We start from the raw sequence: 54122 nt of genomic DNA, 5'->3' as shown, positions 1-54122 counted from the left end.
ACAAGACGATCTCCCTGCTGACCATCGATGGCAGCTTCGGCTTCGGGAACGGGCGGGTGATTCCGGCGGGGCCTCTGCGGGAGAAGGTGGCCGAGGCCGCCTCACGCTGCGTCGCGGCCGTGCTGATCGGCCAGGACGAGCATGGCGCGCTGGCGATGCTGCCGCCGGGCCTGCCGGTGCTGCGCGCAGTCTCGATCTCGGGGCCGGAAATGGCGGAGCTGGCCGGCAAGAACGTCTTCGCCTTCTGCGGCATCGGCAATCCGCGGAAGTTCTTCGCGACGCTGCGGTTGGGCGGGGCGGTGGTGGCGGGCAGCGAGGCCTTTGCCGATCACTATCCCTTCGATGCCGGGGATATGCGGACGCTGCTGGCCCAGGCGGAATCCCTGGGCGCGATCCCGGTGACGACCCGGAAGGACTGGGTGCGGATTCCGGCGGAATTCCAGAACCAGGTCCGCGTGGTCAGCGTCACGCTGCAATGGGAAGATCCCGCCCAACTCGAGGCCCTGCTGGACCGCGCGATGACGGGGGAGATGGCGGGGGCCTGATCGCTCAGGCCCCCACCGATCCGTCGGATTTCTGGTCGCCGGGGCTCACGGAAAACGCAACAACTCTTTGTTTTCGGGCGTTTTACCCGACCAGATGCTTCCATCTGATCGGGTAATGCCCCTAGCGGACCAGGCGCTGAGCGGCCATCGGCAGGACCACGGTGCGCTCGGTGCAGGCGTTGACCCGCCGCCGCTCCTCGGCGACGCCGCCCTGGTAGACGACGCGGACGTCGTACATGCACTCGCCCGGAGGCAGCTGGAAATCACGGCTGGCGCCCGCCTGGATCACCTCGTTCGAGCCGAGGCGATCATTGCCCCAGCTGTTGTTGGAGGTGGGCGACGCATAGACGTTGTTGATGATGTTCGACGTGCTGTTCTCCAGCCGGAAACCCGGATTGCCGCCGGGGCTTCCACCGGTGCTGGGTGCGCTCTTCTGCGCGAAGGCCGGCGAAGCAGCCATCACGGCCAGGCACACGGCAAACATCGGACGACGGAACATTGAGGTCTCCTCGCGAGGTGTTTGCGCGAGCATATAGATTTCATTCCGGGTGGCAAAGGCAGCCTGCCGGGCATCGCGAGGCGGCATGGCCGCGCCATTTTCGAAACCGCAGGCGGCCGCCGGCGTTCACGCCGACGATCCCATGGCCCGTGAAAACAGAGGGATCATCGGCCGATTTCTTGACAAACCGTCTGGACGGTATAGTTAAATGGCATGGTTGATGCGAACCCTCCCGCTGCCTCCCGACCGCCCGCGACCGATGCCCGCACCCGCATCCTCGATGCCGTCGAAGTCATCGTGCAGGCCAGGGGCGTGGCGGCCCTGACGCTGGACGCCGCCGCCCGCGAGGCGGGGGTCTCGAAGGGCGGGCTGCTCTACCATTTCGGTTCCAAGGAGGCGCTGCTCGTCGGCCTGCTCGCGCGGCTGGCGACCTGCATCGAGACGGAGTTCCACGAGGATCTGGCGCGCCAGCCGCCCGGCCGCGGGCGCACCACCCGCGCCATGCTGGCCCGGACCTTCGATCACCCGGAGACGGTCTCGGAGCTGCATCAGCGCGCCGCCGCGATCTTCCTCGCCGCCTTCCACCACGATCCCGCGCTGCTCGACCCGATCCGCGAGGTCTTCGCCCGCATCCGCGAGAAGCTCAGCGAGGACGGGCTGCGGCCCGGCCATGCCCTGGCCGTCATGGCCGCCTGCGACGGTTTCTTCATGTCGCGCATCTTCGGCATGTACGAGTTGGACGGAGAGGAGCAGCGGGCCTTCCGCACCGCGCTCACCTCGCTCCTGGAGTCGGGCACATGAAGCGCTGGCTGCTGGGCGCCGTGGCGCTTGCCGCCCTGGGCGCGGGCGGATGGTACGCTCTCGCGCCCCGTCACGAGCCGCCCCCGCCGGTGGCGGCCGCGCCGGCGCCTTCCCCGGGGGTTGGTGCGCTGGGGCGCGTCGAGCCCGCTTCGCGCGTGCGCAAGCTCAATCAGCCCGGCGGCATGGCCGTCACCCGGCTGGACCGCCTGCTGGTCCAGGAGGGCGACGAGGTGCAGGCCGGCCAGGTGGTCGCCGAATTCGCGGATGCCGCGCTGAAGGACGCCACCGTCGCGCAGAACCGCGCTTCTCTCGAGGAGCAGCGCACCGCCCTGCGGCGGACCCGCGAGGCCGGGCGCGCCAGCGAGATCGCTGCCCAGCGTGCCCGGATCGCGAGCCTCGCCGCCCAGGAGGAAATCGCGCGCCGCGACGCCCTCCGCACCGACCGGCTGGTTCCCTCGGGCGCCGGCTCCGAGGCGGTGGCCGAGCGCAACCGCTTCGCGGTCACCCGCCTCGCTGCCGACCGGGCGCAGGCCGAGGCCGACCTGGTGACCCTCTCCACCGCGCGCACTGAGGACATCCAGCTTGCCGAGGCACGGGTCGCCGCGGCGGAGGCCGCGCTGGCCAAGGCGGAGGCCGATGCGCGGCTCTCGCGCGTCGAGGCCCCCGTGCCCGGCACCATCCTGCGCATCTTCGCGCGGCCCGGCGACCAGGTGGGCAGCGACGGGCTGATGGAGATGGCCGACCTCACGCGGCTCGACGTGGTGGCGGACGTCTTCGAGACGGATCTCCCCCGCCTGCGCGTGGGCGCGCCCGCCGAGATCGTGGTCCCTGGCGAGAATCGCCGCGTGGCCGCGACCGTGCGCGAGATCGGCTGGCAGGTGCGGCGCACCACCCAGGCCGGCACGGATCCCGTCGCGGCGGTGGATTCCCGCACCGTCGAGGTGCGGCTGACGCTTTCGGACGAAGGGGTCGCGCTGCTGCGCCGGCGGACCAATATGCAGGTGCAGGTCGCCATCCGGGCCAATGACCTGCCGGTGGCCGCGCGATGAACGAGATCGCCAACCCCACGAAGCTGCTGCCCTGGGCGCCCGAGCGCAATGGTGAGGAGGCGCCCGCGGCCGCCGCCAAACCTGCGCCCGCCCTCGCCGACGCACTGCGGCTGCCGCTGCGCCTGGCCTGGCGGCAGCTGCGCGCGGAAAAATCGCGACTTTTCGCCGCGATGGCGGGGGTGATGTTCGCTTCCGTGCTGGTCTTCATGCAGCTGGGCTTCCGCGGCGCGCTCTTCGACAGCGCGACGAACCTGCTCGGCGCCATGCGGGCCGACATCTTCCTCGTCCATCCGATGACGGATGCCAGCTTCCGGCCCGAACCGCTGCCGCGCGTGCGCGCCTACCAGACCCTCGCCGATCCCGATGTCGAGCTCGCCGTGCCGCTCTATCTGGCGCAAAGCACCTGGCGGAATCCGGAGACGGGGCGGCGGCGCGCCGTGCAGCTCATCGGCCTAGACGCCGGCGCCGGCGCGGTGGATTTCCCCGGCCTCGCCGGCATCGTGGAGGCGCTCAAGCGGCCCGATACGCTGGCCTTCGACACGCGCTCCCGTCCGGAATTCGGCCCGATCGGGCGCCTCTTCGCCGAGCGCGGTTCCTTCGACGTGCAGCTGGGCGTGCGGCGGATGGAGCTGGTCGGCCTCGTCGAGATCGGGCCCAGCTTCGGCGCCGACGGCAACGTCGTGATGAGCGAGACGAATTTCCGCCGTGTCGTGGAGCGCGGTGCCTCCAACACGGACCTCGTAGCGATCAAGCTGCGCGCGGGGGCCGACCGCGCCGCGGTGCGCGAGAGGCTGCGCGCCCTGCTGCCCGGCGACGTGCTGGTGCTGAGCCACGAGGAGCTCGTGGCGCATGAGCGTTCCTACTGGGAGAACGGCACGCCGATCGGCTTCATCTTCGTCTTCGGCAGCCTGATGGGCCTCGTGGTCGGGATGGTGATCGTCTACCAGATCCTCTTCTCCGACATTGCGAGCCACATCTCGGAATACGCGACGCTGAAGGCGATGGGCTATTCCAACGGCTATCTGGCGCGGGTGGTGATGGGCTCCGCCCTCATCCTCGCCATCATCGGCTTCGTGCCGGGCCTGGGGCTCTCCTGGCTGCTCTACGACATGGTGGGCAAGGCGACCTTCCTACCGCTGGTCATGTATCCCTCGCGGGCTGCCGTCGTGTTCCTGCTCATCTTCGGCATGTGCGCCATCGCGGGCATGCTGGCGGTCCGCAAGCTGCGCGACGCCAATCCAGCGGACATGTTCTGATGGCCGCGCCTCCCGTCGATCTGAAAAGCATCACCTTCGCTTATGGCGCGGGCGAGCTCCGGCGCGCGGTGCTGCGCGACGTCGACCTCACCATCGCCCCCGGCGAGATCGTGCTACTCACCGGCCCCTCCGGCTCGGGCAAGACGACGCTGCTCACGCTGATCGGCGCGCTGCGCGCGATGCAGGACGGCACGGCCCGCGTGCTGGGGCAGGAGCTTTCGGGCGCCTCCGAGGCGGAGCGCGTGCGGCTGCGCCGGCGCATCGGCTTCATCTTCCAGAACCACAACCTGCTGGGCTTCCTCACGGCGCGGCAGAACGTCGCCATGGCGATGGAGCTCGATGGCGGGCTCAACGAGACGCAGCGGCTGAAGCGCGCCGGCGAGATGCTGGAGGCGGTCGGCCTGGCCGACCATGCGGAGAAGCCGCCCTCGCAGCTTTCCGGCGGGCAGCGGCAGCGCGTCGCGGTGGCGCGGGCGCTGGCCGGCGATCCGGGGCTGATCCTGGCCGACGAGCCGACGGCCGCGCTCGACAAGGTGAGCGGGCAGGAGGTCGTGCATCTGCTGCGCGATCTCGCGAAGGGCAGGGGCGTGCCCATCCTGCTGGTGACGCACGACCCGCGCATCCTGGACATCGCCGACCGCATCGTCGCGATGGAGGATGGGCGGATCGTCAGCGGCGCCCAGGAAGCGACCGTCGGCGGCGAGGCGGCGTAGCGCCGCTGCGGCGGATTACTGATCCACGACGAAGCCGTCGAAATGCGGCCGCATGCTGATCGGCTTCACCACCGGCGGCCGGATCTTCTGCGCATCCGGCAGCAGCGCCATGCCGAGGCCCGGCCGCGAGGGGATGTCCACGAAGCCGTTCATCACCGCCGGTACCTCGTCCACCACGTCGTGGCCGAGATGCTTCATGGTCGAGGTGAAGCGGCCTGATTCGAAGCCCGTGGCGTATTCCTGGATCGCGAAGTTCGGCACCGCCGCCGCGAGCTGCAGGCAGGCCGCGAGCCCGATGGGCGAGAGCGGGTTGTGCGGCACCACCTGCACCTGGTGCGCCTCGGCGATCGCCGCGACCTTCTTGCCGCCGGTGATGCCGCCGCAGAGGCAGAGGTCCACGCGCGCATATTCCACGCCGCCGCGCGCCATCAGGGCCTGGAACTCGTAGATGGTCGAGAAGCGTTCGCCCGTCGCGATGGGCACATGCGTCTTCTCCGCGACACGGGCCATGGCGTCCGGCCCTTCGGGGCGGATCGGGTCCTCGATGAACATCGGGTGGAATTCCTCGATCCCGCGCGAGAAGACGACGGCCTCGGCCACCGTCAGCCGGCGATGCACCTCGATGAGCAGGTCCACGCGGTCGCCCACGACCTCGCGCATGCGGCGCGTGTTGTCGATGGCGTCGCGCATCTTCTTCACGTGGGTCTTGAAGTAGATCTGGTCATGCCCCTCGTCGAGGAAGGGGTTGAGATGGCCGAAGGCGTTGAAGCCGGCCTCCATCTTGCGCTGGCATTCCTCCAGCATCAGCTCGATCGTCTTCTCGTAGATGTGGCCGTAGATGCGCGCCTTCTTGCGCGCCGGCCCGCCGAGCAGCTCGTAGATCGGCACGCCCAGCGCCTGGCCCTTGATGTCCCAGAGCGCGATGTCGATGGCCGAGATCGCCGCGTTGATCGCCAGCCCCTGGAAGTAGCTGAAGCGATGCATGACGTTCCAGTGGTGCTCGATATCCTCGGCGCGCTTGCCGACAAGGTATTCGCCGAAGCGGCTGATCGCGGTCGCCGCCGCCTGGATATGGCCCCAGATCCCGGCCTCGCCGACGCCGGTGATCCCCGCATCCGTCTCGACCTTCACGTACATGAACTGGCCGACGTGCAACGGCTCGACCTTCGTGATCTTCAAGGCGCGTCCTCCTGCTGGGCCCGGTATCCCCAGGCCTCTTGCCCCTATTGCTTGCGCATATCCCCTGGCCTGGCGAGTCCGGGGCGCGGCGATTCCATGCTTGATCCGGCGCCGGGCGCGGGCGCAGCCTTGGTGGGCCCGACGGGCCGGTCCGCGCGCCGGGGCATGGGGAGACCGACGAATGCTGACATCCTGGCTGCGGGCACCGCTCGCGGCGCTCATGCTCGGCCTGGCCGTCTGGGGCCTCGCCCCGGAGGCGGCGGCGCAGACTCGCGCGCCCTCGCCGACGCTGAATGCGATCCGCGCACGAGGGGCGCTGATCTGCGGCGTGAACGCCAACACGCCGGGCTTCACCACTATCGACAGCCGTGGCGCCTATCGCGGCCTGGTGGCCGATCTGTGCCGGGGCCTTGCCGCCGCCATCTTCGGCGACGCGACCAAGGTCCGCTTCGTCCCGCTGTCCTTCGCCACCCGCTTCACCGCGCTGAGCGCCGGGGAGGTGGACCTGCTGTTCCTCACCAGCACCATGACGGTGATGCGCGACACGACGCTCGGTCTGCGCTTCGTCGAGCCCTATTTCTATGACGGGCACGGCTTCATGGCGCGGCGCGATGCCAACCTCGCCAATGTGGACGCCCTGGCTGGCGCCACCATCTGCCTCAACCCCGGCACGACCAATGAGCAGATCACGGCCGAGTATTTCCGCAGCAAGGGCCTGCAATTCACGCCGCTCCTGCTCGAGCAGAACGAGCAGGTGCTGGCCGCGCTCAGCTCGGGCCGCTGCGATGCCTTCGGCTTCGACGCGGCGGGCCTCGCGGCCATGCGCTCGGCCCTGCCTAATCCGAACGACTGGGTCATCCTGCCGGAGCGCTTCAGCAAGGAGCCCTATACCGCCGTGGTGCGGCGCGGCGACGAGAGCTGGTTCGAGATCGCCCGCTGGTTCACCTTCGCGCTGGTCGAGGCGGAGGAGCAGGGCATCACCGCCGCCAATGCGGAGGAGCGGCGCCGCACGTCGCAGGACGCCAATGTGCGCCGCCTGCTCGGCGCGGTGCCGGAAGTCGGGCCGGCGCTGCAGCTCGACCCGGCCTGGGCCTACAACGCGATCCGCGCCATCGGCAATTACGGCGAGCTCTACAATCGCAGCCTCGGCCCCGACACGCCGCTGGCCATGCCGCGTGGCCAGAACGACCTCTGGACGCGCGGCGGCCTGCTCTACGCCCCGCCCTTCCGCTGAAGGACACGTCCCGCGCCGACCCTTCGGCGCGGGACGGACGAATGCCCAATTTTGCGGCGCACCGATACCGCTTCTGAGCAGAAGGCCCAGACCATCGCGCTTTTGGTCTGATGGACGACGCAGGCTTTTGTTGACTTGCGCAGGGCCGGCGAACAACGATCCCGTCATAAAAACAGGGATCGGGGTGAACTTCATGAAGTGGTATGGACGCTTTCGCGCGGCCCTCGCTGCGGCTGCCCTCACGGCATTGGGCACAGCGGCCCAGGCGGGTCCGATCATGGACCAGGTGCGGTCGCGCGGCACACTCATCTGCGGCATCAATACCGGCGTGGCGGGCTTCGCGCTGCCGGATGCCCGCGGCGTCTGGCAGGGGCTGGATGTGGACCTCTGCCGGGGTCTCGCGATCGCCATCTTCAACGATGCCTCGAAGGTGCGCTTCGTTCCGCTCTCCTCCTCCACGCGCTTCACGGCGCTGGGCTCGGGCGAGGTGGACGTGCTCTTCCGCACCAGCACCATGACCATGCTGCGCGACACGACGCTCGGCCTGCGGAGCCTCGTCCCCTACTTCTACGACGGCCATGGCTTCATCGTGCGCAACAGCCTGAACGTGCGCCAGGTGCGCGAGCTGAACGGCGCGACCATCTGCCTGATCCAGGGCACGACCAACGAGCAGGTGACGGCGGATTACTTCCGCAGTGTCAACGTGCCCTTCACCCCCGTCGTCTTCGAGCGGACGGACCAGGCAGCGATCGCGCTGCAGGCCGGCCGTTGCGACGCCTTCGGCACCGATGCCTCGCAGCTGGCCGCCGTGCGCTCGACGATGCAACGCCCGGCGGACTGGACCATCCTGCCGGAGCGCTTCAGCAAGGAGCCCTATGGCGCCTATATCCGCCGCGGCGACGACGAGTGGTTCGACCTGATCCGCTGGTACACCTACGCGCTGATCGAGGCGGAGGAGCTGGGCATCACGGCCGCCAATGCGGAGGAGATGCGCCGCACCAGCAACAACGCCAATGTACGCCGTCTGCTGGGCGCCACGCCGGAGCTGGGGCAGTCGATCAAGCTGGATGCGGCCTGGGCCTACAACGCGATCCGCGCCATCGGCAATTACGGCGAGCTCTACGAGCGCACGATGGGCGAACGCACGCCGGTCGGCCTGCCGCGCGGCCAGAACAACCTCTGGACCAATGGCGGGCTGATGTACGCCCTGCCCATGCGGTGAGGGATCGCGGCCGGTGGCCTGGCCACCGGCCGCCCGTACGGGCGCGGCCACGCCATCGCCTATCGGTAAGTTGACAACCGTCCGACGCTGCGCGGACCATTCGCCCAACAACACTGGGGTCGGGAATCGTAACAATGGCATGGCAAGCAACCCTTCGCGTCGCCCTCGCGGCCGCGATCGTCAGCGTGGTGGGAGGCGCCGCCCAGGCGGGGCCGACCCTCGACCAGATCAGGCAGCGCGGCACGCTCGCCTGCGGCGTCCATACCGGCAATGCCGGCATGTCGCTGCCCGACAGCCGCGGCGTCTATCAGGGCCTCGAGGTAGATCTCTGCCGCGGCCTCGCGGCCGCCATCTTCAACGACGTCAACAAGGTGCGCTTCATCCCGCTGACGGCCTCCACGCGCTTCACGGCGCTGGGCTCGGGTGAGATCGACGTGCTCATCCGCGGCAGCACGCAGACCATGCTGCGCGACACGACCCTCGGTCTGCGCCACGCCGTCACCTACTTCTATGACGGCCACGGCTTCATGGTGCGCAACACCCTGAATGTGCGCCAGGTGCGCGAGCTGAACGGTGCGACCATCTGCCTGATCCAGGGCACGACCAACGAGCAGGTCACGGCGGACTACTTCCGCAGCATCAACGTGCCCTTCACCCCCGTCGTCTTCGAGCGCACGGACCAGGCGGCCGGCGCGCTGCAGGCCGGCCGCTGCGACGCCTTTGGTACCGATGCCTCGCAGCTCGCGGCGACGCGCTCGACGATGCAGACGCCGGGCGACTGGACCATCCTGCCGGAGCGCTTCAGCAAGGAGCCCTACGGCGCCTATATCCGCCGCGGCGACGACGAGTGGTTCGACCTCGTGCGCTGGTACACCTACGCGCTGATCGAGGCGGAGGAGCTGGGCGTCACCTCGCAGAATGCGGAAGAGATGCGTCGCACGAGCACCAACGCCAATGTCCGTCGCCTGCTGGGTGCCACGCCGGAGCTGGGGCAGTCGATCAAGCTGGATCCGGCCTGGGCCTACAACGCGGTGCGCGCGATCGGCAATTACGGCGAGCTCTACGAGCGCACCATGGGAGAACGCACGCCGGTCGGCCTGGCGCGCGCGCAGAACAACCTCTGGACCAATGGCGGGCTGATGTACGCCCTGCCCATGCGGTAGTCTCCGAGCCGCACGGATACGCGTCAGAAGGGCCTCCGGCAGCGTGCTGCCGGAGGCCTTTTCATGCGGGTGAGGATCAGAAGAGCAGGCCCTTCTTGAGCAGCCCGTGCACGCCCTTCTCGCCGTTCACCGTCTGCGTCACGTGGAAGTCCACGGCGAGCGAGCAGAACTGATAGGCATCCGCCGCGCTGAGATTGCTGCGGCTGGTGATGAAGGCGATCATCTGCCGCAGCGCCTTCTTCATCGCCTCGTCGAGATCCTCGTGCATGCCCATGGTGATGAAATGCGTCCGGCTCTCGGCGCGCGGATAGGCGAGCTGCGTGCCCTTCTCCAGCGTCAGGCGGAAATGGCCCGTCAGGCACATCTCGAGCGCGTTGATGCAGACCTCGCCGTCGCCCTGCACGCCATGCCCGTCGCCGGCCGAGAAGTTGGCGCCCGGCACATGCACCGGCAGGAAGAGCGTCGCGCCCTCGCCGATTTCCTTGTTGTCGAGGTTGCCGCCATGCGCGCGCGGCTCCTTGGTCGAGATGCCGCCCCAGTCGGCCGGCGGCGCCACGCCCATCACGCCGAAGAAGGGCGCCAGCGGCAGGTCGATGCCGGGGCCGATCGGCACGTGGCCGGTCCGATTCTCGTGATCGACGGGCAGGAACAGGCGGCGGCGATAGGGGAAGTCCTCGGGCAGCGTGCCGCCGAGGGGCGTGAAGCCGCAATAGCCCCAGTCGGCGCCCAGATCGATCTTCTCGATATCCACGCGCAGCGTGTCGCCGGGCATGGCGCCCTTCACGGCGACGGGGCCGGTCAGAATGTGCGGGCCGAGGCGAGGCGGCTTGCTGGCGTGATAGGCGGCGAGCTCGGGGCGGGGCTTCAGGCCATGCTTCGCCGCCTCGGCGAGCACTTCAGGCGGGCCGGAGATGCACTGCATCACCACGAGGTCGCCGCTCTCCACCTCCAGGACGGGGGTGAAGCTGGCGTCGAAGGTGCCCCAATGGATGGTCTCGGGGGTCGCTGCGACGTGATGCGTGGTGGCCATGATTGTCTCCCGACAGGCGGGAGGATGAAGCCGGCGGCACGGCCGCCGGTCAATAGCTTCGGGCGCGGCGGCTACAGCCACCCCTTCCGCTTGAAGTACCAGACCGGCACGACCGCGCTCGCGATCATCAGCGCCAGCGCGATCGGATAGCCGAAGGTGGAGTTCAGCTCCGGCATATGCGCGAAGTTCATGCCGTAGATGCTGGCGATCAGCGTGGGCGGCATCAGCGCGACGCTCACCACGGTGAAGGTCTTGATGATGTTCGTCTGCTCGACGTTGATGATGCCGAGCACGGCGTCCAGCAGGAAGGTCGCCTTGTTGTTCAGGAAGTTCGCGTGCTCGACGAGGGAGCGCACGTCGCGCACCAGCGTCTTGATCGCGCCCTGGTTCTCCTTGCGGATGGCCATGGCCTTCTCGGCGCCCACGAAGGTGAGGATGCGGTTGAGGCCGAGCAGCGTCTCCGAGGCGCGCGTCGTCACTTCGCCGACCTGGCCGAGCGTGAGCAGGGCTTCCTTCAGGTCGCGCTCGCCCAGCGTCACCTCGCCCGGCTTGCCGCGGCGGAAGGCGCCCTGGCTCGCCCGGTCCATATCGGCGCCGATGCGCTCGAGGATATCGGCGAGCCGGTCCACGATCTGCTCGAAGAGGTGCAGCATCACCGCGTCGCCGCCCGTCAGCAGCCCGGGCGACTTGGCGCAGCGCGCGGCGAAGACCGGGAAGGCCTTGGGCGTCGCGTAGCGCACCGTCACCAGGGAATTGCCGGTCAGCACGAAGGAGATCGGCGTGGAGCTGAACTCGCCCGTCTCGACGCCGTAGAGGAAGTTGGCGGTGAGGACGAGGGTGTCGCCCTCGCGATAGAGGCGCGAGGAGCTCTCGATCTCCTGCATCTCCTCGCGGGTCGGGATCTCGACGTGCAGAGCGTCCTGCACGGCCGCTTCCTCGTCGCGCGACGGCTGCATGAGATCGACCCAGACGGCCTTGCGCAATGCTTCCGGCTCGCGCACGCCCTCCCGCATCGCGAGATGGCCGTTCTCGACGGTGTAGGTCGTCAGCATGTGCGGCTGTACTCCGCGGAGGGCGGGGGTTTCGGGTTTTGTCGGCGTCAGGCGCCTATCACGCGGACAGGCGTGTTGTCACATCCAGGAAATCGGCGGCCTCGGGATGTCGGCCCGACGGCTTGGTCCCGTCCTCGGGGCGGACGAGCTGGCAGGTCGCGAGGCCGGCCTGCCGGGCGGCGTCCAGCTCCTCGGCGATGTCCGAGAGGAAGAGGATCCTCGCCGGATCGGCGCCCCAGGCCCGGGCGATGTTCGCGTAGCTCGCCGCCTCGCGCTTCATGCCCATGCGGGTGTCGAAGAAGCCCTCGAAGAGGGGCTCCAGGTCGCCCGCCTCGGAATGGCGCACCAGCAGGCGCTGCGCCTCCTCGCTGCCCGAGGAGTAGATCGCGAGGTGAAGGCCGCGTTCCTTCCAGTCGCGCAGGGCGCCGGGCACGTCCGGCCAGAGATGGCCCTTCAGCTCGCCGGCCTTGTAGCCCTCGCGCCAGATCAGGCCCTGCAGCGCCTTCAGCGGGGTGACCTTGGCGTCCGCCGCCATCCAGGCGCGCAGCTGCGCGAGCTTGTCCTCGCCCGGCACCTCGGCCAGCACCGCGGCCACTTCCGCCTCCTCCCCATGCCGCGCCAGGAACCCCTCGAGCGCGGAGGCCGCGTAGGGGAAGAGGCTGCGATGGACGAAGGCGATGGCGGTGGTGGTCCCCTCGATGTCCGTCAGGACATGCGTGATCCCGCCCGCCGCACCCAGGCCAGGCGTGCGATTCGCGTCCCCGGCGATGCCGGCCTGCGAGGACCGCACGCTATCCGACCACGACAGGGAATTTCTCGGCCATGTCGGTGCCGGTGTAGTGCGGCGTCCAGCCCGTGGTGTCGGTGAAGACGCGCAGGGCGGTCACATGCGGGTGCTCGCCGCTGTCGAACCAATGCTTCGTATTGGCCGGGACGGAGATCAGGTCGCCCCGCGTGCAATGCGCGTCATAGACCTTGCCGTCGACATGCATCACGAAGTTGCCCGCGCCTTCATGGAAGAAGCGGACCTCGTCCTCGGTATGGATGTGCTCCGACAGAAACTTCTGGCGGATGGCGTCCTTCTGCGGGCTGTCCGCCGTCAGGCGGATGACGTCCGCCGTGCCGGCCTTGGCTTCCTTGAGGAAGGCGTCGAGCTGCGGGCGATAGGCGGCGAGCACGACCTCGGCCTCCGCACCGGCGGGGAGGTCGGCGGCGGGCCAGCGCTCGAAGCGCACGCCGATCGGCTTCAGCGCCGCGGCGATCTCCGTCGGCTCCTCGGTCCGGAGGAGTTCCTTCTGCGTGGCGGCATCCCAGATGGTCAGGCGGCTCATGGGCGCAGTCTCCGTGTCTCCAGCTCGCAGGCGAGCATGAATTCCAACGCTTCCAGGCGCATGATCGCGCCGGGCATGTCGTCGGCCCAGACATATAGTCCATGGCCGCGGATGAGGTAGCCCGGAGGCGCATCGGGCGCGGCATCCCAGGCTTGCGTCACGCGCGTCTGAAGCCGGCGGATATCCTGGTCATTGTCGAAAATCGGCAGCTGGATCGCCGCCTCATGGGTCGGAAGGCCGGGAAATGCCTTCAATAATTCATATCCGGCGAGGGAAATCGAATTCCCCGCCAGGCGTGACAGGACCGTCGCCGGCACGGAATGCCCATGCAGGGCGGCGCCGGCCTTCGGAAAGCGGCGATAGATCCCGCAGTGGAGGCCCGTCTCGGCGGAAGGGCGCAGGCTGCCGTCTTCCGGCCGCCCGTCGAGGTCCACGGCCATCACCCCGTCCTCGGGGATGAAGCCTTTGTGAAAGCCGGAGCGGGTAATGGCGACGCGGTCACCCGGAAGGCGCACGGAGATGTTCCCCGCCGTGGCCGGGACCCAGCCGAGCGAGTCCATGCGCCGCCCAGCGGCGCGGATCGCTTCGATCGCGGTGTGGGGAATATCAGACATGTAAACGGCCGCCGGGCGCGAACCGGCGGCCCCGAACTCAGGCCGCGGGGCGGCCAGTGGTCGTCGTGGAAGCGGTCGGGTGCGCGGTCGTCGCGGCCGGACCGGGCAGGGTGCCGGCGGGCGGCGCGCTTTCGGCCGTCATGGAGGCGTCACCCTCCTTCTCGTCTTCCTTGATGTTCGCCTTGAAGGATTTGATGCCCTTGGCGACGTCGCCCATGAGGCCGCTGATCTTACCGCTCCCGAAGAGCAGCAGAACGACCGCCAGGACGATCAACCAATGCCAGATGCTGAAGGAACCCATTGTCGCGCCTCGATCCGTGGAGCCTTTGAATGGCGGAAACCCTAAAGCAAGTCATCGGCAAACCCAAGCCGCCTCGCTTTTCGGTCGGTTGCAGAAATGATCCACGCCCTGGAGCCGGATATTCCCGCATCGCGCCCCACCCGGGTGAGGATGGCGCCACGCCCCACATGGGGAGCGACGAGGGGGATCGCAATGCCGCGGCCCGCGATCCCCTGAACTCCTGTCAGCGGCAGACGCGCTGCGTCACGCGGCGGGTCCGCAGGCGGCCATGGCGGTCGCGGTAGCGGACGTTGCGGGTCTCATTCCAGCAGCGCGGGCCGCGGCGGCGCGGGCCCCGGTAATGCTGGGCGAGCACGATGCCGTCTTCCACCGAATCAACCCCTGCCTCGCCGACCGCGGGGAGGGCCTCCACCTCCGAGCCGCCCACGGGGGAGCGGGAAATCCCGGAGGTATCGCCCAGGATGGCGGCCTTGGCGGTCCCCGCGAGGCCGAGGGTGGCGGTGACGGCGCCGGCCAGGCCCATGAACATCAATCGACGGCGATCCATTCGGCTCATCCTTCTGAAAACCATGAGGGCAGACAATCGGGGGAATCGGGCGGGAGGAGGTCCGATCCGTGGCAGCTTCGCCTTGAGTGCAACGCTAGGCAACGAACGTTGCGGAATGATCGGGGTTTCCCTCTTGCCGGGGAGAAGGCGGAGGCAGGCGCAGCCCTGCAACCAGAGCGGCCACTTGGCGTTCAGCGCTCATCCTTCACCGTTACGGAAGCCGCGAATGAACCGATCCCTCCTCATGATCCCCGTGCTTGCGCTGGGCCTCGGCCTTGCGGCCTGCGACAAGCCCGGTCCGGCGCAGCAGGCGGGCCAGCAGCTCGACCGCGCGGGCGAGCGCATCCGCGATGCCGTCGACCCGCCGCGCGGGCCGGTCGAGCGTGCCGGACGCGCGGTGGACCGCGCGCTGGATTGAGGTGATGCAGGGCCACCCCGGCTGTCGGGGTGGTCTTGCCTTCCGGGCAATGAGTTGATAATTATTCTCAACTGAACATTGCGGGTGGTTCACCCGCCCGCGATCCGCATTGCGGCTGCGACAAAAATCCCACGATGCCGAAGGGATGACGGTTTTCTCGACAATCGAGAATGATTCCTAATTGCAGATTGCGGAAAGTAACCGTAATCCGCCCCCCGACCGTTCATTTACCAAGGGGGAAACCTTGCCCTACGCCCGACGCCGCCGGCTCCGCGCCGGCGGACCGCTGCTCTTTTCGGCCGCCGCGCTGCTTTCGCTCCCGGCTCTTGCCCAGGCCCCGGCCGCCGATACCGGTATCGCCCTGCCCGAGGTGAACGTTTCCGCCGGATTGCCGCGGGCCCATGCGCCGGTCCACGGTTTCGTCGCCGAGACCGCCGCGACCGCGACCAAGACCAACACCCCCATCATCGAGACGCCGCAGTCCATCTCGGTCATCACCCGTGACCAGATCGAGGCGCAGGCGTCGCAGAACCTGAACGCCGCCCTGCGCTTCACGCCCGGCGTGGCGGTTGAGACCCGCGGCGTCGTCAGCCGGCTCGACCAGTTCTCGGTGCGCGGCTTCTCCGCCCCGCAGTTCCTGGACGGCATGCGCACTTTCGGCGGCCGCGACGCCAATCCGAGCGTGGATCCCTATCGCCTCGAACGGATCGACGTGCTGCGCGGCCCGGCCTCGGTGATGTTCGGCCAGGCGGGCCCCGGCGGCCTCGTGAACCTGGTCAGCAAGCGTCCGACCGACATCGCCTCTCGCGAGGTCATGCTCCAGGGCGGCACCTTCGGCACCTTCCGGGCCGGCGCCGACTTCAGCGGCGCCCTGAACGAGAGCCGCACGGTCCTCGGCCGCATCATTGGCTCCTATTCGCGCTCGGACACGCAGATCGACGGCCCGCGGGAGGAGCGCTACCTCATCGCGCCCTCGATCACCTTCCGGCCGACCACGGACACGACGATCACCTTCCTGGGCCTGTACCAGCGTGATCCCTGGGGCGGCACCTACGGCGCCGTGCCCGCGACCGGCTCCGTCCTGCCGAACCGCAACGGCCGCATCCCCACCAACTTCTGGGACGGCGACAGCTTCGACCGGCTGGACCGCACGCAGTACCAGATCGGCTACCTGGCCGAGCACCGGCTGAACAACGCCATCACCCTGCGCCAGAACTTCCGCTACTCCCGGTCTGAGGGCACCTACTCCACTCTCTACGGCAACTCGCCGGCCAATCTGATGCCGGATCAGCGGACGCTGACGCGTTCCATCGGCCGTACCCGCGCGACCTTCGACTCGGTCACGCTGGACAACCAGATCGAGGGTCGCTTCACCACCGGCCCGGTGCGGCACACGCTGCTCGGCGGTGTCGACTTCTACAATGTCGACAGCGACACCTACGCCAGCCCCTTCGTCACTGCCGGCGTACCCACGCAGGATATCTTCCGCCCGGTCTTCAACCGCTCGATGCCGGCGATCGACTACTCGACGCGCACGCGCCAGAACCAGAATGCGGTGGGCCTCTACGCGCAGGATCAGATCCGCGTCGGACCCTTCGCCATCCAGCTGGGCGGGCGCTACGACTGGTACAATTCGGACAGCCGCGTGGCGACGCTCGCCACGGGCCGCGAGACCCGCAACCAGCTCGAGACCGGGGCCTTCACCGGCCGCGCGGGCATCGTCTACCTGACCGAATTCGGCCTCGCGCCCTACTACTCCTACACGGAGAGCTTCGAGCCCCAGAGCGGCACCTTCTCGCCCGCGCGCGGGGGCGGGCCCTTCGATCCCACGACGGGTCAGCAGCATGAGCTTGGCGTGCGCTACCAGCCGCCCGGCACGAATGCGATGATCAGCGCGGCGCTCTTCGACATCCGGCGCCAGAACGTGACGACGACCGATCCGAATGACAGCCGCTATTCGGTGCAGACCGGCGAGGTCCGCACCCGCGGCCTGGAGCTGGAAGCCCGGGCGAGCCTGGCCCTCGGCCTCGATGTCATCGCGTCCTACACCTACATGGACGCCGAGGTCACCAACAGCAACAGCAACGTCTCGGTCAACCGCGGGATCATCGGCAACCCGACCTCCACGCGGGCCGAGCGTGGCCGGACGCCGGTCGCGGTGCCGCGCCACATGGGCTCCGTCTGGGGCAACTACACCTTCCAGGAAGGATCGCCGGTGGCGGGCCTCGGGATCGGCGCGGGCGTCCGCTACATCGGCGCGACCTGGGGCGACACGGCGAACACGCTGCGCGTGCCCGACTACACGCTGGTGGACCTCATGGCGCGCTACGACCTGGGCCGCCTGAGCCCGAACCTCCAGGGTGCGACGCTGCAGGTGAACATCAACAACCTGCTGGACAAGGAATACGTGTCCTCGTGCAACAGCTACGCTTGGTGCTGGTACGGCTTCCGCCGCTCGGTCATCGCGACGCTGCGGCACCGGTTCTGAGCCCGGCGACCCTGGCCGTGATCGGCTCTGCCTGATCACGGCGCTCTCCCCGAGCGATCGGGAACCCGGCCATGGGCATGCCCTGCCCATGGCCCCCGGCGGGCCTCAGCTTTCGGGGCGGATGCCCAGCCGCTGCACCACCGGCCCCCAATGGGCGACCTCCTCCCTGATCAGCGTGGCCAATGCCTCGGGCGGCGTGCCCAGCGGCTCGAAGCCTGCGGCCTCCAGCGTGCGGCCCGTCTCCGGATTGGCGAGGGCGCGGCCCGCTTCCCCGGCGATCCGCGCCACGCGCTCCGCCGGCGTGCCGGGAGGGGCGAAAAGGCCGATCCAGGCATAGACGCCGCCAGCCGGCTCCCCCTGTTCGACCAGCGTCGGGACGTCCGGCAGCTGCGGCATGCGCGCGGCGCCGGAGACGCCGATCGCCCGCGCCTGTCCCTCCCGCACCTGGGCCAGCACGGAGCCGGCGGCGGCCGCCATCAGCTCGATCCGGCCGGCGACGATTTCCGTCACGCTCTGCGGCACGGAGCGATAGGGGACATGCGTCATCTCCAGCCCGTGGCGGGAGGCCATCTCTGCCACCAGCAGGTGCCCGGTGCTGCCGGCGCCGACCGAGCCGTAGTTCAGCTTCCCCGGATTGGCGCGGGCATAGGCGATCAGCTCTGCCACATTGTGGACGGGCACACCCGGATTGACCGCCAGCACGAAAGGCATGCGCGCCAGCAGCGAGACCGGGACGAGGTCCGTGACCGGGTCGTAGCCCAGCTGCGGATTGAGGATCTTCGCGATGGAGCCGGGGCCGCCGATGGTCACGCCGAGCGTGTGGCCGTCCGTCGCCTTGGCGGTGGCGTCCGCCCCGATGGTGCCGCCGCCGCCGGCGCGGTTGTCGATGACGAAGGGCTGGCCGAAGACGCGGCCGAAGTGGTTGCCCACGGCCCGCGCGGCGATGTCGGGCGTGGAGCCGCCGGGAAAGCTCACGATCACGCGCACCGGGCGGTCGGGCCAGGCGTGCTGCGCCGAGACGGGCGCGGCCGCGAGGGCGGGGAGCGCGAGCATGGCCCGGCGCGTGGCTTTCATGGGGATCCTCCGGATTTCGTCGGCGGATAGTAGGCCCTATCGGCCGGCCAGATCGAGGCGGGGCGTGATGAAGCCATGGGCGGCGAAGACGGTGTTCCCGTAGTCGCCGATGCGGGGGTACCAGACGCGCACCGCCGTCCAGTCGTTGCGGGCCGAGACGTCGAGCACCGGTTGGTCGCGCGCTACGCGGCCGCGGCCGGAGCCGCTCGCCCAATTGGCGTGGTCCACGCGGATCTCGCGGCTGGAGACGACGCGGCTCACGACGGCGACATGGCCCGAGGGCAGGCGCGAGGTGCGGGCCAGGACGATCACGTTGCCCGGGGCAGGGCGGGCGCCGCGGAGGTAGCGGCCCTCGGCGGCGGCCCACCATTGCCAGGCGTCGCCGCGCAGGCTGATGCCCGAGCGCGAGCGGGCATAGGGCACGCAGGACAGGTCGACATCGGGCGCGGGATCCGGAACCCCCGCGATGGTGGGCGCGCGCCGGCGCGGACTGCCGCAGCCCGCGAGCGTCGACAGCACGCCCAGAAGGAGCACGTCCCGTCGCGACGGGAAGCACACGATGGCCACTGGTGAGAAACCCCCAAGCGCTTCCCCCGAAGCGCGGCCGCCAGACTACAACCGGCGGCGCGGACAAATCCAGATGATCCACGGCTGGGCTATCGCCCGGCCGTGACCGCTAGGGTCCGAAATCTAGGCTGAGCGGCCCCATCCCAGGCCCCACCCATTGCTCGGCGAAGTTCACCTGACCGGTCTCGGGGCTCGCCCAGAAGCGGTTCGTCACCGGCGAAAGCCCGGGGATGCGGCAGCGCTCGACCACCAGGATCAGCCCTTCCTCCGTGAGGTCGCCGCGTAGGCGGCAGTCGAAGGCCAGGCCGAAGCGCATGGTCTCGGGCGCGCGGGAAGCCCCGGCGATGTCCACGAGCCGGCGAGCCTCCGCGCTCCGCTCCAGCAGGGGGCGGGCGTCGTCGAGCGGGTCGGTCCCATCGATTCGGGTGGCCATCACGATCTGCGGCAGGCCGGCGGTGGCGACGACGCGCGGCCCGTCCGTCGCGATCACCACGCCGCCCGGCGCGCGCCACAGGCGGCGGTCGCCCTGCTGTTGGAGGAGCGTGGCGCTGGCCGACCTTCGCCCGAGCGCGAGGCGCAGCTGCGGGCGGTCGCTGTCCTCCCCGCTTTCTGCCTCGGCGATGGCGAGGCGGTCGGTTTCCTGCCCCGTGCCGAGGCCGAGCAGCCGCCCGGTCTCCGAGAGCGGCGAATCATGGCCGCAGCCGGCCAGCAGAAGCAGCAGGATCAGGGGCGCGCGCATGGCCGAAAGGTTAGGGAGCGAAATGGCATGTAACGAGAGGAGTCTTGCCCCGCGCGGCCAAAACGCTCACAGACGGCGGCCATGTCCTCGCTCGCCCAAGCCCGACGCATCGTCGTCAAGATCGGTTCCGCTTTGCTCGTCGAGAAGGCCGAGCCGCGTGTGGCCTGGCTGGATTCCGTGGCGGCGGACATCGCGGCGCTGCGGGCGCGGGGCGTGGAGGTCGTGGTCGTCTCCTCCGGCGCCGTGGCGCTGGCCCGCGGCACGCTCGGCCTGACGCGCAAGGTGCTGCGCCTCGAGGAAAAGCAGGCGGCCGCCGCCGTCGGACAGATCCGCCTGGCCGGCGCCTGGGAGCAGGCGCTCTCCGCCCATGGGCTGCGGTCCGCGCAACTGCTGCTCACGCTGGAGGACAGCGAGGACCGCCGCCGCTATCTCAATGCCCGCGCCACGCTGGCGACGCTGGCCGAACTGGGCTGCGTGCCGGTGATCAACGAGAACGACACCGTGGCCACGGCGGAGATCCGCTTCGGCGACAATGACCGCCTGGCCGCCCGCGTGGCCGAGATGATCTCGGCCGACGCGCTGGTCCTGCTCTCCGACATCGACGGCCTCTACACGGCCGATCCCCGCAAGGACCCCACGGCGGCGCACCTGCCGGTGGTCGATCGGCTGACGGACGAGATCATGGCCATGGGGGGCGATCCCCCGCCCGGCTATTCCTCCGGCGGCATGCGCACCAAGCTCATCGCGGCCCGCATCGCGACCGATGCGGGCTGCGCCATGGCGATCGCGCTCGGCCATGCGCCGCATCCGCTCGCGCGGCTGGAGGCCGGCGAGCGTTGCACCTGGTTCCTGGCCTCGCCGGAGGGGCGCAAGGCGCGCAAGCGCTGGATCGGCGGCTCGCTGCAGCCGCATGGCGTGCTCACGGTCGATGCCGGCGCCGCGCGGGCGCTGCTGCGCGGCGGCTCGCTGCTGCCGGCGGGCGTGCGCGGCGTGGCGGGCGATTTCTCGCGCGGCGACGCGATCAGCGTGCGGGACGAGGCGGGGCGCGAGCTGGCGCGCGGCCTTTCCGCCTACGACGCCGCGGATGCCGAGCGCATCGCCGGCCATCGCAGTGCCGAAATCGAGGCGCTTCTGGGCTGGCGCGGGCGCGACGAGCTCATCCATCGAGACGATCTCGTCCTCGCGTCCGATCAGTGAACACCGAAAGGTAGGATATGTTCGACGCATTCCTGATGGGCCTCATCGAGGGCCTCACCGAGTTCCTGCCTGTCTCCTCCACCGGCCATCTCATCCTCCTCGGCAAGCTCCTCGGTTTCGAGGGGCCGCCCGGCAAGGTCTTCGAGATCTCCATCCAGCTCGGCGCCATCCTCGCCGTGGTCGTGGTCTTCTGGCCGAAGCTGGTCGACGTGCTGAAGCACATGTGGCGGCCGCGCACGCCGCAGCGCTACTTCGCCGTGAACATCATCCTCGCCTTCCTGCCGGCGATGGTGATCGGCGCCACGCTCCACGGCACCATCACGGCGCTGCTGTTCAACCCCTACGTGGTCTGCACCGCGCTCATCCTGGGCGGCATCGCCATCATCGCCATCGAGCGCAAGATGCCGAGCCCGACCATCCATTCGGTGCCGGAGATCGGCCCGCTGGCCGCGCTGCTGATCGGCTTCGGCCAGGCGCTGGCCATGATCCCGGGCACCTCGCGCTCGGGCGCCACCATCATCACCGCGCTGCTCTGCGGCGTGGACCGGAAGACGGCGGCGGAGTTCAGCTTCGTGCTCGCCATCCCGACCATGCTGGCGGCCACGGCCTATTCCCTGCTGAAGGCCCGCAACGAGCTGTCGATGGACGGGCTGTCGCTGATCGCGGTGGGCTTCGTGACGGCCTTCGTCGTGGCGCTGGTCACGGTGAAGGCGGTGCTGGCGGTCATCGGGCGGATCGGCTTCACGCCCTTCGGCTGGTACCGCATCGGCCTCGGCGTCGTGATGCTGGCCGTGCTGCTGGCGATGGGCTGAGCGGGGCAACCCCAGCCCCCTTGCGAACGTTCTATGGGCGCCCTTCCCGGGCGGAAGGCGCGCCGCCCCGGCGCGCCGGAAGTCGGCCCATGACCTGCCCCTTGCCCGGTGCGAACCGGGCGAGCGGCAGGCCTTTCGCAAGGAGATACCCCATGCGCAGAACCACCTGGCTCACCGCGGCCCTGGGCGTGACCATGATCGCCACACCCGTCCTTGCCCAGACGCAGCATCACCCTCGCAACGACACGATGCGCGAGATGCAGCGCGAGCGTCAGGACCCCAACATGTCCGCCGTGCCGCGCCAGGATCGTGACAGCACGATCGCTGACGACGTCGATGCGCGGGGCATTCATGACTGGCTGAGGCAGGCCAAGGCCGCGATCGGCCGCGGCCAGATCGGCCAGGCAAATGAATTCCTGGAGCGGGCGGAGACGCGGATGCTGAGCCGCAGCACGGCGCCGGAGCGCGCGGGCCAGCCCATGGCCTCTCCGCGCCTGACCGCCATCTCCAGCGCGCGCGAGGCGCTTCGGAACCGTGACCGCCGCGAGGCGATGCGGCAGATCGACACGGCGCTCGGCGGCGCCTGACGCCTGACATGGATCGGGCCGGGCGGGGTGATCCCCGTCCGGCCCGTTCGTTAAGCCCGCCGGCCGGAGCCGGCGGCGTTATTTAGGCGCTCAGTCGCGCTGGACGCACATGGCGACGCCCATGCCGCCACCGATGCAGAGCGTGGCCAGGCCCTTCTTCGCGTCGCGGCGCTGCATCTCGTAGAGCAGCGTGGTCAGCACGCGCGCGCCGCTCGCGCCGACCGGATGGCCGAGGGCGATGGCGCCGCCATTCACGTTCACCTTGGACGTATCCCAGCCGAGATCCTTGTTCACGGCGCAGGCCTGCGCCGCGAAGGCCTCGTTGGCCTCGATCAGGTCGAGGTCGCCGACGGTCCAGCCCGCCTTCTCCAGCGCCTTGCGGCTCGCGGGGATGGGGCCGGTTCCCATGATCGACGGGTCCACGCCCGCCGTCGCCCAGGAGACGATGCGCGCCAGCGGCTTGATGCCGCGCTTCTTCGCCTCTTCGGCCGACATCACCACCAGCGCGGCCGCGCCGTCATTGATGCCCGAGGCATTGCCGGCCGTGACCGTGCCGTCCTTCGCGAAGGCGGGGCGCAGCTTGGCCAGCACCGCGGCGGTCGTCTCCGGGCGCGGATATTCGTCGGCCTCCACGACCGTGTCGCCCTTGCGGCCCTTCACGGTGACGGGGGCGATCTCGTCCTTGAAGCGGCCGGCCGCCTGGGCCTCGCCGGCCTTGCGCTGCGAGTTGGCGGCGAATTCGTCCTGCTCGAGGCGGGTCAGCTGGTACTTCTGCGCCACGTTCTCGGCCGTGTTGCCCATGTGATAGCCGTGGAACGCGTCCCACAGCCCGTCCTTGAGCATCGTGTCGACGAATTCGAGGCCGCCCATCTTCTGGCCGTTGCGCAGGTTCGCCGCATGCGGCGCCTGGCTCATGCTCTCCTGCCCGCCGGCGACGACGATCTTCGCATCGCCCGACGCGATCTGCTGGGCGGCGAGGGCCACAGCGCGCAGGCCCGAGCCGCAGAGCTGGTTGATGCCGAAGGCGGTCGCCTCGACGGGGATGCCGGCGTTCACGGCGGCCTGGCGGGCCGGGTTCTGGCCCGCGCCGGCGGCGAGGATCTGGCCGAGGATCACCTCGTCCACGTCGGCGGCATCCACGCCCGCGCGGCTCAGCGCCGCCTGGATGGCGATCTTCCCGAGCTCATGCGCGGGGAGGGAGGAAAGGGCGCCGTTGAAGCTGCCGACCGGCGTGCGGGCGGCGGAGGCGATGACGATATCGGTCATGAGATCACTCCCAGGTTTGAGGGCCAGTTTGCCTCCGGGGCCCGGAAGCGTCCAGTTCGGGGAACGGGCTGCCCTGTGCCCTTCGTCGGCGCGACAGATGCGACATCTGCGACGCATGCGACAGTATGGGAGTCCAGGAAATATTTCTTCCTGAATATAGTTTCCGTGCAAATAGGGAGGCGCGGAAAATGGCTTCGATGGTCATTCACGACAGGCGTCTGACGGGTTCGACGCCTGCCTATTACAACTACGTCATGCAGGTGAACGCCAGGACGGACATCCGGCATATCGTCGAGGTGACCGCGCGGCGGGCACGGCAGTCGCACCGGCTCAACCGGCTGCACATCCTGTGCCATGGCTTCGAGAGCAACTGGGATCTCGGTGGGCAGCTGTGCATGCCGGCCGCCCATGGAGGCTTCGGCCTGCAGCTGGGGCGGGAGGGGCTGAACCTCTTCAACTATGGCCTGGTCTCGGCCTGGAAGGGGCTGGTGGATGAGATCGTGGTCTTCGCCTGTGCGCCTGCGGACACCTATCGCGGCAATGCCGGCACCTGGGGGGATGGCAAGCGCTTCTGCGGCTACCTGGCCCTGACGTCGGCTGCCCGGGTGATCGCGGCGCGGGACACGCAGTACTACGTCCACGGCGATGGCCCCCTCGACTTCGAGGATTGGGAGGGGCCGGTCTACGAATTCTCGGAGGCCAGCCCGGAAGGCGCCCTGATCCGCGATCCGTCGCGCTACCGCGTGCAGCGGGACCGGGCCTCGGCGGCCTGAGACATGGGCGGGGGCCGGGGCAGGAAGAATTATTTCCCTCGACCGCTCCCGGCGTCTCGCCTTTGCCGGATGCCAAAGGCAGGCTGCCAAAATCGTGACACCCACCTCCGACCGCCGCCTGATCTGGGGCACCGCCCTGACCCAGTTCATCGGCTGGGGGACGCTGTTCATCCCCTTCAGCCTGGTGCTGCAGCCCATGGAGGCGGATCTCGGCTGGAGCCGGTGGGAGCTCACCGGTGCGCTCACCGTCGGCCTGCTCACCTCGGGCATCCTCGGTATTCCGGTGGGCCGCTGGGTGGACCGGCGCGGCGGGCGCGCGCCCCTGACCTATGGCGCCCTGCTGGGCGCGGCGGCGCTGGCGGCCTGGGCCGCCGTGGACAGCCTCTGGGTGTTCTACCTCATCTGGATCGTGATGGGCTGCGCGCATGCGACGGCGCTCTGGATCCCGGCCATGGCCGTCGTGGTGGCGCTGGCGCGGCAGCCGACCAAGGCCATCGCGGGCATCACCTTCATCACGGGCTTCACGGGCACGGTCTTCATCCCGGTGGTCGCGGCGCTGGTCGAAGGGCTGGGCTGGCGCGGGGCGCTGCTGGCTCTGGCCGCGCTGCAGCTGCTGCCCGCGGTCATCGCCTGGGCGCAGTTCCGCGGCGTGCCGCCGCCCACGCCGCCGACGGCCATCGCGAAGGGCGACGCGCTGCGCCTGGCGATGCGGCGCCCGGCCTTCTGGGGCCTCGCGCTCTGCTTCGCCGCACATGTCTTCATCGGCGTCGGCCTGGGCAGCCACCTGGTGCCCCTGCTGCGCGAGCACGGCCTGCCGGAGACGAGCGTGCTGCTGATCGTCGCGCTGCATGGGCCCACGCAGGTCGCGGCGCGGGCCATGCTCTACTTCGCGGGCAACCGGGCCTCGATGCGGCTGGTGGGGATGTTCTCGGCGCCGCTGCTGGTCGTGGCGCTGCTCTGGCTGGCGGTGGCGCCGCCCACCTTCGTCTGGCTGCTACCCTTCGTGGCCTGCTGGGCGGTGGCGGACGGGCTGATGACCATCGTGCGCGCGGCCGGCACCGCCGAGATCCTGGGCCGCGACGGCTACGGTGCGATCACCGGCGCGTTGACGCTGATCGGCGTTCTGCCGCGCACCGCGGCGCCCTTCGTCCTCGCCCTCGCCTGGGAGGCGGCCGGCGGCTACGGCCCGGTGCCCTGGCTGCTGGCGGCGGTGGCGGCGCTCGGCGCCGCGGCCTTCGTGCTGGCGGCGCGCGACAGGGGCCCGGCGCCGGCCTGACAGGGAGCCGCCCCCGTGGCGGCAGCCTCCTTCGTGAGACGTGACGACATGCGGTGGACGATCCTTCTCGCGGCGCTGCTCCTGGCCTTGCCGGCGGCCGCGCAACACCGCCCGGCCACCGTGACGCTGGAGGGCCGCCTCCAGGCCGGCGCCGAGGAACGGGCGGCGCGCTTCGAGTTCCAGTGCTCCGCCAACGGCCCGAACGCCACCGGCGTGCTGAGCGTCGAGCTCCATGTTCCACACTTCGCCGAGCTCGAGCGGGTCTTCGACTTCGACCCGTTCGAGGGGCCGGATGCCAGGGCGGGGGCGCGCAGCCGGCTCGAGGTCGGCCAGGTCTCCGCGCAGTTCGAGGTCGCGGGCTGGATCGGCGTGACGGAGGACAGGCCCTTCGCCTTCGGCCTGGGGGTTCCGCGGCGGCGCGACGCGAGGCGGCTCGGCGAGCTGTCACGCGTGCTGCGCCCGCTCACCGCCGGTCCCGCGACCCTGACCTGGACGCAGCGGCCGGCCGGGCAGGGCACGACGCCGCTGGTCGCGCGGCTCGAGGTGGGCGCCGCCGACGCCGCGCGGCTGCGAACGCTGCTGGCGCCCTGCCTGGTCCCCTGACCGAGAAAGCAGTCGTCGCCGCAAGCATTTGAACTTATATGAATATCACTGAATTGCTTGGAGGAGCGCCGGATGGAATTCGTGCTACTGGCCGTCGTCATCGTCGCCGTCATCGCCATTTTCCAGGGCGTGCGGACGGTGCCCCAGGGCCATATCTGGACCGTGGAGCGCTTCGGCCGCTTCACGCGGACGCTGGAGCCGGGGCTGAACCTGATCATCCCGGTCATCGACCGCGTCGGCCGTCGCATCAGCATCCAGGAGATCGTGCTCGATATCCCCGAGCAGGCGGTCATCACCAAGGACAACGCGGCCGTGCTGGTGGACGGCATCGTCTATTACCGCGTGATGGACGTGGTGAAGGCGGCCTATCAGGTGGCCAATCTCGGCGCGGCGCTCGAGGCGCTGGCCATGACCAACCTGCGCAGCGTCATCGGCTCCATGACCTTCGACGAGACTCTGAGCAAGCGCGAGGAGATCTCGCACCAGCTGATGGCCGTGCTGGACGCGGCGACGGATCCCTGGGGCGTGAAGGTCACGCGCGTGGAACTGCGCAAGGTCGAGCCGCCGCAGAACCTCATCGAGGCCATGAACATGCAGATGACCGCCGAGCGCCGCCGCCGCGCCGTGGTCATGGAGGCCGACGGCAAGCGCGAGGCGCAGGTGCTCGAGGCGCGCGGCCGCATGGAGGCGGCCGAGATGGACGCCCAGGCACGTGAGCGCCTCGCCCGGGCGGAGGCCCTGGCCGTCGAGGTCGTGGCCAAGGCCGCCGAAGGTGCGGGCGGCGCCGCGCTCGGCTACTTCGTCGCCGACAAGTACATGGCCGCGCTGAAGGGCCTCGCCTCCAGTCCGAACACCAAGACCATGATCGTGCCCATCGAGGCGGCGGGCATGGCGGGCGCGATCGGCCAGGTGATGGCGACCCTCTCGGTCGTGGGCGCGCCCGGCGCCGCGCCGCCGGCCGTGCCCGGATCGGTGCCGACCGTCGGGCCCTTCGGCCCTCGATGAACGGGCTGAGCTGGGTCGTCCTGGCCCTCATCGCCCTGGCGCTGCTGGGGCTCGAGATGCTGGTGCCCTTCACCGTCTTCCTCTGGATGGGGGTGGGGGCGGCGCTGGCGGCGGTGGCCTCCTATCTCGGCTACGGCTGGGGCGCGCAGGTGCTGATGTTCCTGGTCGGCGCCTCGGGCAGCCTCGCGACCTGGTACCTGCATCGCGGGCGTCGGCGCGAGCGCGGCGACGTCTCCCGGCCGGACCGCGTGCTGCAGGGCCTGCGCGGCACCGCCGTGGGCGACATCGCGCCGGTTGGCCGGGTAAGGGTGGCCGATGGCAGCTGGGCGGCCCGCAGCCGCGCCGCCACCGCCATCCGGGACGGCGAGGCGATCATTGTCATCGGTCATGACGGGGCCACCTTGATCGTGGACCGGCCGGAGCCGGCCCGCACCGAAGGAGCATCGTGATGGATATCAAGCGGGCGGGCTCGCAGCCCTCCGGCAAGGGGCCGGCGGACTGGTTCACCGGCACCGTCCGGCTCGATCCGCTGTTCAGCCCGCCCGAGCCCGCCAGGGTCGCGGGCACGCTGGTGACCTTCGAGCCGGGCGCGCGCACGGCCTGGCACACCCATCCGCTGGGCCAGACGATCGTCATCACGGCGGGCTACGGCTGGGCGCAGCGCGAGGGCGGGCCGGTGGAGGAGATCCGGCCGGGCGACGTCGTCTGGTTTCCGCCCGGCGAGAAGCATTGGCACGGCGCCACGGCGACCACGGCCATGAGCCACATCGCCATCCAGGAGAAGCTCGACGGCAGGAACGTCGACTGGATGGAGCACGTCACGGACGCGCAGTACCTGGCACGCTGAAACGGCGGCGCTGCGGGAGGATCCGCGGCGCCGCCGGTCATTCCGGCGTCAGGCCGCCTCGACCTCCGCCGGCAGCGCGGGATAGTCGTTGTAGCCGCGCTCATCGGCGCCATAGATCGTCTCGGCGACGAGGGCGTTCAGCGGTGCCTCCCGGCGGAAGCGCTCCACGAGGTCCGGATTGGCCATGTAGAGCCGCCCGAAGGAGGCCGCATCCGCCTCGCCCCGCTCGATCGCGGCCTCGGCCGTCTCGCGCGTCAGTCCTTCGTTGATGATGTAGGCGCCACGGAACTTCTTCCGCACGATCGGGCCGATCGCCTCGTCGCCGCGATCCAGGGCCTCGCGCCCGAAGATGAAGGCGATCTTCCGCGCGTCGAGCTGCTCGGCCACGTAGCCGAAGAGCGCGCGGGGGTCGCTGTCCTTCATCGAATGCGAGCTGGACATCAGGTTCAGGTGCACGCCCACCCGGTCCGCCGGCCAGACCTCGAGGATCGCGTCGACGGCCTCCAGCAGGAAGCGCGCACGGTTCTCGATGGAGCCGCCGTAGCGGTCGGTGCGCTTGTTCGAGCCGTCATGCAGGAACTGGTCGAAGAGGTAGCCATTGGCGCCATGCAGCTCCACGCCGTCGAAGCCGGCGCGCTTGGCGTTCTCGGCGCCCTTGCGGACATCGGCGAGGATGCCGGGGATCTCGCCGGTCTCCAGCGCGCGCGGCACCGGGAAGGGGCGCTTGGGCCGCAGCACGCTGACATCGCCCTCGGCCGCGATGGCGCTGGGCGCAACGGGCGGTTGCCCGTCCAGCAGGCTCGGATCCGAGATGCGGCCGACATGCCAGAGCTGCGAGACGATGCGCCCGCCCGCGGCATGCACGGCGGCGGTCACTTCGGTCCAGCCCTGCACCTGCTTCTCGGACCAGATGCCCGGGGTGTTGGGATAGCCGACGCCCTGGGGGCTGACGGAGGTGGCTTCAGTGAGGATCAGCCCGGCGCCGGCGCGCTGGGCGTAGTGCGCGGCCTGCAGGGGGCCGGCGCTGCGCTCGTCGAAGGCGCGCATGCGGGTCAGCGGCGCCATGACGATGCGGTTCGGCAGGTCGAGCGCGCCGATCCGGACGGGATCGAGAAGTGTCGGCATCGGAAGGTCTCCGGGGCGCCGCGTAAGGCGGGGCCAGGGGGTGGGCAGGGGGTGGGATGGGCGTAGGCAAGGAGGATCAGGCGGGGGAACCAGGCGGGCCCTGGGGCTGGCGCGCATGCTTGCGGCCCCAGACCATGAAGGCCTCCAGGACGGGCTCGAAGTCCCGGCCGGCGGCGGTCAGCAGGTATTCGTGGCGCAGCGGCTTCTCGGAATAGGGGCGCCGCTCCAGCAGCCCCTCCTCGACGAGGCGGTTGAGGCGGCGGGTCAGCGTGTTGGAGCCGATGCCGCTGCTCTTCTGGAACTCGTCGAAGCGCGTCATCCCGCGATAGGCGTCGCGCAGGATGAGGATGCTCCACCACTCGCCCACGATCTCGAGGCTGCGGGCGATGGGGCAGGGCATGGCGCTGAAGCACTTGCGGTGCATCAGGGCGCCCGAAAAGGAAAAGTGGCTTCCATGGTGGAAGCAGATAGGAAGCGCGATCCCGGCGACAAGAGCCCTTCCTGACTTGGGAAGGATCAGGCGGGCCGCCGGGCCCGCCTGATGCCGCCCGGCGTCAGGCCGCGGGGTCGACCCCGCTCGCCAGATAGGCGGCCTTCGCGATCTCGCCATGCAGCCCGGCGAGGAAGGCCTCCGCCGCCGCGCGCTGCGTCGACGACGTCATCACCGCGGCCGAGAAGGACGAGACCTGCTGCAGCTCCTCCGGATATCGGCCGACCACCTCGATGCCGTCGACGACCAGCAGCTCGCTCACCTGCTGCACGGCGAGATCCGCCTCGCCCGTCACCAGCTTCTCGGCCGTGAAGCCGGCGGGGATCACGGTCGCGCAGCGGCGTACCTCGTCGGCGATGCCGAGGCGCTCGATGATCGATTCGAAGTGGATGCCGCTGGCGCCGGCGCGCGAATAGGCGACGGAGCGCGCGCCCAGCAGGGCGGCGCGGAACTCCTCCACGGTGCCGACGGGCGGATGCGCCGCGCCGCGTGGCACGGCCACGCCGAGGCGGGAATGCGCCACCTCCACCCGCGTCGCCGGATCGACCTTGCCCTGCGCGACGAGCTTGTCCATCGCGTCCCGGATCAGGACGAGCACGTCGGCCTGCTCGCCCTCCGCGACCTGGGACATGATCAGCGTCGTCGGCACCCAGGCGACGTCGATCCTGTTGCCGGTCCGCGTCTCGTAATCGGCGATGATGCCGCCCTCGAAGGCGCCGCGCACGGCCAGGCCGGACAGGATCCGAAGCGTCGCGCCGGATGCGGGTGTGGTCATGGTGTCGTTCCTCCGAGGGGATGGTGCGGCGTGATCCGCCTATCTGCCGACCATCACGCGCGCCGCGCCGCCGTCAAGCGGCTAGGCGCCGAAAGATGCCGGCCTGCTTCCGGGCGCGCGGCATCGGCGGCATAAGGGAAGGGACGCCCGCGCGTCCCATCGAAACGTCCTTCCAAGCAAGGTTTTCCCATGCCCCGCATCGTGCTCCTTCACGCGACGCCCGTCGCCATGCAGCCGATCCAGACCGCCTTCGCCGAGCGCTGGCCCGAGGCGGAGATCGTCAACCTGCTGGATGACGGCCTGTCGATCGACCGCGCGCGGGAGAGCGAGCTGACCGAGGCGATGATCGAGCGTTTCGTCGCCTTCGGAACCTACGGCTACCGCATGGGGGCGGACGGCATCCTGGTCACCTGCTCGGCCTTCGGACCCGCCATCGACCGCCTGATCGAGGCGCTGCCCATCCCCGTGCTGAAGCCGAACGAGGCCATGTTCCAGGCGGCGATCGCCCAGGGCGGGCGCGTCGGCATGCTGGCGACCTTCGGGCCCTCCGTCGGCACGATGACGGAGGAGTTCGACGACTTCGTCGCGCGCAGCGGCCGGCCGGCGAGCCTGAACACCGTGCTGGTGGCCGACGCGATCGACCTGCTGAAGGGGGGAGACGCGGAATCCCACAACCGCCTCGTCGCCGCGCGCGCGCCGGAGCTCGGGGATCACGACGCCATCATGCTCGCGCATTTCTCGACCTCCCGCGCGGCGGAGGCCGTTCGCGCCGTCGTCGGCGTGCCGGTGCTGACGGCGCCGCATGCGGCCGTGGACCGCATGCGGGAGATGATCGGCGCGCGCGCCGGCGCCTGACCCGTCGTCAGGCGAGGGCCGCGCCGCGGGCGATCAGAGGCGCGGCGCCACGCCGTCGACGCCCGTCGCGAATTCCAGCTGCGCGAGGGCGGTGAGATAGGCCGAGCGCGCGTTGTTGGCCGCCACGCGCGTCTCGTTCAGGGTGCGCAGCGCATCCAGCACGTCGAGCAGATTGCGTCCGCCCGCGAGATAGGCCTGCTCGGAGCTGCGATAGGCCTGCTCGGCCCGGGTCAGCGCGCCGCCGGTGTAGAGGCGCAGCAGCGCCCGCGCCTGCTCGTAGGCGGACCAGGCGGTGGCGAAGTCGGCACGTGCCTGCAGCAGCGCGTTGCGCGCCTGCGCCTCGCTCGCCGACTGCTCGCCCTGCGCCACGCCGATATTGCCGCGCGTGATCCGGCTGGTGAACAGCGGCACCGAGAGGTTCATCGTGAACTGGTGGTTCGCGATCAGCGGCTGCGTGGCCTCGGGCAGGTCCTGCGAGAGGCGCGTGCGCGTCCAGCCGCCATTGACCGTCACGTCGCGCCAGCGCTGGGATTCCGCCAGCGTGGTATTGGCCCCGGCGGCCGAGGCCTGGCGCGAGGCGACCACGACGTCCGGCCGGCTCTGCACGGCATCGCCCAGGGTCCCGCGCGAGACGCCGATATCGGGCATCGTGTCGAAGCGCCCGCGCACGTCGATGGCCATCGCCGGCAGCGGCACACGCGTCGCATCGCGGGAGGGCGCCGCGGCGGGGACCGGCGCGGCGGCATCCAGCGCGAGGCCTACGGCGACCTGCGCGACGGCGGCGACATAGGCCTGGGCCGCGGAGGTCACCTCGGCCTCGAAGGGCAGGCGGCTGGCCTGGAAGCGCAGCAGGTCGCCCTCGGGCAGGGCGCCGTCACGCACCTGACGCCGCAGCAGGTTTTCGGTGCGGTCGAGGCTGCCGCGATTGGCGATCGCCACCTCGAGGTTGGCGCGGGCGGCGAGCGCGGCGATGAAGTTCTGGCGCAGGTTGAAGATCTGGTTGCGCAGCGCGTCCAGGACCTGCGCCTCGGCGACGGCAATGTTCTCGGTGGCGTAACGCGTGCGCAGCTCACGCTTGCCGCCGAGCTCGATGACGGCGGTGAGGCCGACATTCACGTTGTTGTTCGGGCCGTGGAAGCGCGACCCGCGCAGGCCCGCATACCGCGTCTCGTTGAACTCGCCGATCATATTGCCGACGCTGAGTTCCATCGGCGGGATGGAGGAGGCGACGAGACGCTGGGCGCGGGCGACGTCGATGCCGCGCTGGGCGGCGATGACGGTGAGGTTGCGCTCGATCAGCAGGCGCTCGGCCTCGCCGAGGGTCAGCACACGCGCCTGTCCAGGGAGCGGCAGGGGCTGCATGCCCGCCGAGGCAATGCGCGGCGTGGTCTGCGCCTGCGAGATGCCGGGCAGGGCACCGACCCCGAGAAGCGACGCCGCGACGAGGACGCGAAGCGACATCAGCGCTTCCTGGCGAAATGGCTTTGACATTGATTCCCCCTTATTGCCCGGGATCCGGCGGCAATAAGCTGATTCCGAAAATGGGTGGCTGGATCAGTCGATGCGCGAGGCGCGGTCGATGAAGAGCGCGCCGCCGGTGACCAGGCGGTCGTCGCTGGTGATGCCGGCCTGGGCCTGGATCACGTCGCCTGACCTGATGCCCGGGGTGATGCGCCGCATCACGAAGCGCCGGTCGGGCAGCGAGACCCAGACATTCGCCTCGTCGCCGCGGAAGATCACGGCATTGAGCGGCACGGCGGGGGCGTGCATCGCCTGGCCGACCTCGATGTGGAAGGTCGCGAACATCTCGGGACGCAGCTCGCGGTTCGGGTCCAGCACCTCGGCCATCACCGTCAGGCGACGGGTCGTGGCGTCGAGGCCCGCGGCGGTGCGGACGACGCGCGCCTCGAAGCGGCGGTCCGGCAGGGCGCCGATGGTGACGTCCACGCGCTGGCCCTCATGGATCAGCGGCACGTCCAGCTCGCGGACATTGGCGATGAGCCACATGGTCGAGAGATCGGCGATGGTGAAGACCGGATCGCCCTCGCCGGCCGTCAGCCACTGGCCCGGGCCGGCGCGGCGCTGGGTGATGGTGCCGGCGAGCGGCGCGGTCACGGTGATGAGGCCGCTGACCTGGCGCGTGCGCTCGATCTCGGTGATCTGCTCGGGCGTGCGGCCGAGGACGCGCAGGCGGTCGCGATTGGCCTCGGCCTGGGCATTGGCGCTGCGCAGATCGGATTCGGCGGAGGTGGTGGCGACGCGCGCCTGTTCGACGTCGCGCAGGGCCGTGGCGCGGGCGGAGTAGAGCGAGACCTGGCGGGCCTGCTCGCGCCGGGCCTGGGCGAGGGCGACGGTGTTCTTCTGCACATTATCGAGGGCGGCCAGCAGGTCGTTGGCCGCGCTCGTCACATCCGCGGTCTCGATTTCGTAGAGGGGCGCGCCGGCTTCGACCTGGTCGCCCACGCGGGCGAAGGCGCGCATGACGCGCCCGGTGTAGGGCGAGAGCATGGGGGTGGAGCGGTCGTCGTTATAGGCAATGCGGCCTTCGGCGATCCGCTCGGGGCGGAATTCCCGCATGGCGACGGGCTCGATGCGCAGGGCGCGGACTTCGTTCTCGCTCAGGCGGAATTCGCCGGGCACCTCGGCTTCCGCCGACGAGACGCCGGGCGCGGTCTCCCAGGTCGCCAGCATGTAGGCCCCCGCCGCGAAGAGCGTCAGGCCGCCGGCCGCCATCATCATGGTCCTCGACGACCGGCGCTGGACGGGCGCCGGCTCGGGCGCGTGCTCCTGCGCCTGCGGCGGCACCGGGCGCGACGGCGTCTTCGCTTTGTCGTCTGCGGTAGCCTGATCGACGATGCTCATGGAAATCCGGGGCCTCTTTGGAAAATGGCGCGCCGCGGCACGCGTTGCGGCGTGACATCCGCACAAACTTAACCTAACCTGAACGAAATCCAGGTCAATAAATTTTTTCCCAGAAACGCAGCGGCGGCGAATTTTGCCGATGTTGATGGCGATTTGTGCAGGAATCGCTCATTTATCTCGTTGATTTTGCTTGATAATTAATACCTACGTCAAAAATGGCGTTAATTATGCTGAATGATCCTGAACCTATGCTGAATGACTTTGACAGGATCCGAAAAGCTGAACATAAGCTGAATGGCCTTCCTCGACCTCTAACTCGGGTGTGCCATGCGTCACCTCATCGCGTTTTCGCTGCAGAAGCGGGCCCTCGTGGTTCTGCTCTTCCTCGCCTTCGTGGGCGCTGGCGCCTATGGCTTCCTGCACCTCAACATCGAGGCCTACCCCGATCCCGTGCCGCCGACGGTGGTGGTGATCACACAGAACCAGGGGCAGAGCGCCGAGGAAATCGAGCGCTACATCACCGTGCCGATCGAAGTCGGCCTCGCCGGCATGCCCAACTTGCGGGCCACCCGAAGCACCAGCCTCTTCGGCCTCTCCGTCGTCCAGGCGCAATTCACCTACGCGGTGAATTACGAGCAGGCGCAGCAATACGTGCTGAACCGCCTGGGCCAGCTCAACCTGCCCAATAACGTGCAACCCGAGATCAGCCCTTGGTCGCCGATCGGCGAGATCCTGCGCTATCGCGTGGAAGGGCCGCCCGGCTTCTCGCCCGCCGATCTGCGCGTGATCCAGGACTGGGTGCTGGAGCGCCGCTTCAAGCGCGTTCCCGGCGTCATCGACGTCACCACCTATGGCGGGCCCAGCAAGGCCTTCAACGTGGTGATCGACCTGTCCCGCCTCCAGGCCTACGGGCTGGGGATCAGTCAGGTGGTGGAGGCCATCGGCCAGGGCGGCGCCACCGTCGGCGCCGGCCTCGTCTCCATCGGCCCGCAATCGGCCGTCGTGCAGGGCGTGGGCCTCATCCGTACCGTCGAGGACATCCAGTCCGTCGTGCTCGGCGCGGCGAACGGCGTGCCGATCCTGGTCGGCGACGTCGCGCGCGTGGAGACCGGCAACCTTCCCCGCCTCGGCCTCGCCGGCCAGGACGACCGGGACGACGTGGTGATGGGCGTCGTGCTCATGCGCCGCGGCGAGCAGACCCTGCCCACCATCCGGGCCGTCGAGCGCGAGCTCGCCACCATCAATGCCGGCGGCGTCCTTCCGCCCGGCGTGCGCGTCGTGACCGTCTATGACCGGCGCGAGCTGGTGGACCAGACGACGCACCACGTGGTGAAGAACATCATCATCGGCATCTGCCTCGTCGTGCTGATCCAGTGGCTCTTCCTGGGCGATCTGCGCGGCGCCTTCGTCGTCGGCGCCACGATTCCCTTCGCCTTCTTCTTCGCCGTGATCGTCATGCTGCTCAGAGGCGAGAGCGCTAATCTGCTCAGTCTGGGCAGTCTCGACTTCGGCCTGCTCGTCGACGCGACCGTCATCCTCGTCGAGAATATCTACCGCCACCTGCACATGGCGATGCGATCGCCCGACAGTCGAATGCGACGCGTCCCACGTGGCCTGTCGCGTGTGCACGCCATCATCCTGCGTGCCGGCGCCGAGGTGGCGACGCCGATCTTCTTCTCGGCGCTCATCATCGTCGCCGCCTTCCTGCCCCTCTTCACCATGGGCGGGATCGAGGGCCGCATCTTCGGCCCGATGGCCAAGACCTATGCCTATGCCATCGCCGGCGCGATGATCGCGACCTTCACCATCGCCCCGGCCCTGGCCGGCATCCTCTTCACCGAGGACACGCGCGAGCGGACCATGCCCATCGTCCGCTGGCTCTCCATCGCCCATCAGTGGCTCTACACCCGCGCCATGGCGGCCCGGGCCGCCACCATCGGCCTGGCGCTGCTCATGCTCGCGGCCGGCGGCTTCCAGTTCACCCGCCTCGGCGGCGAGTTCCTTCCCACCCTGGAGGAGGGCAGCATCTGGATGCGCGCCACGCTGCCGGCCACCATCTCGCTCGAGGAGGGCGCCACCACCGTCAACGCCATGCGTCGCGTGGTGATGGAGTTCCCCGAGGTCATCACCGTCACCTCGCAGCAGGGCCGCCCGGATGACGGCACCGACAGCGCGGGCTTCTTCAATGCTGAGTTCTTCATACCCCTGCGCCCGCAGGACACCTGGACCACCGCGCACAGCAAGAACGCGCTGGTCGCCGCCATCGAGTCGCGGCTGCGCGGCGAGTTCCTCGGCGTGGACTTCAACTTCAGCCAGTACATCAGCGACAACGTCCAGGAGGCGGCCTCCGGCGTGAAGGGCGCCAACGCGCTCAAGGTCATCGGCCCCGAGCTGGACGTGCTGGCGCGCCTGGCCGAGCAGATCCGCGTCGAGATGGCGCAGGTCCCCGGCATCACCGACCTCGCGGCCTTCCGGACGCTGGGCCAGCCCACCGTCTCCATCCGCATCGACCGTCAGCGCGCCGCGCGCTACGGCCTCAGCATCAACGACATCAACGCCGCCGTGCAGGCCGCCGTCGGCGGGCAGGAGGCCGCGCGACTCTACGAGGACGGCGCGGATCGCAACTTCCCCATCATGGTCCGCCTGGCCGAGCCCTTCCGGCGCGACATCGATGCCATCGGCCGCGTGCCGGTGAACGCGACCTCGGGCGCCACGCTGCGCGACGTGGCCGATATCCGCCTCGTCTCCGGCGCCAGCTACATCTACCGCGAGGACAGCTCGCGCTACGTGCCGGTGAAGTTCTCCGTCCGTGGCCGCGACCCGCAAAGTGCGGTGACCGAGGCGGCGGAGCGCGTGCGCCAGAACGTGGAGCTGCCGCCGGGCTACCGCCTCGAATGGGTGGGCGAGTTCCGCAACCTGCAGGACGCCATCGCGCGGCTCCAGGTGGTGGTGCCCTTCGCGCTCATCCTCATCACCGTGCTGCTCTACGTGCAGTTCGGCACGCTGCGGGACGCGCTGCTCATCATGTCGGTGCTGCCGCTCTCCTGCATCGGCGGCGTCACCGCGCTCGACATCATCGGGCTGCCCTTCAGCGTGCCGGCCGCCATCGGGTTCCTGGCGCTCTTCGGGATCACGGTGATGGAGGGCATCATCCTGCTGTCCCACTTCCATCTGCTGCGCGAGCAGGGGCTGGAATGGAAGGCGGCGATCGACCAGTGCGGCATCGACCGGATGCGTCCCGTCATGATGACCTGCATGGCCGCCATGGTGGGCCTGTTGCCGATGGCGCTCGCCACCGGCATCGGCAGCGATCTCCAGCGGCCGCTCGCGGTCGTGGTCGTCGGCGGCACGACGGTGCTGCCGCTGATCATCCTGATCGTCCTGCCCATCGTGATCGACATCTTCGGCCGCAGCCGCGCCGAAGCCCGCCGGCCGCAGCCTTCGCTCAACAGGCCGCTCCCCGGCATGGGCGACTGAGCAAGGCTGACATCGGCCCACCAACACCGCCCGCCCCCGCCGAAAGGCCGGGGCGGGCGGCCTCGTTTTGGGAGGCCGTGACGCTTCGGCTCCCCGAGGCTGGTCGGACATTCGGTATCCCAAAGGGGCCTTTCTTGGGATACCGAATCGGGATATCCATTCGGATACCGATCTCCGGCGGAACTCCCATGTCCCAGATGCTCCAGATCCACGACCAGCTCCGGGAGATGATCCTGTCTCTCGACCTCGGCCCGGGGGAGCGGCTGACGGAACGGTGGCTGGAGGGACGCTTCGAAGGCTCCCGCACGCCGATCCGCGCCGCGCTGGTGCGCCTGGAGGGCGAGGACCTGGTCCGCCGCGACGGGCGCAACTGGATCGTCGCGCCGATCGAGCTCGGGGAGCTGGCCGCGCTTTCCGAGTTCCGCGAGCCGTTGGAGACCGCTGCCGCCCGCCTGGCCTGCGCACGCGCCAGCGAGGCCGACATCGCCGGGATCGAGGAGATGCTGGACGCCTGCCAGTCCGGCGCGCCGCGGGAGGAATGGCACCGCGTCGGCACGGACTTCCATGTCGAGATCGCGCGCCTCTCGGGCAACCCCTTCATCGTGAAGGCCATCACCGGCGCGATGACCCAGCTGTCGCGCGCCCGCTGGCTCGAGGTCTGGACCGAGCCCTCGCGCGAGCGCGCCTGGGAGGAGCATCGGCGCATCCTCGGCTTCATCCGGAACAACAAGCCGGATGAAGCCGCACGGGAGGTGGCCGAGCACATCCGCGACACGCGCGACCGCCTGCTCCGCTCGCTGAATGAGGACCGTCGCGGCCTGCGCGCGCGCGGCTTCGCCGTGATCGGGGCGCGGTAGCATGGAAGCTGTGCAAAGCAGCGAAGGGGTGCCCGACGAAGGCCCTTGGATGCGGAACCTGATCGTCTGCGCCTTCGGCTCCTTCACCACGATCGTGGCGATGACGCTGCTGCTGCCTTTCCTGCCGCTCTATGTCGAGCAGCTCGGCGTGACGGAGCATGCCGCCATCGTGCAGTGGTCGGGCATCGCCTATGGCGCGACCTTCTTCAGCGCGGCGCTGACGGCGCCGCTCTGGGGGCGGCTGGCCGATCGCTACGGCCGCAAGCTCATGCTGATCCGCGCGAGCCTCGGCATGGCGGTCGCGATGTCGCTCATCGGCATGGCGGAGAATGTGTGGCAGCTGGTGGCACTGCGGCTCCTGGCAGGGCTGCTCGGCGGCTACGCCTCGGGCTCCATGATCCTCGTCGCCGCGCAGACGCCCAGGGCGCGGACCGGCTGGGCGCTCGGCATGCTCTCCTCGGGCATCATGGCGGGCAATCTGGTCGGGCCGTTGATCGGTGGCGTCCTGCCGCCGCTGGTCGGCATTCGCGAGACCTTCCTGCTGGCGGGCGCCGTCATCTTCGTCACCTTCCTGGCCACGGCCTTCCTCATCCGCGAGGAGGTGCGCCCGAAGGAGGCGCGGTCCGGCAAGTCGCGCGGCGTGTGGGCGATGATCCCCGACAAGCGCCCCGTCGTCGCGATGCTCGCGACGGGCCTTCTGCTGATGATCGCGAATATGTCGATCGAGCCGATCATCACGGTCTACGTCGCGCAGCTGGTCGAGCTCTCGAGCGTGACCTTCGTCGCCGGCCTCGTGATGTCGGCCGCCGCGCTGGGCAGCATCCTGTCGGCGTCGCGTCTGGGGAAGCTGGCGGACCGCATCGGCCACTGGCGCATCATCAACCTGTGCCTCGCCGTTGCTGCGTTGCTGCTCATCCCGCAGGCCTTCGTGACCGAGGGCTGGCAGCTCATCCTGCTGCGTTTCCTGATGGGCCTGGCGCTGGGCGGGCTGCTGCCCTGCATTGCCGCCGTCATCCGCCATAACGTTCCGGAGACGATGGCCGGCGGCGTCCTGGGCTATTCGGTGTCGGCGCAATATGCGGGGCAGGTGATCGGCCCGCTTTTGGGCGGCTTCGTGGGCGGCCATATCGGCATGCAGGCCGTTTTCCTGGGCACGTCGGTCCTGATGGCGGCCGGGGCCATCGGCAATCATGTAGTCGAGCGGCGGCGCTAAGAACCCAGAGCGCAAGCGGCCAGACCACGTCGATGGAGGGGCGGGACGGGCTGCGCCCCATCCCGCCTTCGATGAGTGTCAGGCGTGGCTGACCCCGCCGGTTAGTCTCCGCTCGCCCCCGTGAGGCGCACCAGCTCCTCCATCTGGATCACATCCTGGCGCTGCATCTCGGCCATCGCCGCAGCGTCGCCGCTCACGGAGGTGTAGCCCAGGTTCTCCAGCCGTCCGCGCGTCCGCGCGTCGCGCCCTGCTGCGGTAATCGCCGCGGTCATCCGCTGGACGATGGGCTGCGGCAATCCGGCCGGGCCGAAGACACCGTTCCAGCTGTTGAAACGGTAGCCGGGCACGGCCTCGGCGATGGCGGGGATGTCCGGCAGGCTGGACATGCGCTCGGTCCGCGTCGTGGCGAGGGGGCGGATCTGCTCGGACCGCGCGAAGGTCAGGGATTCCGCCAGCGGCGCGAAGAGCACCTGCAACTGTCCCGCGATCAGGTCCTGCATGGCCGGCGCGCCGCCGCGATAGGGGATGTGGGTGAACTGCACGCCCGCCTGCTGCTCGAAGAGCGCGCCGGCGAAGTGCTGCGTGCTGCCGGGGCCGGCCGTGCCCATGTTGAGCTTGCCGGGATTGGCCTTCGCATAGGCGATGAACTCGTTGAGGTTGCGCACGGGCACCGAGGGATGCACCGCCAGCAGCGCGCCCCCCGCCGTGACCAGCGCGATCGGCGAGAAGTCTCGCACGACGTGGAAGCCCATGTTGCGGAACAGGAACTGGTTCGTGGCATGCGTGCCGGCCGAGCCGACCACGAAGGTATATCCGTCCGGCGCGCTGCGGGCGACGTATTCGGAACCGATATTGCCCGAGGCACCGACCCGGTTCTCGACCACCACCGGCTGACCGAGCAGCGGGGAGATCCCGTCCGCCACGACCCGGGCCACGCTGTCGGTGGCGCCGCCGGGCGCGAAGCCGACGACGAATCGAATGGGGCGATCGGGATTCCAGGTCGCCTGCGCGGCGGCCAGGGCAGGCAGAAAAGGCGTGGCGACAAGGCCACGCGCGAAATCGCGACGTTTCATGACGGTCCCCCTGTTGGTTCCCATCAGGATAAGCTTGGATTCGCGCTTCCGACTAGATTTCGTGAACGAACCGAATCAATGGCCGACGCCCACAGGCCCAGGGACCGCCAGGCGTGGCCTCGGCTGCCCCGCCGGCCCGCCCGGAAGTACCGGGCAGGCGCGGCGGAGGCGAATGGCGGGCGGTCGGTCCCGGTCGGCCGTCAGACCGGTTTGACGTCCAGCCCCGTCCACCGCGCGGCGAAGGCCCACTGATCCGCGTATTCCGCGATGACCTTTTCGGTGGGCTTGCCCATGCCGTGGCCCGAGCGCGTCTCCACATGGATCAGGTGGGGGCGGGGGCCGAGGTCGGCGGCCTGTACCGCGGCGATGTACTTGAAGCTGTGGGCGGGGACCACGCGGTCGTCCATGTCGGCCGTCGTAACCAGGATCGCCGGATAGGTCTTGCTCTGGGCGATGGTGTGATAGGGCGAATAGGTCATGAGATTGCGGAAATGCGCCTCCTCCGCCGGGCTGCCGTATTCCGGGAGCCAGAGGTGGCCGCCGGTGAACCGGTCGTAGCGCAGCATGTCCATCACGCCCACGCCGGGCAGGGCCGCGGCGAAGAGCTCCGGCCGCTGGTTCACCACGGCCCCGACCAGGAGCCCGCCATTGGACTCGCCCTTGATGGCAAGGCCGTCGGGCGACGCGATGCCTTGCGCCTGCAGATACTCGGCGGTCGCGATGAAGTCGTCGAAGACGTTCTGCTTGTTCCCGAGCCGGCCCGCCTCATGCCACGCCCTGCCGTATTCGCCGCCGCCGCGGAGATTGACGACCGCCAGCACGCCGCCCTGCTCCACCCACGCCTGGTAGGGCGGGAAGTAGATGGGGACGAGGTTGATGGAAAAGCCGCCATAGCCATAGAGCAGCGTGGGCGCGGGCCCCGTGACGTCCTTGCGCCGCATCACGAACATCGGGACGCGCGTGCCGTCCTTCGAGGTGCAGAAATGCTGCTCCACGACGATCCGGTCGAGGCCGGGCGGAAGCTGCGGCTTCGTCCAGATGGAGGCCTCGCGGGTCTCCACGTCGTAGCGATAGACGGTCGTCGGTGCGTCATAGCTGGTGAAGACGAAGAAGCTTTCCGGATCGTCCGGATCGCCCTGGAAGCCCAGCACGCTGCCGATCCCCGGCTGCTCCACCACGCCGTCGGGCCGGCCTTCCAGATCGTAGCGCAGGATCTCCGTCTTCGCGTCGACGAGATAGGAGGCGAGCACGCGCCCGCCGATCAGCCAGGCGCTGGTCAGGACGGCCTCACGCTCGCCCACGAGGTCGGTGAAGACGGGGTTCGCCTCGGCCAGATCGAGCGTGACGAGCTTCCGGCGCTCGGCATCCCGGCTGGTCCCGATGAAGAGCTTCGTCCCCCGGTTTCCGAAGACGTTCCATTCGTTGTCGAAGTCCTCGATCAGCTTGCGCGGCCGCCACGCGGCCTCGGTCAGATCCACCACCGTCAGCGCCGCGGCCATCGTGCCGGGTGAGGAGATGATCACCGCGTAGCGTCCGTCCTTCGTGATCTCGAAGAGGTGCAGCAGCCGGGGCTGATCGGGCGTGGCGTAGAGCAGCCGGTCCTCGGCCTGCGGGGTGCCGAGCCGGTGGAAATAGATCGCGTGGTTCTCGACGCTCGCCTGCAGGGCCATGCCCGCTTCCGGCTCCGGATAGCGGCAGTAGAAGAAGCCCGAGCCGTCCTTCATCCAGTCCAGCGCGGTGAACCTCGCCCACCGGACTTCGTCCCCGAGGATCTCGCCCGTCGCCACCTTCAGCACCCTGATGGTGCGCCAGTCCGCGCCGCCATCCTGCACGGCATAGGCCAGGTGCTCGCCGTCGTCGGACACCGACCATTCGCCCAGCGCCACGCTTCCATCCTTCGACCAGGCGTTGGGGTCGATCAGCACGCGGTCCGCGCCGTCCAGGCCCTCGCGGACATGCAGCACGCCATGGCCGGTGGACCCGGCAAAGCGGAGGTAGAAGTACCGCGCTCCGCGCTTCTGCGGCACCGAGAGGCGCTCGTAGTCGAACAGCTCCGTCATCCGGTCCTGGAAGGCCTTGCGGGCGGGCAGGGCGTCCAGATAGGTGTCCGTCACCTGGTTCTGGTCCTCGACCCAATCGGCGACCTTCGTGTCGGCGCGGACATCGTTCTCGAGCCAGCGATAGGGGTCGGCGACGGTGACGCCGAAATGCTCCTCGCGGACATCGCTGCGCTCGGTCTTGGGATAGGTGATGGCGGGCATCTGTCGAAATCTCCGGATGGGATTGTCGGGGCAGGCGGTGGCAGCGACCAGGCCGGTCGTTCAGGAACCCACGGGGTCTGAGATCGGCAGCGTGCTGGCGGCCCGGACGGAGCGGGCGAGCATGCTGTTAATCTCCTCGAGGGTGAATTTCTGGCCGTGCTTGATGGCCGCCGTGCTGACCGTCTCATCGACGACGCGCACGGCCGCAATGACCGTCGCCGCGCAGAGGCGGACCTCGAAATCCTCGGCGGAGCGATGCAGGCGCTCGCCGATGACCTTGGCGAGCGCCTCTTCGCTGATCTGGCAGGACATCAGCCAGGCGGCGCGCAGCGCGGGCTCGTCGGGCAGGCGCGCGATGAGGCGCACGGCGAGCAGGCCGTCCGACAGCTCCTCCGGCGTCGCATGGTCAGGCCCGAGGCAGGCCTGGAAATAGTCCTCGATCGACATGTTCCGCGGCCACCGGCGCAGCGTCGCGGCGAAGCGGAGCGCCGTGGCGGAGAAGAGCGGCTCGACGCAGTTCTCCTTCGTCCGGAAATAGCGCCAGACCGTGCGCTTCGAGAGGCCGGCCGCGGCCGCGATGTCGTCCCCGCTGGTCCCCGCGACGCCGTGCTCCAGGAAGAGCCGGGCCGCGTGCCGGGACACCGCCAGGCGGGGATCTTCGTCCTCCATCGGTCCAGCTCCTTGCTGTCACTTAGTGACATGATGTATGTCACTAAGTGACAGATGTCAAAGGTGGTCGAAGGACAAGCGACGCCTTGGGCGTGAATGGCGGTGGGGGCGCGAGGAGGATTGCTGCGGAATCGCGGGCTCCCGGCCCCGCTGCGCAGCCACCCGATCGCCGAACCTTTCAAGGAACGGGTGATGCATCATTTTCACGAGGCGATATCGCTCATCACACGCCATAAGATGGCGTTCGTGGCGCTGAGCCTCGCCTTCTTCGGGCTTCTGCTCGCCGCCATGGCCGTGGCCATGTTCGTGCCGGATCTGCAGACCTATTTTCAGGACCAGGCCCATGGCTCCTTCGAGCAGCCGGGAATCCTGCGATGGGCCGCGGGCCTGTACGGAAGCCGGCAGCTGCTGATGGCGATCGCCGCCACCTTCTTCGTGAATCTCACCGTCTCGGTGACCATGACGACGCTTCCGTCATTCATCTTCCCGTTCACCGGGATCCTCATCACGCTGTATCGCGGGGTGATCTGGGGCTTCTCCTTCGCTCCACTCGGTCCTTATGGCGGCATGATGATGCCCCATTCGCTCACGCTGGTGATCGAGGGGATGGCCTATGTGCTCGGCGCCTTCGCGGCCTATGTCCACGCCCGGATGTTCCTGCTTCCGGACCAGTACGGGCTGGGCTCCCATTGGGAGGGTTACAAGGCCGGGGCCGTTGCCGTCGCGCGGCTCTACATCCTCATCGTGCTGATGCTGTTGATCGGCGCCATCTACGAGGGGATCGAGGTGATCTATCTGGTGCCGCAGTTCCTGTGAGCGACAAGCTATCCTGATCGCTCAAGCGGGCGGATCGCTCTCGCTGCTCATCCACTGAACGAACCTGCGCAGATGCGTCAGGAAAACCGAGGGTGGGCCCGCGGGCAGGCTCGCTTGCGCCAGGAAGAACTGCGCCTCGGCCGCCATGAGAGGATGGCGTCGGGTCAGCCGCGCGACGTGCTCCTCGAGCGTCATCGGCCAGTCGGTATCCGTGTCCCGTCGAAGGATATTGGTCGAGCGGATGACCTTCCGCGCGGCCTCGCGCTGGAGCCTCTGCGCTTCCTCCTCCGTGGGCGCGAGGCGGATGCGGGCGTCGTAATCGGAAAGCACGGTGCGGTAGTTGCCGTTGACGGCCCAGGCGATTTCCCTGGAGGGCCGGAAGGGGCTGAACTCCGGGCGCAGATCGTCGCCGTGGAGGCACTGGCAATGATGCTTCAGCCAATAGCCCCAGCTGAACTTACCTTCGGCAGATCGCACCTCGTCGAGGGTGCCGATGTCGAAATCGACCTTGGTGGCGACGGGATGCGCCCTCTCCAGCCAGGCCCGTATTTCATCGAGTTTCGCCGCTTCCGCTTCTGAAAGCGCTCGGATCACCACCAGCGAGAGATCGAGATCCGAGCGATAGGGGACAGCCCGCCCTTCGGCGACGCTTCCATAGACGTAGAGGCTGTGAAGCAGCGGACCGGCCTCGGCGGCAAGCCGAAGACGCGCCTCGTTGAGGAGCGGCCGGAACTCGCTCTGGAAGGCGATATCGGGAAGGGTCGGAATAAACCCGTCTGCATCCACGGCCATGTCGCTTCCTATCCGCATCCCGTGCGCTTCGGCGTGCCTCAATCCGCCGCTACGGAATCACGATCGCCGTCTCCGCCTTCACGCGATCGAGGGCGATCAGGGTGCGGTAGCTGGCCACCGCATCGTTCTCCGCGAAGAGCCGCCGGGTCGTGCCTTCGTAGGCCGCCATGTCGGGCGCGATGATGATGAGCACGAAGCTCGTGCCGCCCGTCACATAGTAGCACTGCTGCACCTCCGGTGCGGCACGGAACAGCGCCTTGGTCGCATCGACCGTTCTCGCCCGTTCGTCACGCAGAAGCACCTCGACGATGGCGGTGATGGTCATGCCGACCGAGGCCGGGTCCACGAGCGCGAGGTTGCGCGCGATGACGCCCGACATCTCCATCGCGGCGATCCGGCGTTGCACCGCCGCGGCCGAGAGGTTGACCTGCTCGGCGATGGTGCGCTGCGGCGTCTTGTTGTCGCGCTGGACGATGCGGAGGATCGACCGGTCGAAGGGGTCGAGCGAACGCTGCATTTTGCGGGCCATAAACGAGTATTTGTTGCATTTAGGTGCACCATCAAGCGAAAAATTCCCGATGGGGTGATGATAATCCTCGGCCGCACCTTCCTGATTGCGGACCCTCTCCCATGAGCATCACCCAGAGTCGCAGCCTTCCCGGCGACTCCATTTCAACCGGCATCCTCTTCGGCATGGGCGCGGGCGCGCTCTGGGGGACGGTGTTCCTGGCGCCGGAACTCGTGCGCGGATTCAGCCCGCTGCAGCTGACCGTCGGGCGTTTCCTGGCCTTCGGCCTGCTCTCGGCCGCGCTGCTCGCGCCGCGCTGGCGGAGGGTCCTCGGGCAGGTGGCCCCTCGCCAATGGCTGGCGCTGGCCTGGCTCGCCCTGGCCGGAAACGGGCTCTACTACCTGCTGCTGTCGAACGCCGTCCAAACCGGCGGCATCGCCATGACCTCCCTCGTCATCGGTTTCCTCCCCGTCACGGTCACGCTCATCGGTAGCCGGGACCGTGGCGCGGTGCCGCTCGCCCGCCTGATGCCGTCCCTGCTGCTCTGCACCGCGGGGGCGATCTGCATCGGCTGGCAGGCCATCGCCATGCCGTCCTCCGGCGATGTGCGCCAGCAGGTCGTGGGTCTTCTCTGCGCCATCGGTGCCCTGGCTTCCTGGACGGCCTATGCGGTCGGCAACAGCCGCTGGCTCGGCCGGCTCGACAAGGTTTCCATCCAGGACTGGAACCTGCTCACCGGGGTGATGACCGGGGCGCAGGCCGTGCTGCTGCTCCCGCTGGCCGTGGCCCTGGGCGCCGGCGAGCATAGCGCGCTGGCCTGGGCGCAGCTGGCGGCGGTGTCGGTCGGCGTGGCGGTGCTGGCCTCGATCGGCGGCAATGCGCTGTGGAACCGGATGAGCCGCCTGCTGCCCCTCACCATGGTGGGGCAGATGATCCTCTTCGAGACGCTCTTCGCGCTGGTCTATGGCTTCCTGTGGGAGCAGCGCTATCCGACGCAGCTCGAGACCGCGGCCTTCGGCCTGGTGGTGCTCAGCGTGCTGTCCTGCATCGCCGCGCACCGCCCCCGCTCGCCCTGACCACCGGACCATGCTGTTGGTGTCAGGATAGGGGATTGCTGACTCAGTCAGCATTCCCCTAGGCTGGCCTCATGACGGATATCAGCCAGAGCGAGGTCGCCGCCCTTCGCGCCTTCAACCGGCTCTACACGCGCCGTCTGGGCCTGCTGAACGCGCGGCTCGACGGCAGCCCCTTCACGCTGACCGAGGCGCGGATCCTCTACGAGCTCGCGCAACGGACCGCGCCCGCCGCCGCCGATATCCTTCGCGCGCTCGATCTCGATTCCGGCCAGCTCAGCCGTACGCTGAAGCGCTTCGCCGAGCGCGGGCTGCTCGAATCCGATGCCGACCCCGAGGGCGGCCGGCGCCGGCCGCTCTCCCTGACCAGGGCAGGCCGCGCGACCTTCGCGGCCCTCGAGCGCAACACGAACGAGGCCGTGGGTACGCTGCTGCGCACCCTGCCGGAGGGCCGGCGCCGGCGCCTGCTCTCGGCGGTCGATTCCATCACGAAAGTTTTCGAGGACAGTTCGATGCCTGAAGCGACGTTGCGGGATTTGAAGCCGGGTGACCTGGGCTGGATCGCCCATCGCCAGGCCGTGCTCTACGCCGAGGAATACGGCTGGAACGGCGAGTTCGACGCCATGGCCGCGCGCATCCTCGCCGACTTCGTGCAGTCCTTCGATTCCGGCCACGACGCCGCCTGGATCGCCGAGATCGATGGCCGCGTGGCCGGCTCCGTCTTCCTGGTGCGCGGCGAGACGCCGGGCACGGGCAAGCTGCGCCTGCTCTATGTCGAGCCGGAAGCGCGCGGCACCGGCCTCGGCGCGAAGCTCGTCGATGCCTGCATCGCGCGTGCCCGCCAGGTGGGGGACCGTTCGCTGATGCTGTGGACCAACGACATCCTCGCCGCCGCCCGGCGCATCTACCAGCGTGCCGGCTTCAGCCTCGTCGAGGAGGCGCCGCACCATTCCTTCGGCAAGGACCTCATGGGCCAGATCTGGGAGTTGCGGCTCGACGGCGCGGCGCCCGCGGGGAAGGCGGCATGACGGCCGGCGCGCCGCGGCGCCCCACCATCGCCGTCATCGGGTTGGGCGCCATCGGCGGGGTCGTCGCCGGCACCCTGGCAGCCTTGGAGCGGCATGACGTGACCGTCTGCGTCCGGTCGCCGATCGAGCGCCTCGTCGTCGAGCGGCCGCAAGGACTGGTGGAGGTGCAGCCCCGGGTGCTTACCCGGCCCGAGGAAGCGGCGCCGGTGGACTGGGTGCTGCTGGTGACCAAGGTGCACCAGACGGCGTCGGTGGCGCCGTGGCTCGCGCGGCTTTGCGGCCCCGGCACCAGGATCGCCGCGATGCAGAACGGCATCGGGCATGAGGCGCATCTGGCGCCCCTCGTGGGGCCGGCCACCGTCGTGCCCACCATCGTCTACTACAATGGCGAGCGCCTCGCGCCCGATCGCGTGCGCATCAGGCCCGCCGGCGGATACGAGCTCGCCGTGCGGGACGATGCCGGGGGGAGGGCCTTTGCCGAGCTGCTGGACGGCAGCCCGATGCGGATCCTGCGCAGCGCCGACTTCGCGACGCTCGCCTGGCGCAAGCTCCTGCTGAATGCCGTGGCCAATCCGGTCACCGCGCTGACGCAGCAGCGCCAGGCGGTCTTCCGCCGCCCCGACATCCAGGTGCTGTGCCGCTCCATCCTCGGGGAGGCGGTCGCGGTCGGGCTTGCCGATGGCGCCCAGCTTGCGCCCGACGAGGTCGAGCGGATCATGGCGGCGCTTCTGTCCTATCCGCCCGAGGCCGGGACCTCGATGTATTTCGACCGGCTTGCGGGGCGCGCGCTCGAGGTCGATGCCCTTACGGGCGCGGTCGTCGCCTGTGGTGAGCGCCATGGGGTGCCCACGCCGGTCAATACGGCGCTGCTGACGCTGCTGCGGGCGGTGAGCGACGCGGCGACGGGCTAGGTCCCAGGCGGGATCGCTTTCCCACTCCCAGGGCGCCGCGCTTCGCCTATATGGATCGCATGGTCTTCGCCTTGAACCGGGCCGAAGGGGCGGCTGTCGCGGCCGCCGGGCCCGACTACGCCACGGACTGGCACGCGCATGACTGCGCCATGCTCCTGCTGCCGCGGCAGGGCGCGATGCGCTTCGAGCTGGAGGGCAGGCGCCCCACGTCGCCCCTGCGCCCGGGCCAGGCGCTGCTGGTCGCTCCCGGCCTCGCGCATCGCACGCGGGCCTCGGGGGAGGCGCATCGCCACCTCGTCCTCTACCTTCCTCTCGCCCGGCTCGGGCGCTGGCCGCTGGCGCGGCGGGCCTGGCATCTCGGCCTGGTGCCGCCGGCCATGACCCCGCTTCTCGCCTATCGGGACGGCCTGCCCGACGCCTCCGAGCGTGCCCGGCTTGCCGACCGCCTGCTGCTGGAGGAAGCCGCCGAGGTCGGGCCGGAACCCACCGCCGAACAGCATGGCGCCGCCGTCGTGCAGGCCCTGGTCGAGCACCTGCGCGCGCGGCTGAACGAGCCGCATTCGCTCGAGGAACTGGCCGCCCGCTTCGGGCTTTCCCGCCGCCAGATGACGCGGCTGTTCCGGCGCCATGTCGGCACCAGCATCGCCGATCATCTCAACGGTCTCAGGGTGCGGGAGGCGGCGCGGCGGATCGGGGCGGGGCAGGGCGTGTTGGCGGCCGCCCACGCGGTCGGGCTGGCCTCGCCCTCCCACCTGGCGCGCCTCTTCCGGCGGCACGCGGGAACGCCGCCCTCGGCGGCCCGATCCGGCGCGGAATAGGGCCCGATCCGGCGCGCCCATCTTCGACCTGTAGGACATGCTGCGAGCATGAAGCCGACGCACCCCACGCCCGTCCTGCTCTCCGTCTTCCCGGCCGGGCCGGGGGGTGGAAATCCCTGTCCGGTCGTGCTCGATGCGCGGGGCATGGAGGCCGAGGCCATGCGCGCCCTGGCCGCCGAGCACGGCCATGAGAGCGGCTTCGTCCTGCCGCCGGAGAACCCTGCCACCGCCGATTTCCGCTTCCGCTTCTTCGTGCCCGGGCACGAGATGGAGATGTGCGGCCACGCAACGCTCGGCGCGGCGTGGCTGCTCCGACAGCGCGGCCTCGCCCCGAAGCCGGAGCTCCGCATCGAGACCCTCTCCGGCCCGGTGCGCGCGCTCTTCGCGGCTGATGGCGGCGTCGAGATCACCCAGCCGCCCGGCCGGGTGGAGGAGGTCGTGGAGGCCGCCGCGGTGCTGGCCGTCCTGGGCCTGACGGCGGGCGATCTGCGTCCCGGATCCCGGGTGCTGAACGCCGCCACCAGCCGGGTGAAGACGCTGGTGCCCGTCGCCGATCTCGCGCGGCTGCACGCGCTGGTTCCGGATCCCGTTCGGATCCGCGCGGTCTGCGATGCCATCGGCTCAACGGGCCTCTATCCCTGGGCGCAGGGGGCGGACGGCGTCGTGCATGCCCGCCAGTTCCCCCGCGCCTCCGGCTATCCGGAGGACGCCGCGACCGGCATCGCCGCCGCGGCGCTTTTCTACGGCGTGGGCGCGCCGGCGGAGGGCCTGATCGTCCGCCAGGGGGAGGCGATGGGAAGCCCGAGCGAGATCCATGTGCGGCCCGATCCGGAAAATCCCGGCTGCCGGCTCAGCGGCCGCGTGGAGCTGATCTGAAGCGAAGGCCCGCGCGCCTCGATGGGGTGCGGGCCCGATCAATCGACCCGCAGCGCCATCCCGTCGCGTTGCGGATCGGCGCCGCCCTCGAGCCGCGTGCCCTCGATCCGGATGCCGTGCAGCGCGGCGAAAGCATAGCTCATCCAGCTTCGCTTCACGCTGTAGCCCTCGGCCTCCAGCGCGTCGGTGACATGACGCGGGACGCGATTGGCGACGTCGATGGAATCCGAGACGCCCATCACGCGCGGCGCCGCCACGGCCTCGGCCATGGGCATGCCGAAGTCGATGACGTTCATGATGCCCTGCGCCACGGCCGGTGCGATGTAGGAGCCGCCTGGCGCCCCGATCACGATGAAGGGCCTGTTGTCCCTGAAGACGATGGTGGGCGCGGCGGAGGAGGAACGCCGCTTGCCCGGCGCGATGGAGCCGGCGCGTCCCGGGCGCGGATCGAAGCGGCTCATCGTGCCGTTCCACATAAAGCCCAGCCCTTCGGTGATCGCACCGGAAGGGCTGCCCAGCGTGTGCGTGAGCGCCACGGCATTGCCCTCGGCATCGACGACGGAGACATGCGTGGTCTCGCGCTGCGAACGGTCGAGGCGCTTCACCGTGGCGCGCTCACCGGCGCGGATTTCCGCGGCATGCGCGGCAGCGTGCTCCTTCGAGGTGAGGCGCGCGACGGGTACGTCGACATAGGCCGGGTCGCCCATATGCGCGTCCTTGTCGAGCGTCATGCGCTTCATCGCTTCGGCCAGCAGGCGCACATGCTCCGCGCCGTTATGCTCCAGCGCGGCGAGGTCGAAATTCTCCAGGATGTTCAGCAGCTCGATCATGGAGAGACCGCTGGAGGGCGGCGGGTTGGTCGCGATGCGGTGGCCGCGATAGCTGCCCCAGATCGGCTCCACGGCGGACAGCTTGAACTGCGCGAAATCCTCCTCTGCGATCAGCCCGCCCTGCGCGGCGAAGTCCGCCGCCATCTCCTGCGCCAGCTCGCCGCGGTAGAAGAGCTCGGGCCCGCCCTTGGCCAGCCGCTCCAGGGTGCGGGTGAGGTCCGGGTTGTGAAGCATGTCGCCGGGGCGCTTCAGCGAGCCGTCGGGGCGGAAATAGACCTCGCGCCCCGTCTTCGTCAGCCGCAGCTTGTCGGCCGTATTGACCTGGCCGCTGCCGCTCTGGTCCTGCGACCAGAACCAATGCATGTGCGGCCGCACCATCACGCCGCGGCGCGCCTCGGCGATGGCGGGCGCCATGGCCTCCGCCCAGTCCAGCGTGCCCCAGCGCGACAGCGCTTCCGCATAGCCGGCGACGTTGCCCGGCGTGCAGACGGCGAGCCATCCCTGCTCGCTGATGCCGCCCTCCAGCAGGAAGGCGAAGCCGTCGCGCGACTGGCCGAGCAGCTTGTCGAGCCACATCTCCGGCCGGGAGGCGAGCGGCGCGCGCGCGTAGAATTCCAGCACCTGATGCACGCCGCGCTTGGGCATGTAGACCTGCATGGAGCCGAAGCCGCCGATGCCGCACATCAGCGGGTCCACCACGCCCTGCACGAAGGCGCAGGCGATGGCGGCGTCCACCGCATTGCCGCCGCGCTTCAGCACCAGCGCGCCGGCCTCCACCGCCTCGGGCTGCGGCGCGACGATCATGCCCGGCATGGTCAGTTCCGCATCCGCGCGAGGGTCCTGGCGAGGAAATCCTTCACGCGGCCCAGCACCTTCAGGCGATCGTGCGAAACACCCGGCACGAGGTCCAGCTGCACGTCCACGCCCGCGTCACGGAAGGATTGGGCGAGCGCCTGCAGCCGCTCGGGCCGCGTGGCGCCGGCATCGTTGGCGCCCTCCATCCAATAGGTGCCGCCAGGCTTGTGGGTGATCTCCCAGGTCTCGAGATCGGCGTCGCCCACCACCATCTGCACGGGGATCTGCGCCAGCGCCTCGCCGTCGAACTCCACGCCGAAGCGCGCCTTGATGTCGCGGATGCCGACCCACCAGTCGCGCGTCGGATCGAGGCGCGTGATCGAGCCCGGCGCGCCGATGCAGGCCGCCCAGAGCTTGCGCGGATGCAGGATGGCGAAGCGGTGGGCGAAATGGCCGCCGCCGGAGAAGCCGAAGATCGCGAAGCGCGACCAGTTCTGCCCGTATTTCTCCGCGACCTCCTCCACCATCGAGATCAGCACCTCGTCGTAGCGGATGTCGCCTTCCTGCATGTACTTGTAGCCCGAGCGCGCGCCGTCGCCGCGCACGCCCACGGGGAAGACTGGGCAGAGCACGGCGCAGTCGTTCCAGCGGCCGAACTCCGAGAAGCCGTCACGGAACTCCAGGAAGGAGGTGCGCGAGGTACCGTGCACCGCCACCAGCAGCTCCACCTTCGCGCCCTGGCCGACCTGCGGCGGCACGTAGAGCGCGTAGTGGAAGCGCGGATCCGCCTTGCTCGCGAAGATCGCGGTCGGGCCGAGGTCGTAGAGGGCGCGGGCCCTGGCTTCGCCGGCGCCGGCGGGTGCATCGGTCATGTGGTCAGCTCCGTCCCACGCCCATGGCGAGCGTGTATTGGTCATTGCGGGTTTGGTAGGTGACGTCGCGCCGTCCGGCCCAGACGGAGACCTCGTGGTGCAGGGGCAGGATGGCGACGTCCTCGAAGACGAGGCGGCTGGCCTCCGCCAGCATCGCGTTGCGGCGCGCCTCGTCCATGGTGCGCAACGCCTCCAGCACCAGCCGGTCCACCTCGGCATTGGAGTAGCGCCCCGCATTGGAGGCGCCCATGCCGGCGTCACGATCCCAGGTGGCGCAGAGGGCCTTGAGCGGATTGGAGGTCTCGCCCGTGTTCACGCCCCAGGCCGCGAGCCCGGCGCTGAACTCGCCGCGCGGGCCTCGCGAGGCATAGACGGACCAGGGCATGACCTCGGCGCGCGTCTCGATGCCGATACGGCTCCACATCTGGGCGATGGCCTGCACGATCTTGGCGTCGTTCACGTAGCGGTCGTTCGGGCCATGCAAGGTCATGCGGAAGCCGTTGGGATATCCGGCCTCGGCCAGCAGCGCGCGGGCGCGGTCGGGCTCGAAGGGCGGCACCTCCAGCCGGTCGGAGGTGCCGGGCTGGCCTTTGGGCAGGAATTGGGAGGCCGCGACGGCATCCCCCTCCATCACGCGCTCCACCATCGCCTGACGGTTGATCGCGAGGTTCAGCGCCCGCCGCACGCGCAGGTCCTTGAACGGATTGGCGGGCAGGGGGCGACCGTCAGGGCCGGCCGCGAAGGGCGTGACGTCCCGATGGACGTCGAGATTGACGTGGACGAAGCGGCTGGAGATGCCGCGGATGAGGTGGAAGCGCGGGCTGGATCGCACCCGTGACGCGCTCTGCGAAGGCACGGCCTCGATGAGGTCGAGATCGCCCGAGAGCAGTGCCGCCAGCCGGCCGCCATCGTCGGTGACCATGCGCAGCACGACCTCCGACCAGGGCAGGCGCGGCCC

General features: G+C 69.6%; 55 protein-coding genes (2 of these 55 cut by a window edge). 29 read left to right on the top strand and 26 right to left on the bottom strand.

The window, feature by feature from the left end:
• A protein-coding gene (lpxK, locus tag KHU32_RS02635; RefSeq protein ID WP_213668480.1) for a tetraacyldisaccharide 4'-kinase crosses the window boundary here: on the top strand, positions 1-545 show its 3' portion. The gene continues 403 nt to the left of window position 1, outside the view; 545 of the gene's 948 nt are visible here — the last part of the coding sequence; its start codon lies off the left edge, out of view; it ends in the stop codon at positions 543-545.
• A 121-nt stretch (positions 546-666) separates the two neighbouring features.
• Here lpxK and KHU32_RS02630 read toward each other — a convergent pair whose 3' ends face one another.
• Complete coding sequence (locus tag KHU32_RS02630) at positions 667-1044, bottom strand: hypothetical protein (RefSeq protein ID WP_213668479.1); 378 nt, start codon at positions 1042-1044, stop codon at positions 667-669.
• Between the two features lie 213 nt (positions 1045-1257).
• Here KHU32_RS02630 and KHU32_RS02625 point away from each other — a divergent pair, with 213 nt between their 5' ends.
• Genes KHU32_RS02625 through KHU32_RS02610 form a run of 4 tightly spaced genes read left to right on the top strand, consistent with a single transcriptional unit; the run spans position 1258 to position 4863 of the window.
• Positions 1258-1845: a TetR/AcrR family transcriptional regulator gene (locus KHU32_RS02625; RefSeq protein ID WP_213668478.1), complete on the top strand. Its 588-nt coding sequence runs from the start codon at positions 1258-1260 to the stop codon at positions 1843-1845.
• Positions 1842-2894: an efflux RND transporter periplasmic adaptor subunit gene (locus KHU32_RS02620; RefSeq protein WP_213668477.1), complete on the top strand. Its 1053-nt coding sequence runs from the start codon at positions 1842-1844 to the stop codon at positions 2892-2894. The genes KHU32_RS02625 and KHU32_RS02620 overlap by 4 nt, the downstream gene beginning before the upstream one ends.
• Positions 2891-4150: an ABC transporter permease DevC gene (gene devC / locus KHU32_RS02615; protein WP_213668476.1), complete on the top strand. Its 1260-nt coding sequence runs from the start codon at positions 2891-2893 to the stop codon at positions 4148-4150. Before KHU32_RS02620 ends, devC begins: the two co-directional genes overlap by 4 nt.
• Positions 4150-4863 carry an ATP-binding cassette domain-containing protein gene (locus tag KHU32_RS02610; RefSeq protein WP_213668475.1) on the top strand — a complete coding sequence of 238 codons (714 nt, stop codon included), beginning with the start codon at positions 4150-4152 and terminating at the stop codon, positions 4861-4863. The genes devC and KHU32_RS02610 overlap by 1 nt, the downstream gene beginning before the upstream one ends.
• Positions 4864-4878: 15 nt before the next feature.
• Here KHU32_RS02610 and KHU32_RS02605 read toward each other — a convergent pair whose 3' ends face one another.
• Positions 4879-6042 carry a mandelate racemase/muconate lactonizing enzyme family protein gene (locus tag KHU32_RS02605; RefSeq protein ID WP_213668474.1) on the bottom strand — a complete coding sequence of 388 codons (1164 nt, stop codon included), beginning with the start codon at positions 6040-6042 and terminating at the stop codon, positions 4879-4881.
• A 181-nt stretch (positions 6043-6223) separates the two neighbouring features.
• Here KHU32_RS02605 and KHU32_RS02600 point away from each other — a divergent pair, with 181 nt between their 5' ends.
• From KHU32_RS02600 to KHU32_RS02590, 3 genes are all read left to right on the top strand, one after another.
• Entirely contained in the window at positions 6224-7276 is a 1053-nt protein-coding gene (locus KHU32_RS02600) for an amino acid ABC transporter substrate-binding protein (protein ID WP_249680512.1), read from the top strand.
• Between the two features lie 277 nt (positions 7277-7553).
• Positions 7554-8498, top strand: coding sequence for an amino acid ABC transporter substrate-binding protein (locus KHU32_RS02595; protein WP_249680511.1), 945 nt, complete (start codon positions 7554-7556; stop codon positions 8496-8498).
• A gap of 134 nt (positions 8499-8632) precedes the next feature.
• Positions 8633-9661, top strand: a complete 1029-nt coding sequence (locus KHU32_RS02590) for an amino acid ABC transporter substrate-binding protein (protein WP_213668472.1) — start codon at positions 8633-8635, stop codon at positions 9659-9661.
• 76 nt (positions 9662-9737) lie between these two features.
• Here the strand turns inward: KHU32_RS02590 and KHU32_RS02585 are convergent, their stop codons facing one another.
• The 7 genes from KHU32_RS02585 to KHU32_RS02555 all read right to left on the bottom strand — a co-directional run bounded on the left by KHU32_RS02585 (position 9738) and on the right by KHU32_RS02555 (position 14536).
• Positions 9738-10691, bottom strand: coding sequence for an acetamidase/formamidase family protein (locus KHU32_RS02585; RefSeq protein WP_213668471.1), 954 nt, complete (start codon positions 10689-10691; stop codon positions 9738-9740).
• Positions 10692-10762: 71 nt separating this feature from the next.
• The gene (locus KHU32_RS02580; RefSeq protein ID WP_213668470.1) at positions 10763-11743 is read right to left on the bottom strand and encodes a magnesium transporter CorA family protein; all 981 of its coding nucleotides are present in this window, start codon (positions 11741-11743) and stop codon (positions 10763-10765) included.
• Positions 11744-11801: 58 nt separating this feature from the next.
• Positions 11802-12464, bottom strand: coding sequence for an acireductone synthase (gene mtnC / locus KHU32_RS02575; protein ID WP_213669638.1), 663 nt, complete (start codon positions 12462-12464; stop codon positions 11802-11804).
• Positions 12465-12534: 70 nt separating this feature from the next.
• Positions 12535-13074 (bottom strand): 1,2-dihydroxy-3-keto-5-methylthiopentene dioxygenase, encoded by a 540-nt coding sequence (locus KHU32_RS02570; RefSeq protein ID WP_213668469.1) that lies wholly within the window; start codon positions 13072-13074, stop codon positions 12535-12537.
• A complete protein-coding gene (locus KHU32_RS02565; RefSeq protein WP_213668468.1) occupies positions 13071-13688 on the bottom strand; it encodes a methylthioribulose 1-phosphate dehydratase in 618 nt (205 codons plus the stop codon). The genes KHU32_RS02570 and KHU32_RS02565 overlap by 4 nt, the downstream gene beginning before the upstream one ends.
• Before the next feature lie 37 nt (positions 13689-13725).
• A complete protein-coding gene (locus KHU32_RS02560; RefSeq protein ID WP_213668467.1) occupies positions 13726-13989 on the bottom strand; it encodes a twin-arginine translocase TatA/TatE family subunit in 264 nt (87 codons plus the stop codon).
• Between the two features lie 223 nt (positions 13990-14212).
• The gene (locus KHU32_RS02555; RefSeq protein WP_213668466.1) at positions 14213-14536 is read right to left on the bottom strand and encodes a hypothetical protein; all 324 of its coding nucleotides are present in this window, start codon (positions 14534-14536) and stop codon (positions 14213-14215) included.
• A 226-nt stretch (positions 14537-14762) separates the two neighbouring features.
• Between KHU32_RS02555 and KHU32_RS02550 the strand changes: the two genes are divergently transcribed.
• Positions 14763-14954, top strand: coding sequence for a hypothetical protein (locus KHU32_RS02550; RefSeq protein WP_213668465.1), 192 nt, complete (start codon positions 14763-14765; stop codon positions 14952-14954).
• 244 nt (positions 14955-15198) lie between these two features.
• A complete protein-coding gene (locus KHU32_RS02545) occupies positions 15199-17442 on the top strand; it encodes a TonB-dependent siderophore receptor (RefSeq protein ID WP_249680506.1) in 2244 nt (747 codons plus the stop codon).
• 105 nt (positions 17443-17547) lie between these two features.
• On the opposite strand, the gene KHU32_RS02540 is transcribed toward KHU32_RS02545, so the two are convergent.
• The 3 genes from KHU32_RS02540 to KHU32_RS02530 form a co-directional block, all read right to left on the bottom strand.
• On the bottom strand, positions 17548-18516 hold the full coding sequence (locus KHU32_RS02540; protein WP_213668464.1) for a Bug family tripartite tricarboxylate transporter substrate binding protein: 969 nt from the start codon (positions 18514-18516) through the stop codon (positions 17548-17550).
• Between the two features lie 36 nt (positions 18517-18552).
• Positions 18553-19050 carry a CHAP domain-containing protein gene (locus KHU32_RS02535; protein WP_347265497.1) on the bottom strand — a complete coding sequence of 166 codons (498 nt, stop codon included), beginning with the start codon at positions 19048-19050 and terminating at the stop codon, positions 18553-18555.
• Positions 19051-19192: 142 nt separating this feature from the next.
• Positions 19193-19822 carry a YjbF family lipoprotein gene (locus tag KHU32_RS02530; RefSeq protein WP_213668462.1) on the bottom strand — a complete coding sequence of 210 codons (630 nt, stop codon included), beginning with the start codon at positions 19820-19822 and terminating at the stop codon, positions 19193-19195.
• Between the two features lie 81 nt (positions 19823-19903).
• Here KHU32_RS02530 and proB point away from each other — a divergent pair, with 81 nt between their 5' ends.
• The 3 genes from proB to KHU32_RS02515 all read left to right on the top strand — a co-directional run bounded on the left by proB (position 19904) and on the right by KHU32_RS02515 (position 22418).
• Complete coding sequence (proB, locus tag KHU32_RS02525) at positions 19904-21019, top strand: glutamate 5-kinase (RefSeq protein WP_213668461.1); 1116 nt, start codon at positions 19904-19906, stop codon at positions 21017-21019.
• A gap of 17 nt (positions 21020-21036) precedes the next feature.
• On the top strand, positions 21037-21831 hold the full coding sequence (locus KHU32_RS02520; protein ID WP_213668460.1) for an undecaprenyl-diphosphate phosphatase: 795 nt from the start codon (positions 21037-21039) through the stop codon (positions 21829-21831).
• A gap of 152 nt (positions 21832-21983) precedes the next feature.
• Entirely contained in the window at positions 21984-22418 is a 435-nt protein-coding gene (locus KHU32_RS02515; RefSeq protein WP_213668459.1) for a hypothetical protein, read from the top strand.
• A 90-nt stretch (positions 22419-22508) separates the two neighbouring features.
• Here KHU32_RS02515 and KHU32_RS02510 read toward each other — a convergent pair whose 3' ends face one another.
• Positions 22509-23684, bottom strand: coding sequence for an acetyl-CoA C-acetyltransferase (locus KHU32_RS02510; RefSeq protein ID WP_213668458.1), 1176 nt, complete (start codon positions 23682-23684; stop codon positions 22509-22511).
• Between the two features lie 197 nt (positions 23685-23881).
• Between KHU32_RS02510 and KHU32_RS02505 the strand changes: the two genes are divergently transcribed.
• The 6 genes from KHU32_RS02505 to KHU32_RS02480 all read left to right on the top strand — a co-directional run bounded on the left by KHU32_RS02505 (position 23882) and on the right by KHU32_RS02480 (position 28188).
• On the top strand, positions 23882-24457 hold the full coding sequence (locus KHU32_RS02505; protein ID WP_213668457.1) for a hypothetical protein: 576 nt from the start codon (positions 23882-23884) through the stop codon (positions 24455-24457).
• A gap of 94 nt (positions 24458-24551) precedes the next feature.
• The gene (locus tag KHU32_RS02500) at positions 24552-25733 is read left to right on the top strand and encodes an MFS transporter (RefSeq protein ID WP_213668456.1); all 1182 of its coding nucleotides are present in this window, start codon (positions 24552-24554) and stop codon (positions 25731-25733) included.
• Positions 25734-25781: 48 nt separating this feature from the next.
• Complete coding sequence (locus KHU32_RS02495; RefSeq protein WP_213668455.1) at positions 25782-26336, top strand: hypothetical protein; 555 nt, start codon at positions 25782-25784, stop codon at positions 26334-26336.
• Positions 26337-26408: 72 nt separating this feature from the next.
• Positions 26409-27341: an SPFH domain-containing protein gene (locus KHU32_RS02490; RefSeq protein WP_213668454.1), complete on the top strand. Its 933-nt coding sequence runs from the start codon at positions 26409-26411 to the stop codon at positions 27339-27341.
• Positions 27338-27790 carry an NfeD family protein gene (locus tag KHU32_RS02485; RefSeq protein WP_213668453.1) on the top strand — a complete coding sequence of 151 codons (453 nt, stop codon included), beginning with the start codon at positions 27338-27340 and terminating at the stop codon, positions 27788-27790. Before KHU32_RS02490 ends, KHU32_RS02485 begins: the two co-directional genes overlap by 4 nt.
• Positions 27790-28188, top strand: a complete 399-nt coding sequence (locus tag KHU32_RS02480) for a (R)-mandelonitrile lyase (RefSeq protein ID WP_213668452.1) — start codon at positions 27790-27792, stop codon at positions 28186-28188. The genes KHU32_RS02485 and KHU32_RS02480 overlap by 1 nt, the downstream gene beginning before the upstream one ends.
• Before the next feature lie 48 nt (positions 28189-28236).
• Here KHU32_RS02480 and KHU32_RS02475 read toward each other — a convergent pair whose 3' ends face one another.
• The 3 genes from KHU32_RS02475 to KHU32_RS02465 form a co-directional block, all read right to left on the bottom strand.
• The gene (locus KHU32_RS02475; protein WP_213668451.1) at positions 28237-29313 is read right to left on the bottom strand and encodes an alkene reductase; all 1077 of its coding nucleotides are present in this window, start codon (positions 29311-29313) and stop codon (positions 28237-28239) included.
• 76 nt (positions 29314-29389) lie between these two features.
• On the bottom strand, positions 29390-29737 hold the full coding sequence (locus tag KHU32_RS02470; RefSeq protein WP_213668450.1) for a winged helix-turn-helix transcriptional regulator: 348 nt from the start codon (positions 29735-29737) through the stop codon (positions 29390-29392).
• A gap of 130 nt (positions 29738-29867) precedes the next feature.
• Entirely contained in the window at positions 29868-30578 is a 711-nt protein-coding gene (locus tag KHU32_RS02465; RefSeq protein ID WP_249680505.1) for a substrate-binding domain-containing protein, read from the bottom strand.
• Positions 30579-30767: 189 nt separating this feature from the next.
• On the opposite strand from KHU32_RS02465, the gene KHU32_RS02460 reads away from it, so the two are divergent.
• Positions 30768-31433, top strand: a complete 666-nt coding sequence (locus KHU32_RS02460) for an aspartate/glutamate racemase family protein (RefSeq protein WP_213668449.1) — start codon at positions 30768-30770, stop codon at positions 31431-31433.
• 33 nt (positions 31434-31466) lie between these two features.
• Here the strand turns inward: KHU32_RS02460 and KHU32_RS02455 are convergent, their stop codons facing one another.
• The gene (locus KHU32_RS02455; RefSeq protein ID WP_213668448.1) at positions 31467-32894 is read right to left on the bottom strand and encodes a TolC family protein; all 1428 of its coding nucleotides are present in this window, start codon (positions 32892-32894) and stop codon (positions 31467-31469) included.
• Between the two features lie 93 nt (positions 32895-32987).
• The gene (locus KHU32_RS02450) at positions 32988-34295 is read right to left on the bottom strand and encodes an efflux RND transporter periplasmic adaptor subunit (RefSeq protein ID WP_213668447.1); all 1308 of its coding nucleotides are present in this window, start codon (positions 34293-34295) and stop codon (positions 32988-32990) included.
• Positions 34296-34622: 327 nt separating this feature from the next.
• Between KHU32_RS02450 and KHU32_RS02445 the strand changes: the two genes are divergently transcribed.
• From KHU32_RS02445 to KHU32_RS02435, 3 genes are all read left to right on the top strand, one after another.
• A complete protein-coding gene (locus KHU32_RS02445; protein WP_213668446.1) occupies positions 34623-37772 on the top strand; it encodes an efflux RND transporter permease subunit in 3150 nt (1049 codons plus the stop codon).
• Positions 37773-37960: 188 nt separating this feature from the next.
• A complete protein-coding gene (locus KHU32_RS02440; RefSeq protein WP_213668445.1) occupies positions 37961-38629 on the top strand; it encodes a GntR family transcriptional regulator in 669 nt (222 codons plus the stop codon).
• Positions 38630-38678: 49 nt separating this feature from the next.
• Positions 38679-39842 (top strand): MFS transporter, encoded by a 1164-nt coding sequence (locus tag KHU32_RS02435; protein ID WP_213668444.1) that lies wholly within the window; start codon positions 38679-38681, stop codon positions 39840-39842.
• A 101-nt stretch (positions 39843-39943) separates the two neighbouring features.
• On the opposite strand, the gene KHU32_RS02430 is transcribed toward KHU32_RS02435, so the two are convergent.
• The 3 genes from KHU32_RS02430 to KHU32_RS02420 form a co-directional block, all read right to left on the bottom strand.
• The gene (locus tag KHU32_RS02430) at positions 39944-40915 is read right to left on the bottom strand and encodes a Bug family tripartite tricarboxylate transporter substrate binding protein (protein ID WP_213668443.1); all 972 of its coding nucleotides are present in this window, start codon (positions 40913-40915) and stop codon (positions 39944-39946) included.
• A 200-nt stretch (positions 40916-41115) separates the two neighbouring features.
• Positions 41116-43176: a prolyl oligopeptidase family serine peptidase gene (locus KHU32_RS02425; RefSeq protein WP_213668442.1), complete on the bottom strand. Its 2061-nt coding sequence runs from the start codon at positions 43174-43176 to the stop codon at positions 41116-41118.
• A gap of 60 nt (positions 43177-43236) precedes the next feature.
• Positions 43237-43845, bottom strand: coding sequence for a TetR/AcrR family transcriptional regulator (locus KHU32_RS02420; protein ID WP_213668441.1), 609 nt, complete (start codon positions 43843-43845; stop codon positions 43237-43239).
• Between the two features lie 192 nt (positions 43846-44037).
• Here KHU32_RS02420 and KHU32_RS02415 point away from each other — a divergent pair, with 192 nt between their 5' ends.
• Positions 44038-44661, top strand: a complete 624-nt coding sequence (locus KHU32_RS02415; RefSeq protein WP_213668440.1) for a hypothetical protein — start codon at positions 44038-44040, stop codon at positions 44659-44661.
• A gap of 21 nt (positions 44662-44682) precedes the next feature.
• On the opposite strand, the gene KHU32_RS02410 is transcribed toward KHU32_RS02415, so the two are convergent.
• The gene (locus KHU32_RS02410) at positions 44683-45453 is read right to left on the bottom strand and encodes a nucleotidyltransferase domain-containing protein (RefSeq protein ID WP_213668439.1); all 771 of its coding nucleotides are present in this window, start codon (positions 45451-45453) and stop codon (positions 44683-44685) included.
• Between the two features lie 49 nt (positions 45454-45502).
• On the bottom strand, positions 45503-45970 hold the full coding sequence (locus KHU32_RS02405) for an Lrp/AsnC family transcriptional regulator (RefSeq protein ID WP_249680504.1): 468 nt from the start codon (positions 45968-45970) through the stop codon (positions 45503-45505).
• Positions 45971-46083: 113 nt separating this feature from the next.
• Here KHU32_RS02405 and KHU32_RS02400 point away from each other — a divergent pair, with 113 nt between their 5' ends.
• From KHU32_RS02400 to KHU32_RS02380, 5 genes are all read left to right on the top strand, one after another.
• Positions 46084-47037 (top strand): DMT family transporter, encoded by a 954-nt coding sequence (locus KHU32_RS02400; RefSeq protein ID WP_213668437.1) that lies wholly within the window; start codon positions 46084-46086, stop codon positions 47035-47037.
• 71 nt (positions 47038-47108) lie between these two features.
• Positions 47109-48062: a bifunctional helix-turn-helix transcriptional regulator/GNAT family N-acetyltransferase gene (locus tag KHU32_RS02395; protein WP_213668436.1), complete on the top strand. Its 954-nt coding sequence runs from the start codon at positions 47109-47111 to the stop codon at positions 48060-48062.
• Positions 48059-48973, top strand: coding sequence for a 2-dehydropantoate 2-reductase (locus KHU32_RS02390; RefSeq protein ID WP_213668435.1), 915 nt, complete (start codon positions 48059-48061; stop codon positions 48971-48973). The genes KHU32_RS02395 and KHU32_RS02390 overlap by 4 nt, the downstream gene beginning before the upstream one ends.
• A 59-nt stretch (positions 48974-49032) precedes the next feature.
• A complete protein-coding gene (locus KHU32_RS02385; RefSeq protein ID WP_213668434.1) occupies positions 49033-49791 on the top strand; it encodes a helix-turn-helix domain-containing protein in 759 nt (252 codons plus the stop codon).
• A gap of 48 nt (positions 49792-49839) precedes the next feature.
• Positions 49840-50667, top strand: a complete 828-nt coding sequence (locus KHU32_RS02380; protein WP_213668433.1) for a PhzF family phenazine biosynthesis protein — start codon at positions 49840-49842, stop codon at positions 50665-50667.
• Between the two features lie 38 nt (positions 50668-50705).
• Here KHU32_RS02380 and ggt read toward each other — a convergent pair whose 3' ends face one another.
• The 3 genes in view from ggt to KHU32_RS02365 are tightly spaced (at most 4 nt apart) and all read right to left on the bottom strand, a layout consistent with a single transcriptional unit that may run on beyond the window.
• Positions 50706-52310, bottom strand: a complete 1605-nt coding sequence (ggt, locus tag KHU32_RS02375) for a gamma-glutamyltransferase (protein ID WP_213668432.1) — start codon at positions 52308-52310, stop codon at positions 50706-50708.
• 2 nt (positions 52311-52312) lie between these two features.
• Positions 52313-53164 carry an alpha/beta hydrolase gene (locus KHU32_RS02370; protein WP_213668431.1) on the bottom strand — a complete coding sequence of 284 codons (852 nt, stop codon included), beginning with the start codon at positions 53162-53164 and terminating at the stop codon, positions 52313-52315.
• Between the two features lie 4 nt (positions 53165-53168).
• Positions 53169-54122 carry the 3' portion of an ABC transporter substrate-binding protein gene (locus tag KHU32_RS02365; protein ID WP_213668430.1) on the bottom strand. It continues 645 nt past the right edge of the window, so only the last 954 of its 1599 coding nucleotides appear in the window; the start codon falls outside the window, past its right edge; it ends in the stop codon at positions 53169-53171.

Source organism: Roseococcus pinisoli, from assembly GCF_018413645.1.
GTDB classification, from domain to species: domain Bacteria; phylum Pseudomonadota; class Alphaproteobacteria; order Acetobacterales; family Acetobacteraceae; genus Roseococcus; species Roseococcus pinisoli.
The sequence above is the reverse complement of the archived record's forward strand: the minus strand, read 5'-3'. Positions and strand labels throughout refer to the sequence as shown.

Coding starts and splice junctions, on each gene's coding strand:
- KHU32_RS02400 (WP_213668437.1), top strand. CDS start 46,084: ATGAGCATCACCCAGAGTCGCAGCCTTCCCGGCGACTCCATTTCAACC.
- KHU32_RS02430 (WP_213668443.1), bottom strand. CDS start 40,915: ATGAAACGTCGCGATTTCGCGCGTGGCCTTGTCGCCACGCCTTTTCTG.
- KHU32_RS02515 (WP_213668459.1), top strand. CDS start 21,984: ATGCGCAGAACCACCTGGCTCACCGCGGCCCTGGGCGTGACCATGATC.
- KHU32_RS02580 (WP_213668470.1), bottom strand. CDS start 11,743: ATGCTGACGACCTACACCGTCGAGAACGGCCATCTCGCGATGCGGGAG.
- KHU32_RS02530 (WP_213668462.1), bottom strand. CDS start 19,822: ATGCGCGCGCCCCTGATCCTGCTGCTTCTGCTGGCCGGCTGCGGCCAT.
- KHU32_RS02420 (WP_213668441.1), bottom strand. CDS start 43,845: ATGGAGGACGAAGATCCCCGCCTGGCGGTGTCCCGGCACGCGGCCCGG.
- KHU32_RS02600 (WP_249680512.1), top strand. CDS start 6,224: ATGCTGACATCCTGGCTGCGGGCACCGCTCGCGGCGCTCATGCTCGGC.
- KHU32_RS02570 (WP_213668469.1), bottom strand. CDS start 13,074: ATGAGCCGCCTGACCATCTGGGATGCCGCCACGCAGAAGGAACTCCTC.
- KHU32_RS02520 (WP_213668460.1), top strand. CDS start 21,037: ATGTTCGACGCATTCCTGATGGGCCTCATCGAGGGCCTCACCGAGTTC.
- KHU32_RS02465 (WP_249680505.1), bottom strand. CDS start 30,578: ATGACCACACCCGCATCCGGCGCGACGCTTCGGATCCTGTCCGGCCTG.
- KHU32_RS02415 (WP_213668440.1), top strand. CDS start 44,038: ATGCATCATTTTCACGAGGCGATATCGCTCATCACACGCCATAAGATG.
- KHU32_RS02455 (WP_213668448.1), bottom strand. CDS start 32,894: ATGTCGCTTCGCGTCCTCGTCGCGGCGTCGCTTCTCGGGGTCGGTGCC.
- KHU32_RS02410 (WP_213668439.1), bottom strand. CDS start 45,453: ATGGCCGTGGATGCAGACGGGTTTATTCCGACCCTTCCCGATATCGCC.
- KHU32_RS02460 (WP_213668449.1), top strand. CDS start 30,768: ATGCCCCGCATCGTGCTCCTTCACGCGACGCCCGTCGCCATGCAGCCG.
- proB (WP_213668461.1), top strand. CDS start 19,904: ATGTCCTCGCTCGCCCAAGCCCGACGCATCGTCGTCAAGATCGGTTCC.
- KHU32_RS02440 (WP_213668445.1), top strand. CDS start 37,961: ATGTCCCAGATGCTCCAGATCCACGACCAGCTCCGGGAGATGATCCTG.
- KHU32_RS02370 (WP_213668431.1), bottom strand. CDS start 53,164: ATGACCGATGCACCCGCCGGCGCCGGCGAAGCCAGGGCCCGCGCCCTC.
- KHU32_RS02550 (WP_213668465.1), top strand. CDS start 14,763: ATGAACCGATCCCTCCTCATGATCCCCGTGCTTGCGCTGGGCCTCGGC.
- KHU32_RS02445 (WP_213668446.1), top strand. CDS start 34,623: ATGCGTCACCTCATCGCGTTTTCGCTGCAGAAGCGGGCCCTCGTGGTT.
- KHU32_RS02475 (WP_213668451.1), bottom strand. CDS start 29,313: ATGCCGACACTTCTCGATCCCGTCCGGATCGGCGCGCTCGACCTGCCG.
- KHU32_RS02590 (WP_213668472.1), top strand. CDS start 8,633: ATGGCATGGCAAGCAACCCTTCGCGTCGCCCTCGCGGCCGCGATCGTC.
- KHU32_RS02565 (WP_213668468.1), bottom strand. CDS start 13,688: ATGTCTGATATTCCCCACACCGCGATCGAAGCGATCCGCGCCGCTGGG.
- KHU32_RS02405 (WP_249680504.1), bottom strand. CDS start 45,970: ATGCAGCGTTCGCTCGACCCCTTCGACCGGTCGATCCTCCGCATCGTC.
- KHU32_RS02435 (WP_213668444.1), top strand. CDS start 38,679: ATGCGGAACCTGATCGTCTGCGCCTTCGGCTCCTTCACCACGATCGTG.
- ggt (WP_213668432.1), bottom strand. CDS start 52,310: ATGCCGGGCATGATCGTCGCGCCGCAGCCCGAGGCGGTGGAGGCCGGC.
- KHU32_RS02630 (WP_213668479.1), bottom strand. CDS start 1,044: ATGTTCCGTCGTCCGATGTTTGCCGTGTGCCTGGCCGTGATGGCTGCT.
- KHU32_RS02395 (WP_213668436.1), top strand. CDS start 47,109: ATGACGGATATCAGCCAGAGCGAGGTCGCCGCCCTTCGCGCCTTCAAC.
- KHU32_RS02385 (WP_213668434.1), top strand. CDS start 49,033: ATGGTCTTCGCCTTGAACCGGGCCGAAGGGGCGGCTGTCGCGGCCGCC.
- KHU32_RS02470 (WP_213668450.1), bottom strand. CDS start 29,737: ATGCACCGCAAGTGCTTCAGCGCCATGCCCTGCCCCATCGCCCGCAGC.
- KHU32_RS02380 (WP_213668433.1), top strand. CDS start 49,840: ATGAAGCCGACGCACCCCACGCCCGTCCTGCTCTCCGTCTTCCCGGCC.
- KHU32_RS02585 (WP_213668471.1), bottom strand. CDS start 10,691: ATGGCCACCACGCATCACGTCGCAGCGACCCCCGAGACCATCCATTGG.
- KHU32_RS02555 (WP_213668466.1), bottom strand. CDS start 14,536: ATGGATCGCCGTCGATTGATGTTCATGGGCCTGGCCGGCGCCGTCACC.
- KHU32_RS02560 (WP_213668467.1), bottom strand. CDS start 13,989: ATGGGTTCCTTCAGCATCTGGCATTGGTTGATCGTCCTGGCGGTCGTT.
- KHU32_RS02610 (WP_213668475.1), top strand. CDS start 4,150: ATGGCCGCGCCTCCCGTCGATCTGAAAAGCATCACCTTCGCTTATGGC.
- KHU32_RS02505 (WP_213668457.1), top strand. CDS start 23,882: ATGGTCATTCACGACAGGCGTCTGACGGGTTCGACGCCTGCCTATTAC.
- KHU32_RS02425 (WP_213668442.1), bottom strand. CDS start 43,176: ATGCCCGCCATCACCTATCCCAAGACCGAGCGCAGCGATGTCCGCGAG.
- KHU32_RS02510 (WP_213668458.1), bottom strand. CDS start 23,684: ATGACCGATATCGTCATCGCCTCCGCCGCCCGCACGCCGGTCGGCAGC.
- KHU32_RS02390 (WP_213668435.1), top strand. CDS start 48,059: ATGACGGCCGGCGCGCCGCGGCGCCCCACCATCGCCGTCATCGGGTTG.
- KHU32_RS02450 (WP_213668447.1), bottom strand. CDS start 34,295: ATGAGCATCGTCGATCAGGCTACCGCAGACGACAAAGCGAAGACGCCG.
- devC (WP_213668476.1), top strand. CDS start 2,891: ATGAACGAGATCGCCAACCCCACGAAGCTGCTGCCCTGGGCGCCCGAG.
- KHU32_RS02625 (WP_213668478.1), top strand. CDS start 1,258: ATGGTTGATGCGAACCCTCCCGCTGCCTCCCGACCGCCCGCGACCGAT.
- KHU32_RS02595 (WP_249680511.1), top strand. CDS start 7,554: ATGGACCAGGTGCGGTCGCGCGGCACACTCATCTGCGGCATCAATACC.
- KHU32_RS02495 (WP_213668455.1), top strand. CDS start 25,782: ATGCGGTGGACGATCCTTCTCGCGGCGCTGCTCCTGGCCTTGCCGGCG.
- KHU32_RS02485 (WP_213668453.1), top strand. CDS start 27,338: ATGAACGGGCTGAGCTGGGTCGTCCTGGCCCTCATCGCCCTGGCGCTG.
- KHU32_RS02480 (WP_213668452.1), top strand. CDS start 27,790: ATGGATATCAAGCGGGCGGGCTCGCAGCCCTCCGGCAAGGGGCCGGCG.
- KHU32_RS02620 (WP_213668477.1), top strand. CDS start 1,842: ATGAAGCGCTGGCTGCTGGGCGCCGTGGCGCTTGCCGCCCTGGGCGCG.
- KHU32_RS02540 (WP_213668464.1), bottom strand. CDS start 18,516: ATGAAAGCCACGCGCCGGGCCATGCTCGCGCTCCCCGCCCTCGCGGCC.
- KHU32_RS02490 (WP_213668454.1), top strand. CDS start 26,409: ATGGAATTCGTGCTACTGGCCGTCGTCATCGTCGCCGTCATCGCCATT.